45 protein-coding genes, 1 tRNA gene, 1 other RNA gene and 1 riboswitch (1 of these 48 only partly in view) are annotated in these 56,193 nt (G+C 46.1%); of the genes, 18 read left to right on the forward strand and 29 right to left on the reverse strand.

Annotation, left to right across the window (positions count from 1 at the left end; all coding sequences use genetic code 11):
• The 3 genes from lpdA to aceE form a co-directional block, all read right to left on the reverse strand.
• Window positions 1-1,811, reverse strand: the 5' portion of a protein-coding gene (gene lpdA, locus KDM92_RS03065; RefSeq protein WP_212682922.1) for a dihydrolipoyl dehydrogenase. The gene continues 274 nt to the left of window position 1, outside the view; 1,811 of the gene's 2,085 nt are visible here — the first part of the coding sequence; it begins with the start codon at window positions 1,809-1,811; the stop codon falls past the left edge of the window.
• A 15-nt stretch (window positions 1,812-1,826) separates the two neighbouring features.
• Window positions 1,827-3,146: a dihydrolipoyllysine-residue acetyltransferase gene (gene aceF / locus KDM92_RS03070; protein WP_212682923.1), complete on the reverse strand. Its 1,320-nt coding sequence runs from the start codon at window positions 3,144-3,146 to the stop codon at window positions 1,827-1,829.
• Window positions 3,147-3,332: 186 nt separating this feature from the next.
• Entirely contained in the window at window positions 3,333-6,026 is a 2,694-nt protein-coding gene (gene aceE, locus KDM92_RS03075; protein WP_212682924.1) for a pyruvate dehydrogenase (acetyl-transferring), homodimeric type, read from the reverse strand.
• 811 nt (window positions 6,027-6,837) lie between these two features.
• Here aceE and folD point away from each other — a divergent pair.
• Genes folD through KDM92_RS03100 form a run of 5 tightly spaced genes read left to right on the forward strand, consistent with a single transcriptional unit; the run spans window position 6,838 to window position 11,395 of the window.
• Window positions 6,838-7,683, forward strand: a complete 846-nt coding sequence (gene folD / locus KDM92_RS03080; RefSeq protein WP_212682925.1) for a bifunctional methylenetetrahydrofolate dehydrogenase/methenyltetrahydrofolate cyclohydrolase FolD — start codon at window positions 6,838-6,840, stop codon at window positions 7,681-7,683.
• Window positions 7,684-7,696: 13 nt separating this feature from the next.
• Complete coding sequence (locus KDM92_RS03085) at window positions 7,697-9,775, forward strand: M3 family metallopeptidase (protein WP_212682926.1); 2,079 nt, start codon at window positions 7,697-7,699, stop codon at window positions 9,773-9,775.
• Window positions 9,776-9,800: 25 nt separating this feature from the next.
• Window positions 9,801-10,442: a glutaredoxin family protein gene (locus KDM92_RS03090; protein WP_212682927.1), complete on the forward strand. Its 642-nt coding sequence runs from the start codon at window positions 9,801-9,803 to the stop codon at window positions 10,440-10,442.
• A gap of 9 nt (window positions 10,443-10,451) precedes the next feature.
• Complete coding sequence (locus KDM92_RS03095; RefSeq protein WP_212682928.1) at window positions 10,452-10,874, forward strand: DNA polymerase III subunit chi; 423 nt, start codon at window positions 10,452-10,454, stop codon at window positions 10,872-10,874.
• Window positions 10,874-11,395 carry a hypothetical protein gene (locus KDM92_RS03100; RefSeq protein WP_212682929.1) on the forward strand — a complete coding sequence of 174 codons (522 nt, stop codon included), beginning with the start codon at window positions 10,874-10,876 and terminating at the stop codon, window positions 11,393-11,395. The genes KDM92_RS03095 and KDM92_RS03100 overlap by 1 nt, the downstream gene beginning before the upstream one ends.
• Window positions 11,396-11,418: 23 nt before the next feature.
• Here KDM92_RS03100 and KDM92_RS03105 read toward each other — a convergent pair whose 3' ends face one another.
• Window positions 11,419-11,928: an Lrp/AsnC family transcriptional regulator gene (locus KDM92_RS03105; protein WP_189344476.1), complete on the reverse strand. Its 510-nt coding sequence runs from the start codon at window positions 11,926-11,928 to the stop codon at window positions 11,419-11,421.
• Between the two features lie 63 nt (window positions 11,929-11,991).
• Complete coding sequence (locus KDM92_RS03110) at window positions 11,992-12,300, reverse strand: c-type cytochrome (RefSeq protein ID WP_212682930.1); 309 nt, start codon at window positions 12,298-12,300, stop codon at window positions 11,992-11,994.
• A gap of 219 nt (window positions 12,301-12,519) precedes the next feature.
• Between KDM92_RS03110 and KDM92_RS03115 the strand changes: the two genes are divergently transcribed.
• The 5 genes from KDM92_RS03115 (at window position 12,520) to KDM92_RS03135 (ending at window position 16,989) form a co-directional block, all read left to right on the forward strand.
• Window positions 12,520-12,750 carry a hypothetical protein gene (locus KDM92_RS03115; RefSeq protein WP_212682931.1) on the forward strand — a complete coding sequence of 77 codons (231 nt, stop codon included), beginning with the start codon at window positions 12,520-12,522 and terminating at the stop codon, window positions 12,748-12,750.
• An 81-nt stretch (window positions 12,751-12,831) separates the two neighbouring features.
• Window positions 12,832-13,725 (forward strand): LysR family transcriptional regulator, encoded by an 894-nt coding sequence (locus KDM92_RS03120; protein WP_212682932.1) that lies wholly within the window; start codon window positions 12,832-12,834, stop codon window positions 13,723-13,725.
• A gap of 4 nt (window positions 13,726-13,729) precedes the next feature.
• Window positions 13,730-14,596, forward strand: coding sequence for a prolipoprotein diacylglyceryl transferase (lgt, locus tag KDM92_RS03125; RefSeq protein ID WP_212682933.1), 867 nt, complete (start codon window positions 13,730-13,732; stop codon window positions 14,594-14,596).
• A 64-nt stretch (window positions 14,597-14,660) separates the two neighbouring features.
• Complete coding sequence (locus tag KDM92_RS03130) at window positions 14,661-15,434, forward strand: enoyl-CoA hydratase/isomerase family protein (RefSeq protein WP_212682934.1); 774 nt, start codon at window positions 14,661-14,663, stop codon at window positions 15,432-15,434.
• Window positions 15,435-15,450: 16 nt separating this feature from the next.
• A complete protein-coding gene (locus KDM92_RS03135) occupies window positions 15,451-16,989 on the forward strand; it encodes a malonate--CoA ligase (RefSeq protein WP_212682935.1) in 1,539 nt (512 codons plus the stop codon).
• A 52-nt stretch (window positions 16,990-17,041) separates the two neighbouring features.
• Here KDM92_RS03135 and KDM92_RS03140 read toward each other — a convergent pair whose 3' ends face one another.
• The 20 genes from KDM92_RS03140 to KDM92_RS03235 form a co-directional block, all read right to left on the reverse strand.
• Entirely contained in the window at window positions 17,042-17,503 is a 462-nt protein-coding gene (locus KDM92_RS03140; RefSeq protein ID WP_212682936.1) for an EVE domain-containing protein, read from the reverse strand.
• Window positions 17,504-17,657: 154 nt separating this feature from the next.
• The gene (locus tag KDM92_RS03145) at window positions 17,658-18,083 is read right to left on the reverse strand and encodes a DoxX family protein (protein ID WP_212682937.1); all 426 of its coding nucleotides are present in this window, start codon (window positions 18,081-18,083) and stop codon (window positions 17,658-17,660) included.
• A gap of 352 nt (window positions 18,084-18,435) precedes the next feature.
• Window positions 18,436-19,668 carry an MFS transporter gene (locus KDM92_RS03150; RefSeq protein WP_212682938.1) on the reverse strand — a complete coding sequence of 411 codons (1,233 nt, stop codon included), beginning with the start codon at window positions 19,666-19,668 and terminating at the stop codon, window positions 18,436-18,438.
• A 167-nt stretch (window positions 19,669-19,835) separates the two neighbouring features.
• Complete coding sequence (locus KDM92_RS03155; RefSeq protein WP_212682939.1) at window positions 19,836-20,438, reverse strand: acyl carrier protein phosphodiesterase; 603 nt, start codon at window positions 20,436-20,438, stop codon at window positions 19,836-19,838.
• A 100-nt stretch (window positions 20,439-20,538) separates the two neighbouring features.
• Entirely contained in the window at window positions 20,539-21,177 is a 639-nt protein-coding gene (locus KDM92_RS03160; RefSeq protein ID WP_212682940.1) for a histidine phosphatase family protein, read from the reverse strand.
• Between the two features lie 41 nt (window positions 21,178-21,218).
• Window positions 21,219-22,019, reverse strand: a complete 801-nt coding sequence (cobS, locus tag KDM92_RS03165) for an adenosylcobinamide-GDP ribazoletransferase (protein WP_212682941.1) — start codon at window positions 22,017-22,019, stop codon at window positions 21,219-21,221.
• 20 nt (window positions 22,020-22,039) lie between these two features.
• The gene (gene cobT, locus KDM92_RS03170; RefSeq protein WP_212682942.1) at window positions 22,040-23,098 is read right to left on the reverse strand and encodes a nicotinate-nucleotide--dimethylbenzimidazole phosphoribosyltransferase; all 1,059 of its coding nucleotides are present in this window, start codon (window positions 23,096-23,098) and stop codon (window positions 22,040-22,042) included.
• 75 nt (window positions 23,099-23,173) lie between these two features.
• The gene (locus tag KDM92_RS03175) at window positions 23,174-24,268 is read right to left on the reverse strand and encodes an aminotransferase class I/II-fold pyridoxal phosphate-dependent enzyme (RefSeq protein WP_212682943.1); all 1,095 of its coding nucleotides are present in this window, start codon (window positions 24,266-24,268) and stop codon (window positions 23,174-23,176) included.
• Window positions 24,269-24,329: 61 nt separating this feature from the next.
• On the reverse strand, window positions 24,330-25,331 hold the full coding sequence (gene cbiB / locus KDM92_RS03180; protein ID WP_212682944.1) for an adenosylcobinamide-phosphate synthase CbiB: 1,002 nt from the start codon (window positions 25,329-25,331) through the stop codon (window positions 24,330-24,332).
• A 42-nt stretch (window positions 25,332-25,373) separates the two neighbouring features.
• Window positions 25,374-25,943 (reverse strand): cob(I)yrinic acid a,c-diamide adenosyltransferase, encoded by a 570-nt coding sequence (gene cobO / locus KDM92_RS03185; protein WP_212682945.1) that lies wholly within the window; start codon window positions 25,941-25,943, stop codon window positions 25,374-25,376.
• Window positions 25,944-26,021: 78 nt separating this feature from the next.
• On the reverse strand, window positions 26,022-26,813 hold the full coding sequence (locus KDM92_RS03190; RefSeq protein ID WP_230408123.1) for an ABC transporter ATP-binding protein: 792 nt from the start codon (window positions 26,811-26,813) through the stop codon (window positions 26,022-26,024).
• Window positions 26,810-27,889, reverse strand: coding sequence for a FecCD family ABC transporter permease (locus KDM92_RS03195; protein WP_230408124.1), 1,080 nt, complete (start codon window positions 27,887-27,889; stop codon window positions 26,810-26,812). Before KDM92_RS03195 ends, KDM92_RS03190 begins: the two co-directional genes overlap by 4 nt.
• Window positions 27,886-28,764, reverse strand: coding sequence for an ABC transporter substrate-binding protein (locus KDM92_RS03200; RefSeq protein WP_230408125.1), 879 nt, complete (start codon window positions 28,762-28,764; stop codon window positions 27,886-27,888). Before KDM92_RS03200 ends, KDM92_RS03195 begins: the two co-directional genes overlap by 4 nt.
• A gap of 74 nt (window positions 28,765-28,838) precedes the next feature.
• Window positions 28,839-29,429 (reverse strand): bifunctional adenosylcobinamide kinase/adenosylcobinamide-phosphate guanylyltransferase, encoded by a 591-nt coding sequence (locus KDM92_RS03205; protein WP_212682946.1) that lies wholly within the window; start codon window positions 29,427-29,429, stop codon window positions 28,839-28,841.
• Window positions 29,430-31,319, reverse strand: coding sequence for a TonB-dependent receptor domain-containing protein (locus KDM92_RS03210; protein ID WP_212682947.1), 1,890 nt, complete (start codon window positions 31,317-31,319; stop codon window positions 29,430-29,432).
• A 234-nt stretch (window positions 31,320-31,553) separates the two neighbouring features.
• Window positions 31,554-31,794, reverse strand: a riboswitch (cobalamin riboswitch).
• Window positions 31,795-32,071: 277 nt separating this feature from the next.
• Window positions 32,072-32,250: non-coding RNA, 6S RNA (gene ssrS, locus KDM92_RS03215), on the reverse strand.
• 88 nt (window positions 32,251-32,338) lie between these two features.
• Entirely contained in the window at window positions 32,339-32,665 is a 327-nt protein-coding gene (locus KDM92_RS03220; RefSeq protein ID WP_212682948.1) for a cell division protein ZapA, read from the reverse strand.
• Window positions 32,662-32,874 (reverse strand): DUF904 domain-containing protein, encoded by a 213-nt coding sequence (locus KDM92_RS03225; RefSeq protein WP_212682949.1) that lies wholly within the window; start codon window positions 32,872-32,874, stop codon window positions 32,662-32,664. The genes KDM92_RS03220 and KDM92_RS03225 overlap by 4 nt, the downstream gene beginning before the upstream one ends.
• Before the next feature lie 182 nt (window positions 32,875-33,056).
• Window positions 33,057-36,494 carry a UvrD-helicase domain-containing protein gene (locus KDM92_RS03230; protein WP_212682950.1) on the reverse strand — a complete coding sequence of 1,146 codons (3,438 nt, stop codon included), beginning with the start codon at window positions 36,492-36,494 and terminating at the stop codon, window positions 33,057-33,059.
• Entirely contained in the window at window positions 36,494-39,415 is a 2,922-nt protein-coding gene (locus KDM92_RS03235; protein ID WP_230408126.1) for a PD-(D/E)XK nuclease family protein, read from the reverse strand. The genes KDM92_RS03230 and KDM92_RS03235 overlap by 1 nt, the downstream gene beginning before the upstream one ends.
• Window positions 39,416-39,719: 304 nt before the next feature.
• On the opposite strand from KDM92_RS03235, the gene trxA reads away from it, so the two are divergent.
• Together trxA and rho are read left to right on the forward strand one after the other, a co-directional pair.
• Window positions 39,720-40,046 (forward strand): thioredoxin TrxA, encoded by a 327-nt coding sequence (trxA, locus tag KDM92_RS03240; protein ID WP_186889912.1) that lies wholly within the window; start codon window positions 39,720-39,722, stop codon window positions 40,044-40,046.
• A 292-nt stretch (window positions 40,047-40,338) separates the two neighbouring features.
• Window positions 40,339-41,601 (forward strand): transcription termination factor Rho, encoded by a 1,263-nt coding sequence (gene rho, locus KDM92_RS03245; RefSeq protein ID WP_189344500.1) that lies wholly within the window; start codon window positions 40,339-40,341, stop codon window positions 41,599-41,601.
• Window positions 41,602-42,758: 1,157 nt separating this feature from the next.
• Here the strand turns inward: rho and KDM92_RS03250 are convergent.
• The 3 genes from KDM92_RS03250 to KDM92_RS03260 are packed head-to-tail and all read right to left on the reverse strand — an operon-like array spanning window position 42,759 to window position 48,765.
• Entirely contained in the window at window positions 42,759-44,207 is a 1,449-nt protein-coding gene (locus KDM92_RS03250) for an efflux transporter outer membrane subunit (protein WP_212682951.1), read from the reverse strand.
• Window positions 44,204-47,407 (reverse strand): efflux RND transporter permease subunit, encoded by a 3,204-nt coding sequence (locus KDM92_RS03255; protein WP_212682952.1) that lies wholly within the window; start codon window positions 47,405-47,407, stop codon window positions 44,204-44,206. The genes KDM92_RS03250 and KDM92_RS03255 overlap by 4 nt, the downstream gene beginning before the upstream one ends.
• A 47-nt stretch (window positions 47,408-47,454) precedes the next feature.
• Window positions 47,455-48,765 (reverse strand): efflux RND transporter periplasmic adaptor subunit, encoded by a 1,311-nt coding sequence (locus KDM92_RS03260; protein WP_212682953.1) that lies wholly within the window; start codon window positions 48,763-48,765, stop codon window positions 47,455-47,457.
• A gap of 158 nt (window positions 48,766-48,923) precedes the next feature.
• Here KDM92_RS03260 and KDM92_RS03265 point away from each other — a divergent pair, with 158 nt between their 5' ends.
• Window positions 48,924-49,559, forward strand: a complete 636-nt coding sequence (locus KDM92_RS03265) for a TetR family transcriptional regulator (protein WP_212682954.1) — start codon at window positions 48,924-48,926, stop codon at window positions 49,557-49,559.
• Window positions 49,560-49,589: 30 nt separating this feature from the next.
• On the opposite strand, the gene KDM92_RS03270 is transcribed toward KDM92_RS03265, so the two are convergent.
• Window positions 49,590-50,222, reverse strand: a complete 633-nt coding sequence (locus tag KDM92_RS03270) for a trimeric intracellular cation channel family protein (RefSeq protein WP_230408127.1) — start codon at window positions 50,220-50,222, stop codon at window positions 49,590-49,592.
• A gap of 192 nt (window positions 50,223-50,414) precedes the next feature.
• Here KDM92_RS03270 and KDM92_RS03275 point away from each other — a divergent pair, with 192 nt between their 5' ends.
• From KDM92_RS03275 to KDM92_RS03295, 5 genes are all read left to right on the forward strand, one after another.
• A complete protein-coding gene (locus KDM92_RS03275) occupies window positions 50,415-50,687 on the forward strand; it encodes a type B 50S ribosomal protein L31 (protein ID WP_189344504.1) in 273 nt (90 codons plus the stop codon).
• Window positions 50,688-50,782: 95 nt separating this feature from the next.
• Window positions 50,783-52,522, forward strand: coding sequence for an ArnT family glycosyltransferase (locus KDM92_RS03280; RefSeq protein ID WP_212682955.1), 1,740 nt, complete (start codon window positions 50,783-50,785; stop codon window positions 52,520-52,522).
• 196 nt (window positions 52,523-52,718) lie between these two features.
• Window positions 52,719-52,803 (forward strand) — tRNA-Leu (locus tag KDM92_RS03285).
• A gap of 420 nt (window positions 52,804-53,223) precedes the next feature.
• Window positions 53,224-55,554, forward strand: coding sequence for a methyl-accepting chemotaxis protein (locus KDM92_RS03290; protein ID WP_212682956.1), 2,331 nt, complete (start codon window positions 53,224-53,226; stop codon window positions 55,552-55,554).
• A gap of 383 nt (window positions 55,555-55,937) precedes the next feature.
• Window positions 55,938-56,193, forward strand: a 256-nt coding sequence (locus tag KDM92_RS03295; RefSeq protein ID WP_212682957.1) for a DUF4214 domain-containing protein, incomplete at its 3' end; no start/stop codon positions are given.

Genomic DNA, 56,193 nt, shown 5'->3' on the forward strand with positions numbered 1-56,193 from the left:
GCCCAAGGGAACACGCCTTTCTCGATCGCTATACCTTTGGCTTTCGCTTCGTCTTCCGTGACACCAACCCATGCCACTTCTGGATCAGTGTAAGCCACCGATGGAATCACCGTCGCATCAAAGAATGCTTTGTGTCCAGCTGCTGCTTCCGCTGCCACGTGTGCTTCATGTACCGCTTTGTGCGCCAACATTGGTTGACCAACCAAATCACCGATCGCAAAAATATGCGGTACGTTGCTACGCATTTGTTTATCGACGTTGATGAAACCACGATCAGTCACTGCCACACCCGCTTTATCGGCGGCGATTTTCTTACCATTCGGACTGCGGCCCACTGCTACCAGCACCAAATCGTAGAGTTGCGGTGCAGGCGCAGCTACACCAGCCTCCGCCGCTTCGAACGTGACTTTAATGCCTTCAGGCAGTGCTTCGACGCCGACTGTTTTAGTCTTCGTCATCACATTGTCAAAGCGGTGTTGATTATGCTTCTGCCAGACCTTGACCATATCGCGATCAGCACCTTGCATCAAACCGTCCATCATTTCGACGACGTCGATACGCGCACCCAAAGTCGAATACACGGTCGCCATCTCTAGGCCAATAATGCCACCACCGATAACTAACATACGTTTCGGAATTTGGCGCAACTCCAAAGCACCTGTGCTATCCACAATGCGTGGATCTTCTGGCACGAAAGGCAGTTTTACGACAGAAGAGCCAGCCGCAATAATCGCCTGTTTAAACTGTACGACTTTCTTACTACCATCAGCCGCTGTCACTTCGATGTGATGTGGGCTCACGAATTGTCCGACCCCTTGCAAAACGTTCACTTTGCGCGCTTTCGCCATACCAGCTAAACCGCCAGTCATTTGCTTGATGACACCGTCTTTGTGTGCACGCAAAGCATCGAGATCAATTTGCGGCTTGGCGAATGTTACGCCATGACCTGACATCGCTGCGGTTTCATCAATTACTGCCGCTACGTGTAACAAAGCTTTCGATGGAATACAGCCAACATTTAAGCACACGCCGCCTAAAGTCGAATAGCGTTCGACTAAGACGGTACTCAAACCGAGATCAGCAGAACGGAAAGCTGCAGAATATCCGCCAGGGCCCGCACCCAACACCATCATGTCGCATTCGATATCGACCGTACCGGCATAACTCGATGCCAATGGCGCAGCGACGGCAGGTGCACTGGCTACAGGCGCAGGCGCTGCAGCCGGAGCTGCTGCAGGCGCAGAAGTAGTCCCTTCCACCACGATCAACAAACTGCCTTCGGCAACTTTATCACCGACTTTAACTTTTAATTCCTTAATGACACCCGCATGGCTCGATGGAATTTCCATACTCGCCTTATCCGATTCGACCGTCACCAAAGATTGATCGACCTTCACTGTGTCACCCACTTTCACCATAACTTCGATGACTTCGACTTCTTTAAAATCGCCGATATCGGGTACTATGACGTCGATTGGACCACTAGAAACGGCGGGAACCGCGGCAGCAGCAACTGGAGCCGCAGCGGAGGCTGGTGCTGACGCCGCTGGTGCAGATACTGGTGCTGCAGCAACAGCCGCTTCGACTACCAGAACGATGCTACCTTCTGCAATCTTATCGCCAACTTTCACTTTCAGCTCTTTGACGACACCCGCTTGACTAGACGGGATCTCCATACTCGCCTTGTCAGACTCAACGGTAATTAAGGACTGATCAACTTTGATCGTATCGCCAACCCTAACCATGATCTCGATAATTTCTACTTCTTTAAAGTCGCCGATATCAGGGACTTTGACTTCAACTGTACTCATCGTCTTGGCTCCTGATTACAACATAGTTTTACGCAAATCAGCGAGAACATCCGCCAAATAGGCTGTGAACTTCGCCGCCATCGCACCATCGATCACGCGATGGTCGTAGGACAAGGACAATGGCAACATCAAACGTGGAGCGAATTGTTTGCCGTCCCACACCGGTTTCATCGAAGACTTAGACAAACCAAGAATCGCGACTTCCGGTGCATTGATGATCGGTGTGAATGCGGTGCCACCGATACCGCCCAAAGAAGAGATCGTGAAGGTAGCGCCTTGCATATCGGCTGGCTTCAACTTACCTTCACGCGCTTGCGCTGACAATTCGCCCATTTCGTTAGCGATTTGCGATAAAGTTTTTTGGTCAGCGTTTTTGACGACGGGCACCACCAAACCGTTCGGTGTATCAGCTGCGAAACCGATGTTGTAGTACTGCTTCAAAATCAAGTTTTCACCAGTTGCATCCAAAGAGGAATTAAAAGCTGGGAACTTCTTCAAGGCAGACACGCTGGCCTTGATCACGAAAGCCAACATCGTCAATTTCACGCCCGATTTAGCCAAAGCCGCGTTCGAGGATTTACGGAATTCTTCGAGATCAGAAATATCTGCTTCGTCGAATTGCGTGACATGCGGAATCATGACCCAATTGCGATGCAAATTCGGACCGCTGAGTTTTTTGATACGTGACAATGGCTGCGCTTCAGTTGCGCCAAACTTAGAGAAATCGAGCGATGGCCATGGCAAGAGATTCAAACCCGCACCACTACCATTTGTACTTGCAGCGCTAGCAACTGGCGCACTCGCAGATCCAGCGATCACACCCTTGACGTAGTTTTGTACGTCTTGCTGCGTGATGCGGCCTTTCGGTGCAGTACCTGGAACTTTGCTCAAATCAACGCCTAATTCGCGTGCAAATTTACGGATCGAAGGCGATGCGTGTGCTTTACCTGCTGGTGCCGTTGCCACTGCAGCCGTGCTTGCTACTGCGGGTGCAACGGAAACTGGTACGGCAACAGGCGCAGGTGCTACTGGCGCTGGTACTGCGGCAGGGGCCGAAGCAGCTGGAGCTGGAGCAGCTGGCGTAGACCCTGGTTCACCATCCGCTTCAACGATCACCACTAAAGAGCCTAAGGCAACTTTATCACCAACTTTAACTTTGACTTCTTTCACTACACCAGCATGGCTCGATGGAATTTCCATACTGGCTTTATCTGATTCAACAGTGATCAAGGATTGGTCGACCTTGATGGTGTCGCCCACTTTGACCATCAATTCGATCACTTCAACTTCTTTAAAATCACCGATATCCGGCACTTTGACTTCTACTGTACTCATCATTTTCTCCATTTATTCCCTCCCCTGCTATGGGGAAGGCTGGGGTCAAGGCTAATTAATTAAGCGCTGCGTTTGTTTTCGTATGTATTCATGTAGGGCGGGTGCAACCCGCGCTGCTCAAGCGCTCAATCGGTAGGCGGCGCGGGTTGCACCCGCCCTACGATTTGGCGCCGAAGCAAACGAAAACTAAACAGTCACCGGATTTGGTTTATTAGGATTGATACCGTATTTTTCGATCGCTTGTGCTACCACAGATGCAGAAATCGCGCCTTCGTCGGCCAACGTTTTCAATGCTGCGACTGTGACAAAGTAACGATTCACTTCGAAGAATTCACGCAATTTCGCACGACTATCGGAACGACCGAAACCATCAGTACCCAATACTTTATAAGTACGATCTTTAGGAATAAATGCACGCACTTGTTCTGCATACACACGCATGTAGTCAGTCGATACCACGATAGGACCAGCAGTATCTTTCAGGCACTCCGCGATGTAAGGAACGCGTGGTGTTTCAGTTGGGTGCAGCATATTCCAACGCTCTGCATCTTGACCATCGCGAGCCAACAAAGTGAAGGATGGTGCAGACCAAATATCGGCCGCAATACCCCAATCATTTTGCAACAGATCTGCCGCCGCAATCACTTCACGCAAGATGGTGCCGGAGCCCAAGAGTTGTACGCGATGTTTGGTTTGCGCTTCCGATTTCTTGAAGGAGTACAGACCTTTGATGATGCCTTCTTCTTGACCAGCAACCAAACCTGGATGTGCGTAGTTCTCGTTCATCACCGTGATGTAGTAGAACACGTCTTCTTGGTTCGTGACCATACGACGCAAACCATCATGAATAATGACTGCGACTTCATGCGCAAATGTAGGATCGTAAGGTACGCAGTTTGGAATCGTAGATGCCATCACATGGCTATGGCCATCTTCATGCTGCAAGCCTTCACCGTTCAGTGTCGTACGACCAGCAGTTCCACCGATCAAGAAACCACGTGCACGCATATCCGCTGCGGCCCAGGCCAAATCGCCGATACGTTGCAGACCGAACATCGAGTAATACGTGTAGAACGGGATCATCACGCGGTTATTGGTTGAATAGGAAGTCGCCGCAGCGATCCATGAACTCATACCACCGGCTTCATTAATGCCCTCTTGCAAAATCTGACCGGCTTTGTCTTCGCGGTAGTACATCACCTGATCTTTATCGACTGGCTCGTACAACTGCCCAACTTGGCTGAAGATACCGATTTGACGGAACAAGCCTTCCATACCGAATGTACGCGATTCATCGACCATGATAGGCACCACGCGTTGGCCCAAACTGCTATCACGCAGCAAAGACGTCAACACGCGCACATAAGATGCCGTTGTTGAAATCTCACGGCCTTCCGCTGTTGGTTCCAACATCGCTTGGAACGCGGACAATGGAGGCACCACCAATTGTTCGTCCGCTTGTTGACGACGTTGTGGCAAATAACCACCGAGTGCTGCACGACGTTCGTGCAAGTACTTCATCTCTGGCGTGTCGTCAGCTGGTTTGTAGAAAGGAATCTCTGGCAACTTCTCATCGGCGATTGGCAATTGGAAGCGATCGCGTACGGACTTGATCGCCTCATCGTCGAGTTTCTTCGTATTATGTGCCGTGTTACGAGCTTCACCCGCTTTACCGAAGCCGTAGCCCTTGATACTCTTCGCCAAAATAACCGTTGGTTGGTCAACGCTTTCTTGTGCGACCTTAAATGCTGCGTAAATCTTATGTGGATCATGACCACCACGTGTCAAACGCCAGATATCGTCATCGGACATGTGCGCGACCATCGCCAAAGTACGTGGATCTTTGCCGAAGAAGTGGGAACGAACATAGGCGCCATCTTTCGCTTTGTAGTTCTGATATTCACCGTCGACGGTTTCCATCATGATCTTACGCAGCGCACCTTCTTTGTCTTTCGCCAGCAATTCATCCCAGCCAGAACCCCAGATCACTTTAACGACATTCCAGCCAGCGCCACGGAAATCAGATTCGAGCTCTTGGATGATTTTGCCATTGCCCCGTACTGGGCCGTCCAAACGTTGCAAATTACAGTTCACCACGATCACGAGGTTATTCAACTTTTCACGACCGGCCATGCCAATCGCGCCCATGGATTCTGGTTCATCCATTTCACCATCACCGCAGAAAGCCCATACCTTACGTTTTTCGGTGTCAGCAATGCCGCGCGCATGCAGGTACTTCAAGAAGCGCGCTTGATAGATCGCCATCAATGGACCCAAGCCCATAGACACCGTTGGGAATTGCCAGAAATCTGGCATCAATTTTGGATGTGGGTAAGAAGACAGACCTTTACCATCGACTTCACGACGGAAGTGCAAAAGCTGTTCCTCGCTCAAGCGGCCTTCGAGGAAAGCGCGAGCATAAATACCTGGAGAAGAGTGACCTTGGATATACAGCAAATCGCCACCGTGATCTGCAGTCGGCGCATGCCAGAAGTGATTAAAGCCGATACCCAACATGTTCGCCAACGAAGCGAAGCTCGATAAGTGACCACCTAAATCGCCGTCAAGACGATTCGCTTTCACCACCATCGCCATCGCATTCCAACGCATGTAGGAACGGAGGCGCTCTTCGATTTCCAAATTACCTGGACAATGCGCACCTTTATCAGCTGGGATCGTATTAACGTAAGCAGTGTTGCTGGAGAACGGGATATTCGCACCACGACGACGCGCCAAATCCATCATGCGTTCCATTAAATAGTGAGCGCGATCCGGGCCTTCCGTATCAATCACAGACTCCAAAGCATCGAGCCATTCATTGGTCTCGATCACATCTGGGTCGTTCGCGGCTTGCGCCAAAATTTGGTCTATTTGTGACATACGGTCTCCTCGTTGATCAATTGACATTCGCAATGTGCATTCGTAATTTAAATTCGCAATATTAAATTTGCGGAATTTACCTACGTATTTTTCTGTACCGACTGTTATTACTACATCACGCTGACATTCCAATGTTGTCTAAAAATTCTTAGCGACAAATTACTTTGGCTAGAATTTCCAGCTTGTCTGAATTAACTAAAAAGCGCAATGCAGGGAAACAAATTTCAGGACAGATTTTTAGAACTGAGGAATTCTAACAGCAGTTTTCGCAAATTTCAAATTACGATATGACGTTTCATATAATGAAATTTGTGACGCAGCGCAACATACTAAATCCATGTATTTTTGCTATTTTTTTAGTGGAAATTCATGCCAACCAAGAATTAATCAAACCTAGATAAATGTATACCTCTCGCCTACTTGTTCACCTGAGCACTGATACCGATGGCAAAATTTCCTACTCAAATCCATAGAAACTTACTTTCAAACACAAGACTAAAAGATACAAATTTTGTCTGTCGTTTTTTAGCATGCAAAAATTCACCTCGCATGAGCTGATCAGATCAAATACGAGCGAACAGGCATTCAACTACATCTATACAAAGATCCATATCACAAAAGTATCAACTAAATTAAACACTTTGCTCATGTAATTCACCTCGGCAAACGGTTTTTTGGCGGCAACATCGAATGAAATAAGCCCTACATCCCGTATAATCACGGCTTATCCTTTCTTTGCAAACTTGGCTTAATTGAAGTTAATTCAAAAGCAATTCACTTCCACACTAAGCACTTTTCCGAGTCCACCACCATGACGGCACAAATCATTAGCGGCACCCAACTTTCCCAACAAATTCGCGAAGACGTTACCAAACGTGCAGCAGCATTAACGGCGCAAGGCAAACAGCCAGGTTTGGCCGTTATTTTGGTCGGCGAAAATCCTGCGTCACAAGTGTATGTGCGCAACAAAGTCAAAGCTTGTGAAGACTGTGGCTTTTATTCTGTGCTGGAAAAATATGATGCGGACTTGAGCGAAGCGACTCTTTTGGATCACATTGCGCGCTTAAACAATGATCCAAAGATCAATGGCATCTTGGTGCAACTACCTTTACCTGCGCACATCAATGCGAATAAAGTGATTGAAGCGATTGCCGCAGAAAAAGATGTAGACGGTTTTCATATCAGCAATGCTGGTTTGCTAATGACAGGTCAGCCTTTATTCCGCCCATGCACACCGTATGGCGTGATGAAGATGCTGGAATCTATTAACTATCCAGTACGCGGCGCGAATGCGGTGGTGGTTGGTGCTTCAAATATTGTGGGTAAGCCGCAAGCCATGTTGCTCTTGCAAGCGGGGGCAACCGTCACCATATGCAATTCCAAGACACGTGATCTGGGCGCCCATACACGCAATGCCGACATCCTCGTGGTCGCCACAGGCAAGCGCAATATCGTCACGGCCGATATGGTGAAACCGGGTGCCGTCGTACTCGACGTCGGTATGAATCGCGACGACGAAGGCAAATTGTGTGGCGATGTGGATTATGCCAATGTCAAAGAAGTCGCTAGTTACATCACGCCAGTACCAGGCGGCGTCGGTCCAATGACGATCACGATGTTATTAGTCAATACGATAGAAGCTGCAGAAAGAATTTAATACGATGAGTGACATGACGACCCAATCAATAAGCACCACAAATCCGCTACTCAACTTTAGCGATCTGCCACTCTTTGATGCGATCTCGCCAGAGCATGTCAGCCCAGCGATTGAGCTATTGTTAGCAGAATGCCGTACAGTGGTATCGCAATTAGAAGCACCAATAGCAAACATTGATTGGGACAATTTCGTCACGCCATTAGAAACCGTTACCGAAAAGCTCGGCCGTGCTTGGGGCATCGTGAGTCATCTCAATTCGGTGCGCGATACACCAGAACTACGTGCAGCCTATAACGAAAACCAACCCAAGGTCACCGAATTTTGGACTGAGCTTGGGCAAAATCTGCATTTGTACGAACACTACAAAGCATTAAATGCGAGCGCCTCCTACCCGACGCTGAGTACCGCGCGTAAAAAAATCATCAGTAATGCCTTGCGTGACTTCAAACTCGGCGGTGCAGAATTAGCTGACGATAAAAAGAAACGCTACGCAGAAGTGCAAGAAAAATTGGCAGCCCTTTCTACCAAATTCTCAGAGAATGTGTTGGACGCGACCAATGACTACAAATTGCTCGTCACGGATGTGGCCGAACTCAAAGGATTGCCGGAAGAAGTTTTACAAGCGGCACAACACGCCGCCGAACAAGATGGCAAAACGGGCTATCAATTCAGCCTGCATTTCCCTTCGTATTTCCCACTTCTGCAATACGCTGAAAACCGCCAGCTACGCGAAACAATTTATCGCGCAAACGCGACCAAGGCATCGGAACTTGGCGGACATCCTGAGTGGGACAACACTGCTATCATCGATGAGTTATTGAGCCTGCGCCAAGAAGAAGCCGAGCTACTTGGCTATCGAAATTTCGCCGAAGTCTCGCTTTTACCTAAAATGGCAGAGAGCGCCACGCAAGTCGAAAGCTTCTTGCTCGATTTAGCACACAAAGCGAAACCGTACGCAGAAAAAGACTTGCAGGAACTGCGCCAATTCGCCCAAGAACAATTCGGCATTATCGATTTACAAGCGTGGGACACGACCTTTGTTTCAGAAAAACTCCGTGAACAACGTTACGCGTTTTCTGAACAAGAAGTGAAGCAATACTTCCCTGAGCACAAAGTCGTCGCAGGTTTATTCAATGTGATTCAAACTTTGTTTGCCGTGAATATCCAAAGCGATAGCGCCGCCACTTGGCATCCCGATGTGAAGTTTTATCGAGTCGAGCGCGATGGTGAATTGGTTGGACAGTTTTATCTTGACCTCTACGCCCGTGCTGCCAAGCAAGGAGGCGCGTGGATGGACGACGCCCGCGCACGTTGCCGCAAAGCGAGCGGCATTCAAACGCCTGTGGTATATCTAACCTGTAATTTCAATTCACCAGTGGTGGTGGATGGCGTCGCAAAACCAGCCACGTTCACCCACGATGAAGTGATTACCCTATTCCATGAATTTGGACATGGACTGCACCAGCTGTTAACCAAGGTCGATGACATTTCGGTTTCTGGAATTTCTGGGGTTGAGTGGGATGCGGTGGAATTACCTTCCCAATTTATGGAAAATTTCTGCTGGGAATGGGACGTGCTGCAACAAATGACAGCACACGTAGACTGCGGCGAACATCTGCCACGCGCACTCTATGACAAAATGATCGCTGCCAAAAATTTCCAATCTGGATTACAAACGCTGCGCCAGGTGGAGTTTGCCTTGTTTGATATGCGTCTACACGACGGTAGCACCCGTTCGTCCAACCTCAGTGTTCCACAAGTATTGCAACAAGTCAGAGATGAAGTGAGTGTTCTGCAACCTCCCGCTTTTAACCGTTTCCAACACTCATTCAGTCACATTTTCGCAGGTGGCTACTCTGCTGGTTATTTTAGTTATAAGTGGGCCGAAGTTTTATCTGCGGATGCCTACAGCGCATTTGAAGAGGCAGCGCAAACTGAAGGCACCAGCTTATCTCGAAAAGTTGGACAACTATTTCAAACCGAGATTTTAGAGATGGGTGGATCACGTCCAGCCTTAGATTCTTTTGTCGCTTTTCGCGGAAGGAAACCGACTATCGATGCCTTATTACGCCATAATGGCATGATTCAGTAAAAAATATCGTTTGGAGAATTTGAATATGCTTGCGCCATTCACTATCAAACTTCGCTTGCAATCTGCGAGTTGTTTGTCCTTCGCCATCGGCGTGTTGGCACTGACAATGAGTTCAATGTCGGCACAAGCACAAATGTACAAATGGGTTGGCGCTGACGGCAAGACGGTGTACAGCGACACACCGCCGCCAGCGAATGCAAAAAAATTGGGTACAAAAGCTTTAGATAGTGTTGCCAATATTTCCAACGTCAAACTACCCGATACACTTGCAGCTGCAGTTGCTAAAAATCCCGTCACGTTTTACTCTGCACCTAATTGCGGTGCATGCAATGAAGCGCGCACTATGCTGAAACAAAATGGTATTCCATTTTTTGAAAAAACCATTACGTCCACTGAAGACGTCAATAAACTAAAGCAAGTCAGTGGCGACACCCAATTACCATTCATGCTCATCAACAGAACAAAGTTTTCTGGATTTGAATCGCAAGAGTGGCGCACCGGATTGAGCTCGGCTGGCTACCCAGAAACTAACATTTTGCCTAAAGACTACCGTTATCCTGATCCCGAACCAGCGGCACCGCCACAAGCCACAAACGCCCCACAAGACGATACACCGAAGCTCGTACCTCGGGCTAAATCGAGTTCACCGACGGGCATTCGATTCTAAGTGAAGCAGATGACCAGAGTTGATTTTCATAGTCAAGTAGCCGACAAGATTCACTATTGTTGCCGGCTGATACGCAAGGCGCGCGCTGCCAATTGTCAAATCATGGTACTTAGTGAAAACTTAGAACAGGCAACGCTATTGAACGATGCGCTTTGGGATTTTTCTGCTGTCGATTTTTTGCCGCATGTGATGATTGATGATCCCCTGGCATCGCAAACCCCGATTGTGATTGCAACACAAATCGATAGCGCACTACCCCACCATGATTTGCTGATTAATTTGAGCCAAATGTTACCGACCACATTTGCCCAATTTAATCGTGTGATTGAAGTTGTATCACAACAAGAAGACGATGCGAATGCTGCGCGTCAGCGGTTTCGTCTATATCAACAACAAGGGATCAAACCCTCTCATATTGTGGCATCCGCATAATGAACGAACAAATTGATGAAAGCATCCCGGTACTGACGGAAATTATTAGTGATTCCGATGGCAAGCCAGCAAATCCGACACCGAAAGTACAAGAGTCGCATTTTCCTGTATCAGCACAAACAAGCAGTACCGCCAAAGAGACTCCAACCGCAAGCACTGTCAAGCCTGTAAATGCGGCGATCGCTGCAGCTAAAGAAGTGCTTGCACAAATCCCAGAAATTCCGACCGCCGAGCTGCAAGCGGACGCGACAAACACCGAAGTCACACCAACCATGAGCGCTGAGCAATGGAAAGAACTTGAAGTAAGTGTGCGAGAAAATGTACTACGTCAAGTTCTATCGCGTGTCGACTTTGTGCTTGAACATCGTGTCAGCGATAGTTTGGCAGACGTACTGCAAACAGCGGTTGATAAATTAGCCGATGAGATTCGCGTTGGCTTACGTAATAGTATTGAAGAAGTGGTCAAACGTGCAGTGACGCAAGAGTTAAGCAAAATCAGTAACGGCGTTCGTAAGTCTTAAACTTTGCCAGATTAGACTTCTGTTTATCTAGAAACGCGAACACTTAATTCTGGCATTTTCTCATCGAATGCAATACGCGTAGAAAACTTCGCCCGCTTCATCGGAAAACGGGAATGAAAATGCCTGACATTACCTGATCCAGAAATCGCTCGTCTCACAAATTGATAATAAGCTTCCATATCAACTACGTGAATGACTAAGAAATAGTCAATCTCACCCGAGACAAAATAACACTGCATTACTTCAGGCTCGTGATTCATACATGCCTCAAAATCGCGCATGTGTTCATCCGATTGATTTTGTAGAGAAATTTCCAAAAAAGCCAACATTCCATAGCCAATCGAAAACGGATCAACCATCGCCACATCTGCACTAATCACGCCAGCATCGCGCAATGCTTTTATCCGACGCAAACAAGTTGGTTGAGAAATATGTAGCTTCTCGGCCAAGACACGCGTTGGCGTTTGATTGTCTTTCTGCAGCATATTCAGCAGCTTACGATCAATTTTATCTAACGTATGAAATTTTGGCATGGCACATCTCAGGATAAGAAAAAGGCTCGGATAAGACCGAGCCTTGTTCAGAAAATTTGAAGATTATTTCACACTCAAAATCCATTTAACCAAAGTCTTCGCTTCAGCTTCACTCACTTGTGCGTTTGCCGGCATTGGGATTGCGCCCCATACACCGCTACCACCCTTGATTACTTTGGTAACTAATTTGCCTTCTGCTGCTTTATCACCAGCATACTTTTTAGCGACATCTTTAAATGAAGGTCCTAGAATTTTTGCATCTACGCTATGGCAACTCATACAATTTTTAGATTTCGCTAAATCGGCATTTGCCATCGCAGAACCAGATGCCAACATCATTACACTTGCTGCAATCATTAAAGTCGTTTTCATAAAAATCTCCAGTTAAAAAATCGAATCTGCGTATTTTACCGCTTTTTATCTCAGCTTGAGACAAGTAACGCGATTCAATTACATTGGTTGACCTTGATCATTTTAGCCCCTATGATAAAGCACCATTGCATCAGCTTGAAATAACATGAGGCATGATCAAGCTGAACAAGTATCGATACCCATTACCTCACCCGCCTTATCGCTAACACTACAAACACTATGAAACTTCTAGTCCCAGTTGTCGCGCTGTATATTATGAAACTTCTTGAACTTAGCTTTATGGAAAATATTTCATGGTGGTGGATTAATGGTCTAGGATTATTTGCATTTCTATGGTTTGAGTTTTTTGAACGCATGCTCGGCCTAGATAAGCGTAAAGACGAAATGTTGCATGAAAAAATGCGCAAAGAAAGACTCAAGCGCAGCTTCAAGGACAAGGCAAAAAAATAATTCCGCCGTCATCATGCCGTCGTCATTTATGGCTAAAAATCTGATCATCGCATAGATGCTCACATCACAACTACACAACGTATGCACATCGAACTGCGCCAACTGAGATATTTTGTCGCCGTGGCAGAAGAACTTCATTTTGGTCGAGCAGCACAAAAACTGCACATGACACAGCCGCCACTATCGCAAGCGATACAAGGGCTAGAAGCTGAACTAGGAGCGGCTTTATTTCATCGTACGACGCGTCAAATTCAATTAAGCGCAGCCGGAGCAGTATTATTACCGGAAGCCAAACGACTACTTGCACAAGCCGAATTATTGCCCGCGATTGCACAACGTGCAGCAGCGGGTTCGATAGGCGAACTTAAGCTCGCCTTTATTTCGATTGCAGACTACAGCATCTTGCCGCCGACACTTAGACAGTTTCGCCAGCATTTTGAACAGGTTAAGATTGTGCTCAGTGAAGCAACCACTGATCGTCAACTTGCTCTATTAGAAAATGGCGAAATCGACGTCGGATTGTTAATCCCACCGATACCGGAACGATTGCAAGATGTGCTGCACTATCGCCAACTTCGACGTGAAAATCTGATTCTCGCTTTACCAGATGGTGCACAGAAACGGCCATTGCCATCCAAACTATCTAGCTACAAAGATTTGCCTTTAATCTTGTTTCCGCGCAAAATTGCGCCTGCTTTACACGACACTATTTTGGGGTATTTTCGCGAGGCTGGTCTAACCCCAATGATTGCTCAAGAAGCAATCCAAATGCAAACAATTATTGCGCTGGTTTCAGCAAATATGGGCATGGCTTTGGTACCAGAATCGGTCGCCAATTTACAGCGTACCGGAGTACATTATCAACGCTTGGAATTGTCTCACTCGATGCAAGATAGTGTTGAACTTGGTATTGCATGGCGCCGCGATAGCAATTCCCCCGTTATTCAAGCCTTCTTAGACCTTTTAGAAAAATAAACTCATGTTGGATCATCCAAATTTTAATCCTATCGCGCTCGATCTCGGCTTTTTCAAAATCCACTGGTACGGCATCATGTATTTGGTGGCATTCGCGCAATTCATCGTGCTAGGACGTCTACGTCTACGCATGCCACATGTGGCAGCGCGAGGTTGGACCAAAGAGCATATCGACGACATGCTGTTTTACGGTGTACTCGGTGTGATTGTTGGTGGACGTATGGGTGAAGTGATTTTTTATCAGCCTATGTACTTCCTACAAAATCCACTCGAAATTTTTATGGTGTGGAAAGGTGGTATGTCATTTCACGGTGGCTTCTTAGGTGTTTTAGTCGCGATGTCATTATGGGCAAGACAAGCAAAAATGCCCCTAGCTTATGTGTACGATTTCATCGCCCCGCTCGTTCCATTGGGCTACGCTGCTGGTCGCTTTGGTAATTTCATCAATCATGAATTACCAGGTCGCATGGCATCAACAGATCTACCTTGGGCAATGAATTGGCCAGGTGTTGCTTATCCAGTCCATCCCTCTCCTTTGTATCAAATGCTGGTTGATGGGATTCTACTGTTCATCATTGTTTGGCTGTTCGCTCGAAAAGCCCGCCCTGCACTCGCGGTTGGCGCTGTGTTTGTGATGCTATATGGCTGCGCTCGATTCTTTACCGAATACTTCCGCACACCTGACTATGAAGTCAATTTGCTTGGCATCACCATCTCAGCTGGACAGATGCTCTCCCTGCCGATGATTTTAGTGGGCGCACTGTTACTGTGGTTAGCTTATGCAGGCAAATTCACTCCGGTTCAAACTTCGCCTGTGTCAGTCGAGGCCAACAAAGCAGCCAGTTCAAAAAGTAAAAAGAGCAAAAAATAAATCCAAGCAGCAATCTCACGCACTTTCACGCACTCTCATGCACACCAAAAAGCGAAGCTAGAAGATGGATAATATTCGATGCGATATAGAAGGTAATCTCGCCTTCATTACAATCTCTAATCCTGACCGACTCAATGCACTCAATATGGCTATGTGGAATGCACTCACGACACATTTCACCGCCTTGCATCAAAATCAGAATCTACGCTGCATCATTATTCGAGGTGCGGGTGGCAATTTTGCTGCGGGTGCTGACGTGCAAGAATTTGCCACGGTGCGCAACACACTTGCGGATGGCATGCGTTATCACAATCAAGTAATTGCCGCTTCACTCAAAGCCATCAGTGAATGCCAACATCCGGTAATTGCTGCTATTGAAGGTGTGTGCGTGGGTGGTGGTTTAGAGATTGCGATTTCATGTGATATCCGTATCGCATCACCTGGCGCGCGCTTCGGCATTCCAATCAATCGATTAGGCTTTCCACTAGCGCCCAAAGAACTGCAAAGCTTGCTGGGCCTAGTCGGCAAAGCTGTCGCTTCTGAAATCTTGCTCGAAGGTCGCATTCTGAACGCGATCGAGGCCAAGCAAAAAGGCTTGGTTCAACGACTATCAGATGATGTTCCAACCGAGGCACGCGAGACTGCTGAGAGAATCGCACTAGGCGCACCATTGGCGGCACGGTTAAATAAAAAATTTATTCGTCGACTTAGCTTTGTGCCTGAGCGGCTCAGTGACGAAGAACAACTAGAAGCCTTCTCTTTTTTACAAACCGAAGATTACCAAGAAGGTGTATTAGGTTTCTTAGCCAAAAAGGTTCCAGTGTTTACTGGTAAATGATCACAAGCTAATTGATATGAACGCGAATCTCTACGCTTTATTTGCAAACCACTTTCCCAAAGATTTATCACGCTGTTGCATAGAAACGCATGATGGTCGCTATTACAGCTGGTTAGATATTGAACGTGCTAGCGCCAAGTTAGCAAACTTGTTGTGCAGCTTAAACCTAAGCGCTGGTGCCAGAATCGCAGTGCAAGTAGAAAAATCACCAGAAGCCTTGATTCTTTACCTAGCAACTTTGCGTGCCGGTTACGTATTTTTACCGTTAAATACTGCTTATCAACACGCCGAAATCGGCTATTTTATTCAAGATGCGGAACCTGAAGTAGTAGTTTGTTCTCCTCAAAATTTTGGCTGGGTTTCGCAGATTGCGTTTCAAACCGGCAGCAAACACGTATTTACTTTGGACGCACCATCGCAAGGCAATAATCGGGGTAGTTTATTAGATCGAGCCGCTTGCATGTCCGATCAATTCACTACCGTACAAAGTACGCCTACTGATCTCGCAGCGATTTTATATACATCAGGTACGACAGGACGGAGTAAAGGTGCGATGCTAACGCACCAAAATTTATCCTCGAATGCACTTGTCTTAAAAGAAATTTGGCAATGGCGTGAAGGCGATGTGCTACTGCACGCCCTGCCCTTATTTCACGTTCATGGTTTGTTTGTCGCCTCGCATGGAGCGCTATTGAATGGTAGCAAAATGATTTTTCTGCCGAAATTCGATGCTGATCAAGTCTTACATTATCTGCCGCAAGCAACTGTGATGATGGGCGTACCAACCTACTATGTCAGGTTGCTACAAGATATGCGCTTGAATCAAACATTGTGTCGCAATATGCGTTTATTCATTTCTGGCTCGGCGCCCTTGTTGACTGAAACTTTTACCCAGTTCCAACAACGCACTGGGCAAACCATACTTGAGCGTTACGGTATGAGCGAAACCACCATGCTTAGCTCAAACCCTTATGACGGTGTACGCAAAGGTGGCACCGTCGGTCTAGCACTTCCTGGGGTAAGCATAAGAGTTCGAACGCAAGATACAAAAGTTGGTGAGGCCAGTGAAGCTGAAGTAATCGGCGATATCGAGGTCAAAGGCCCTAATGTATTTCAAGGCTATTGGCGCATGCCAGAAAAAACGGCGGAAGAGTTCACGGACGATGGTTACTTTCGTACTGGAGACGTCGGCAAGTTAGATCAGGATGGATATCTAAGTATTGTTGGTCGCAGCAAAGACCTAATTATCTCTGGTGGCTACAACGTTTATCCGAAAGAAATCGAAAGCCTAATTGACGATATGCCAGAAGTACTTGAATCAGCCGTGATTGGATTAGCGCATGCAGACTTTGGCGAAGCGGTGAGCGCTGTGGTCGTATTAAAAGCGCATGCACAGTTGGGAGCCACAACCTTGATCGCACGCCTTAAATCGCAAATTGCCAATTTTAAAGTACCTAAACGAGTTTTCTTTATCGATGAATTACCTAGAAACACGATGGGTAAGGTACAAAAAAATAATCTGAGACAGCAATTTCAAGATCAAAGCCGCATTTGATTTTTTGATTGGCTTCTTAATTCAGCTCTTAACTCAATAATTATTTGGGTCTCTATTTAGGTTTATCTAAAAGTTTTAAAACCGCTCTCCACTCTGCTGCAGTAACGGGGGTAATCGACAGGCGACTCCCCTTCTGCAATACCACCATACTCGCCAACTCAGGATTGGAGCGCATTTCCGCAAGGCTTAATAAACGGGTCTTACGAATTGCTTTCACATCGACCAAGATCCACCGCGGATTTTCCACTGTCGATTTCGGATCAAAATAGTGGCTGTTAGAATCAAACTGAGTCGCATCAGGATAAGCTGTACTGGCGACTTCTGCAATGCCTGCAATGCCAGGTTCATCGCAGCTTGAGTGATAGAACAAAACACCATCACCAATTTGCATTTGATCGCGCATAAAATTGCGTGCTTGATAGTTGCGCACGCCAAACCAAGGCGCAGCTCCGAGACGTAAAGCATCGTCAATACTCACTTCATTCGGTTCTGATTTCATTAGCCAATATTTCATTTACTCTCCCACACAACACTAGCTATCAATTTATTTTTGTGCGTTCAATACCCGCTAATCGCACACAAAGATACTTAAAATCAAATCTTACACCGCGCAATTCCATACACGCTAACCTAGCTTTCAATTCTAGATCGAATCAACTTACGACAAATTAATCTTCATCTTTTGACCGAACGTGCTGCAATCCCGTCAATAGCAAGCAAACAATGAGAAGCACGCTGTACTCTGAACCATTTCGTCCAAGGCCAACTACAAACCAGCCTTCTTGTGCATGGACTAGCGCTATCCCCATCGCATAAATAAACGCTAAAATCGCGCACACCGGCGCCACCACGCGACCCAATAAAAGAAAAATAGAACCTGTAATTTCTATCGCGGTCACCAAGGCTGCAAAATAAAACCCAGCAGGAAATCCTTGCGCATTCAAAAATTCGCCAAAGGGAGGAACTCCTCCAGCAATCAAACGTGCCCAGCCATGCGCGGCGACCAAGGCGGACAATAAAACACGAAGAATAAGCCAAGCAAATGTGCTGCGAGCCAAGGGCGACGACAGCGAACGAGGTAAAGTTAGCTTCATAATTTGTCTTGATATGCAAAGTCGGTTTACGACCTTGCCACTATCTTTATTTGTTGAGGGAAGCAAAAAGATAGCAGATTGCCTAAAAAAGAACAATTAATTACTACTCAATCTATTACATTACCAATTCACCAGTCTCATGTAGCATGACATCAAACTAACTGACTCCAACCAAACACAACTAAACGCAATTAAACGCAACCAAGAAGTAGTTAACAAAAGACATAGCGATTGGCTAAATCAAGAATAAAATCCGGCTGCAAATACGCAGACAAAATCAGCAAAACAATCGCTGTTAGCAACATTGCGATCAAAGCACGGCGAAATTTAGTGATTGATTTCATCTTCAATATTACGCAGCAAGCGGAAGTTTCGTATCACGTTCAATTGCGCTTTCATCCATCGGCAAATTAATCAAAGTCGCAAAAATCCCAAGCCCAATTACAATCAACCAGACTGCATCGTAATTCCCATTTTTGGTGTACATATAGCCACCCAACCAAGCGCCAATAAAACTTCCGAGCTGATGTGAGAAGAAAACAAATCCAGATAGCATAGACAAATATTTCAAACCAAAAATGCCTGCGATGACGCCATTAGTCAATGGCACGGTGGACAACCACAATAGCCCCATAGCGGCAGAAAATACATACACGCTATAGGTACTGAAAGGCGCCAAAACGAACAAGGCGATGACGATGCTGCGAGTGAGATAGATACTGGATAACAGATAACGCTTAGGAAAAAAACCACCCAACTTTCCAGCGCCATAAGAACCAACAATATTGAATAGGCCAATTAAGGATAAAGCGATAACAGCCACGCTAGGATCGACGATACCTTTATCTTTCAAATACGCTGGCATATTCACGCCGATAAACACCAACTGAAATCCACAAACAAAATAACCCGCTAACAAGAGTAAAAATGGTTTGTGCGTGAAGGCTTCGCGCACCGCTTCCATCGTACTTTGATGTGGGCCTGTATCGATCTCACGTGCTGGCTCGCGTAATTTCCATGCCATCGGTAACATGACTATTAACATCAAGGCCGCCAATACATAAAACGCATTTTGCCAACCTGCATGCTGAATCAATTGTTGATCCACTGGCATCATAAAAAATTGGCCAAACGAGCTAGCCGCGGATGACATACCAAATGCCCAAGAACGCTTGGCCTCAGGTGCGGTGCGTCCAATCAAACCACTAACAGCACCGAAAGTGGTGCAAGCCAAGGCAGCACCAACTAACAAACCAGAGCCGACGATAAAGGCTGTTGGATGACTCACCAAGGCCATCCAAATCAAACCAAGTGCAAATAAGATCGCACCCAGCACAATCACTTTCGCAGTCCCTAATTTATCGGCTGCCATCCCAGCAAATGGTCCAAACACGCCCCACATTAAATTCTGAATCGCAATCGCCATCGAAAAGGTTTCACGCGTCCAGTGATGTTCTGCTGAAATCGGTTGCAGCCAAAACCCGAAGCCATGACGAACACCCATCGATAGCGTCAATACAAAACCCGTCGCAATTAAAACAGTGGTTAAATCTGGCTGGCGACGCTGGCTAACAATAGTGCTCATAATGAATTTCTTATAAATTACTTATTGATTTAATGGGTAGATAGCAAGATGCTTGGGTAAACAGCACATGCAGTTGCGAAATAAAGTGATGAGAGTTATCAGCTGCAAGTTTAGCCGAATTTCGACTTCACTGTTTTTAGGAACTCAAACGAGTTTGTTTACTCTGGTCAACTTGGATCAAGACTCAGCACCTCGCGCTGCGCTAACACGAAGGATTGCAATTGCGGAAAAAAATCAAAAAAACCCTCACTCAACTCCACATAATTCTGTTCCAAATCAAGCACCGCCTCACGCAACAGATGTCCATTGCGCGACAAGCGTGTTGAGACACGTTCAATCGCTAAGGCCACGCCATCAAAATCGGCATACGAACCGAGCCAGTCTTGCTGAACCATACGCGGTACCGCATACGTTAAATGCTCGGTAAAAAAGGATTGTCGCATCTGAAGAGCTCGATAAAAATCTTTGATGAATTGATCCAAATTGACATCGGCGTAATAATGCCAATGTTTTGCCAACACGTGATCATAAAAAATATCTAAGGCGATACCGGCATAACGTCTGCGAAGTGGTGAAAACAATTCTTTTGCTTGTTGTATCAGTGGATGCTGATCGGTATAAGTATCAATCTTTCTATGCAAAATAATTTCTTGTGCAATGTGATTGGGATAATCTGCGGCCCCGTTCATTTTGACAAAATCGCCCAACAAGGCACCCAGCATCGCATCATGGCTATGCCGTGCTAAAAAAATGTGGGCTAAATAATTCATGATGCAAGATTGAAAAGTTCTTGGTAAATGGCGTGTTTGCGGAAGCACCATAAGGTCAAGATTGTAGCGAATCTTCTCGCTTCGTGTTTGGCGTACAGCCTTAGTTTAGAGGTGGATACTGTGGCGGTAGATCAAGACAAATCCAAGCGCCAAAATCAGGCGTTTCTAGCGGCCACTGTGCCGCCTGCTCTATCTTGCACTTTCGATTTTGTAAATAATAGGTCAATGCACGGATAACGCCTGCATGCGTAACCCAAACAATATCTGTTGGCTGCTGTGCTTGCTCTGACCGCTGCAATACTGTTGACGCCTGCAACATCCGCAAACAATCTTGGTAGGCAGCAGCTACTCTTTGCAATACCTCGTTACAGCTTTCAACACCGCCAAATCGATACTCTCCGAAATCACGCGTCCATCGATCAATTTCATCTTTTGGAATATCTGACCACGCTTGTCCTTCCCACAGACCAAAATCCATTTCTTTCAAGCGTTCATCGATGACGCAATGTAAATTCGGAACATGCGCTTGCAATGCATTTACGAATTGTTCTGTTCTCTGTAGGCCTGAAAAATAAACTAGCAGCGCGCGCTCTTCACTTTTTTTAAGTTCGATCGCAAGATCTCTTGCAGCGTCGAGATTGGCTTTTGTATCGACCGCAACATCAAGCTGTCCATAACAAATGCCTTTTTTTATTAGTGGCTGTGCATGCCTTACCAACCAAAGCTTTTTTGTATTCATAGGAGTGGTCGTATGCGTCATTGTATTTGTCATCGCATTTGTCATGACCTCGGCCACGCCAACAACACACCCAAATAGAAACTCAACTCACTCAACTGCTGCGTTGCCCCCAAGGCATCGCCTGTAAAACCTTGGATACGACGACGTAAAAACCTATACATCCACCAAGTAGAACACAATGCAGCAATCAAGCCCGCGCTCCAGATAAACGCCGGTCGCCAGAACAACACTAATGCGAACGCAGCTCCACACCAAAGCGCTGCAACGAGCAAGGTGGGATTCTCAATCGCATCAGCCAAAGGTTTCGATTTCGATTGCGGTGTATCTCCCACATGCGGTAAATATTTGATGATCAATAAAGGCATGGTACGTGAAACCACATGCGCCAAAAACAAAGCAATCACGCAGATGGACAGATTTAATTGTCCCAACAAACTGAGCAAGGCCAATTTACTGCTTAAAGCCAGTAGCAAGGCGACCGTGCCATAAGTTCCAATGCGCGAGTCTTTCATGATTTCTAAAGACTTCTCGCGACTAACATGGCCACCCAAGCCATCCGCTAGATCGGCTAAACCATCTTCATGAAACGCCCCTGTCAACATCACGCTAAACACCGTACTCAGAGCAGCGGCTACAAAAACGGTAGCCGCCTGTTGCGGTAACAATGTGTATACACCCCAAAAACTAAGAGCGCTCAAAGCACCTACCAAAAACCCAATACCTGGGAAATGACCCGCACTTGCGCGCAGCATCGCTGGGCTGTAACCAACCCATTCGGCTAATTTTCCAGTGACAGGAATGCGGGTAAAAAATTGGAGCGCTAGCAGATAATGGCGAATCATAAAGAATCAATCCAACTAAATCAGGCCAGCTCGCCATCATTGCGTGCTACGCCAGCACTCTCGAAACTTGCCATATCACACAAGATATCACTCGCGGACTGTAATAGCGGCCAAGCCAATGCGGCTCCCGATCCTTCCCCCAAACGTAGACCTAAATCAAGCAAGGCCTTAGCTTGTAAAGTTTCTAGCATTAAGCGATGACCACTTTCGGCGGAACGATGCGCATACACACAACGTTGTTGTACTCGTGGCGCCAAGCGTGTCGCCACCAGCACAGCGGAACTCGCAATAAATCCATCCACTACAATAACCCGATTTTCAATCGCAGCCTGTAATACGATTCCCACCAAAGTAGCGATCTCAAAGCCGCCCAAACAAGCAAGTGCATCTAGCGGCGTGCTTGCACCTGCATGTCGTTTCAATACCAAACGTAAAGTCTCGACTTTCCTGGCGATGGCAAAGTGATCCAAACCGGTGCCTGCACCTGTACAATCCGCAATATCCAAATCGCCTAAACGTGCTAACAACAAAGCCGCCGCTGACGTATTGCCTATCCCCATTTCTCCCAAGAGCACAGCATTGCCGGGCAAATTTTTTACAATTTCACGACCATTTTGAATCGCTTGCTGACATTGTTCTGCACTCATCGCTGCTTGTTGCAAACTATCTGCGGTACCGTATGCGATCTTACGAATGATCAATCCCGAGCGCGGTGCAAAATCATGGTTCACACCGCAATCAATCACATTCAATGCAATGCCGTGTTGGCGTGCTAACACGCTGACCGCAGCTCCGCCAGCCAAAAAATTTTCTACCATCTGCCAAGTAACATCACTTGGAAACGCGGATACGCCGTGTTTGACGATTCCATGATCACCAGCACAAACCAACATCTGTGCTTGTTCTAGACGTGGCGTTTCGGTTCGCAAAATCAAACCAAGTTGCAACGCAAGTTGCTCGATTCGACCAAGTGAACCAAGTGGTTTCGTTTTGTTATCGATCTTATGTTGTAAGCGCGCGCTTAACTCTGGATCGTGTAAATCATCCATCTCGAAGGCTGCTTCGTTGACTGAGTTCATATCTAACCTTTATTTAAATGTTTTAAGTGTTTTAGGAAAATTGTTTTAAGAAAATTAAAGAGTCAGATCAATGCATCAAAAATCAGGTGAATACTGTTTCACCGCACGATAAAACGCGTCTTGCATCGGAGGCGATAACACACGCATACGAAAACAAGGATCAAGACCAAATGAGCCAGCATGGCGCAATTTCACTCCCTGCGCTCGCATCGTATGTAAGAAATCGGTTCGAAATTCTTGTATTGTTTTGCTTGGTGTAACGCAGAAGAAATTGGTGTCGCTCGGCTCCACTTTCCAGCCCAAATCAACACATAAGGCAATTTGCCGCTGCTTCCAATCGCGCAAGGTCGTTAAGCTCTCACGCAACCAGTCTTGCACCGATGGTAAAGTCCATGCATGCAACATCGTTACGGCATGCGTTCCCAGTGGCCATGATGCCGCCATTTGTTCTAACTGCTGTTGCCAATGCTGTGCTTGTATCGGTGCAATCACATAAGCCCCCCGAATTCCCGTTAAGCCCAAAGCCTTATTTGGCGTGAACAATTGCCAGCAAGTGTCACGTTGTTGTGAATTCAAACTAGGACTACCGGATAAACGCAATGCTTGATATGCACAATCGAGCACGACTTGCTCTTCACCAGAGCGGCCCGCGAGATTTGCAATCATCTGCGCTAAACCAGCTTGATTTTGCCCAAGTGGACTACCCGGTTCACAAGCCCAAATCAAATCCGCATTGTGAAAATCGTCAACAATCGCCAAACCTGCCGCACGTCCAGCTAACACATAATCGCCATAGCTATGTGGAGGGACCCACACCGTTTTTTGCGAAGAAACTAATCGCGTAGTACTAGAGCTAACACTACTAGAAGCGCTCCCTCTAGTACTTTGCCCTACCAACATCGAGATACGAAAAATAAATTCGCTAGCACTAGCAGCAAACAAAATACGCTGGGGCGAAACCTGATGCCAAGCTGCTAATGCGTTACGCAAGTGATGGTATTCAGGATCAGGATAACTGGCGCAATCGCTCAAACGAATCTGTGTTAACACTTCTGGGCATGGACCGAGCGCATTACTATTGGTCGAGAAATCGTAAGCCGGCTTACCCAAAGTATCTGTACCACCGTGCACACGTAATCGTGGTCCTTCACTTTTAGTTTTCGTTTGCATTTGCGTTTGGGGTGAAGGTTTCATCATCAACATGATTTCACTTTTTCTCAATTCAACTCGCTCATCGCGACATTAAAAAATACAAAGCCAATAACATCAGCACAACTAGCGCAAACCATGCCAAGATCGTACGTTCACAAACTACTATTGCTTGCCCAATATGCTGTGCATTGACATTGGCGCCGTTGGCATGCAAGACATACACGCTAGGTTTTGTGAGTCGTATATTTAGAATCAACGCGATAGCGCCCATAGGCCAACCGCCATTCGGCGAGGTAGTAGCACTGGATTCTCGCCAAAGTGCCGCTGATGGTAGTCGTGCAGATCCCACAAACATCAGCAATGCAGTTAGCCTCGCGCCGGGCCAAGACAACACATCGTCAGCACGCGCCGCCCACTTACCTGCCCAAGTCCATACACGACCACCGTGCTCGCCGCGATATCCCCACATTGCATCGGCAGTATTCGCAAATCGATACAATAAAATGCCGGGCAAACCAGCCAATACAAACCACAGCAAAGCAGAAATCACCGAGTCATTTAAGTTCTCTGTTAAGGTTTCAATTGCACTCTCGCGCACTTCAATTTCTGATAAATACTGAACATCGCGACTAACCAGACGCGCCAACTGCAACCGTCCTGCGTCTAAAGAGCTTGTTAGTGCCGACTCCACCGCAACAACTTCGTCTCTTAACATGCGCCAACTAAATAGCGGTTTTAACAAAATACCGAAACACAAAGCTTGCCAGTACCAAGCGAATCGACTCAATACTTGCTCGACTTCGTTTGCAAGAAAAACCAACACCGTCGCAGCGAGCAACCAAAAGAATGCACCAAAACAATAGGCTCGTAACTTCTGCGATGCGCTAAAAGATTCGAATTTTCCGTTCACTGCAATTGGTGCGATCAGCTTGCCGAAGAAATGCAAATATTGTCCGATCCAAACCACGGGATGCCAGGATGATTTAGGCTCTCCCAAGTAGCGATCGATCAAGCATCCCACTAGCAAGGACAATGCGATCACTTGTACAAACTCAGGTTGTGAATTCAGATGAAGCAACATATTTCAGATCTTGCTATCAATGTACATGCAAGCTTATCGAACTCAATCTTCGATACCACGCTGCGCCGGAATTCCAGCGCGAAAGGCGTGTTTTATCAAAGTCATTTCGGTTACTGTATCTGCCAACTCGATTAATTCTGGTGGACAACGACGACCAGTCAACACCACATGCACATCAACTGGGCGAGATCGCAATGTCGCTAAAACATCTTCAAGCGGCAGCCAACCATAGATCAATGGATAAGTAATCTCATCCAAGGTCACCATAAAATAATCACCGCTCATGATCGCGACTTTGGCCTTTTCCCAACCATCACGCGCTAGTTGCGCAGAATGCTCTAAATCCTGACTTTTCCAACTAAAGCCATCACCCAAGCCTTCTACCGGTAAGCCTAGTTGTTCAAACATCCGATGTTCACCAAAACGGGCCGTTGGCACTTTCATAAACTGAAAAATTTTGACTGCCTTACCTCGCCCATGCGCACGTAAGGCAAGGCCGAATGCCGCTGTGCTTTTCCCTTTACCATCACCGGTATTAATGATGACCAGACCTCGGCGTTCCCCTTGTGGTTTTTCGTATGGTTTTTCTGCTGGCGGTGTTTCAATTTGCATTTATTTTTCTCCATGAATTCATTCATCTACTATCCGCTTGCGATATCAGAAAGTTCGCAAATTGGATACATAGGTTTCTTAATTAGGTAGCGCAACCCACTGCCCCGCCACCGGGTGTATCGCAATTCGATGTTCAAATACCTCACACAAGGCTTGATGACTTTCGATATCTTTGCAGCGTCCCTGATGCACTAAACGACCATGCTGCATAATCATTAAATAATCGGCTTGCAGTGCAAATGAAATTTCATGCAAAACACTAATCACGGTCTTTCCTTGCGCGACTAATTGCCGGACCAAAGCCATCCAATCCGCTTGATGCGGCGGATCGAGATTTGCTAAAGGTTCGTCCATCAACAAAACCTCTGCTTGTACCGCCAAAGCACGGGCTAATAAAACACGTTGCCGCTCACCACCAGACAATTGCGCAAGACTACGTTCGCGCCATTGCCAAGCTTGCGTATCACGTAATGCTTGCTCCACTGCGGCATAGTCCTCAGCACTTGGTGCAGCGAGCCAAGCTTGATGTGGCAAGCGTCCTAGCATGACCACATCCCATACCCGCATATCTTCCGCAGCACTTTGACTTTGGCCGAGCCAAGATAAACATCGCGCTTTTTCTCTTCTAGAGATTTCGTCTACCGCTTGCCCAAGCAACTGAATAGTTCCATCACTTGCCATTAAGCCTGCCAAGGCTTTGAGCAATGTGGATTTTCCGGCGCCATTCGGGCCGACGATACTAGTCCACGATGCTCGCGGAATTTGTACGCTAAGATCACGCAATATCAGTGCGTCATCTAGCACAGCACTAAGGTGCTGGGTTTGAATCGCCAATCCACTGACGCTGGGTCGATCTAGACTCATGCTCATTGCCCTTCCAATCGTCGCTGTTTATGCATCAGCCTTAACAAATACGCGCCACCCAAAATCGCAGTCACAACTCCAACTGGCAACTCTTGTGGTGCAATCATCCAACGACTAAGAATGTCGGCAGCACTCAGCAATACTCCGCCCGCTAAGCTCGACAAAACAATCAAGCCCGCATGCGTCGTTTTCATTACAGATCGCACCAAGTGCGGTGCCGCCAAACCAACAAAAACAATCAAGCCTGTCTGTGCAACCGCAGTCCCTGCACTCAAAGCAATAATTAAAACCAACGCCATCCGCATTTGCGATAGGGGCAAACCCAGACTACGCGCAGTTGATTCTCCCAATGACAAGCCATCCAAAACCTGACTAAGAGCGACACTAACTAACAAACATATGCCGCCCACCATCAACATCACGCCGCAGCTTGACCAGCCGACATAGCCAGTGCTACCCAGCATAAACGCCTGCATCGCTTGCACGATGTCGGGGCGCAGCATCGTGACTAGCGAACCGATCGCTGCTAATACCACTCCAACAATCACGCCTGCCAATAACAAACGCAAAGTATGTTGAACGCCGCGCGCGAGTAACAAGGTCAAGAACACGGCTAGCACCGCACCACAAAAAGCAGCACCAGTTAGCCCCATTCGCACCACCCACGCGGTCGCAAATGGAGAGCCGCCAAAGGCTACCAAGGCAGTCGCCACACCAAGTGATGCACCAGATGCGCTACCGAGCAAATAAGGATCGGCCAAAGGGTTGCGAAACAAACCTTGCGCTACTGCTCCTGATAAACCAAGCAATGCGCCCGCCGCCCAAGCACCCAAGGTGCGTGGCAAACGGATATCCCAAACAATTTGCATCGCTAGCGATTGCTGCCACATGCTCAAAAGACTTTCCCAGCCGTTGCTACCTACACCGAGACCAAGCACGATGAGCGCCACGCTAAGAACAATCAAACTGATCAACAACAAGCCAAATTTGCCACGCTGGCGCGGCACAACTACCGAAGGACTTTCGAGTTTGGCTTGAATATCAAATCCCGTCACCATCGCACTGCCACTAATCGGTGTCATATTGTCTTACCCGAATCTCGGCTTGATACATTGCTTGATTCTTTGCCGGCTTCCTTCGTCGAGACTTTGCTCCTCAAACACTTTGCCATAATCGCCGCCGCCTCCGCCATGCGGGGGCCTGGACGCACTAGCACATCAGATTCCGCCGCGGAATAGACACAGACCCGATTCTCGCGTAGCGCTTGAATACTCGACCATCCAGGACGTGTAGGCAAAGAGGCATAGCCTCGCTCACTCACCATGATCAAATCGGGATTTGCACGCACGATGTATTCGGGATTCAATTTAGGAAATGGACCTTGATTTGCCGGCACAATATTTCCAACACCGAGCCGCGTTAACGTCTCCCCAATAAAACTACTCGCCCCAGCCGCATGCGGCGCCGTGCTTACCTCAAAATAAACTCGCCAATTTTTGACCGAACTCGGCAAAGTCTTTGCTGCCGCTGTGATGCCATCGTCCATCTCACGCCAAATTTTTTCAACATTTGGCACTTCCAATAATTGTCCTAGCTTTAGCAAAATACGATGTACATCCGCTTGACTATCTGGATTCATCGCTAGCACTTTGATCCCAAGCACCTGCAAACGCTCGGCAGCACGTGTTGAAGTTGACATCAACACAACATCGGGCTTTAACGCCGCAATCGCTTCAATACCTGGATCAAGACTGCCACCGACCTGCGGCAAGCTACGAACGCTGATTGGAAAATTCGAATATCGATCAACACCAACTAAACGCGCACAATGACCTAGGGCACAAACGGATTCAGTTAATGAGGGCAACACACTAACAATGCGTTGCGGTGCGTGTTTGAAATGCACAGTTACTTGTCTATCGTCGGTGATCTCGATCGCCTTAGCGACTTTCATCATGGAGAGAATCAAGAGCAATAAAAATAACAGCGAAAATCTACGCTCAAAAAGTCGCCTCGAAAACAAATTCATCCTCATTTATCGCCCTCTCTATTTTTCAAACACAGCGGTATGCCAGCTGCCATTAAACTGACACGATCAACGGTTGCTGCCAAAGCCTGATTCAATTTGCCTAGTTGATCGACGTAAGAGCGCACTTCGCGCCCCATTGGAATTACGCCCAATCCGATTTCATTACTGACAATAACCACCGGCCCGCGCGCCATTTGCACTGCATCAAGCAAATCCGCAATCACCTCTTTCATCACATTCAAATCGATAGTAACTTGATCTATCGGCATCAAACAATTCGTCAACCACAATGTCAGGCAATCAAGCACAATCAAGCAATCAGCTTGACTATGCTCACGAATCGCATCGGCAACAGCGATTGGCTCTTCTATCGTACGCATGTTCGGTAAGCGCGCAGCGCGATCTGCCTGATGTCGCACAATCCGCGCTCGCATCTCATCGTCCCAAGCTTGGGCAGTTGCGATAAAAGTCGCATGATGATCCACGTTCGCTTGCAACCAACTCCATGCCAACATTTCGGCACGTGCTGATTTACCACTCTTCTGCCCGCCCAAGATCAACTCGGAGCGGGCAATCGACAGGTCTGCACTCACTTAGTATTTCCAAGACAAAGAAGCAAACGCATTACGTCCTAGCGTGGAATAATTATTCGCCAACACGTAGCGGCTATTATTCAAATTATTAACTCGCAACAACAAGGCCCACTGCGAATTGATCTGCCAATTCAAACCAACATTCAGCAAGCTATATGCTGCCAATTTGTCGCGACCAGTAAAGCTCAAATTATTGTCCTCACGATCACTCGAGAATTTCAATTCGGTGAACAAAGACAGATCGGATAGTTGATGCTGCAAACGGAAATTTGCTACATGACGTGCGATCCTTAACAGACGTAGATTATTTGGTTGCGTACGCGGATCGGCATAATCATAGGAAGCGCTGATTTGACTAGCGCCGAACTGCCAACCGCCATGCAAGCTAATTCCACGCAATTCCGCCAATGCACTTTGTAAATTCGTAGAAGGAGTGATAAACCCGCGAATATCGTTTTGATACACGGTCGCTTCAAAATTCAATTGTCCTTCACGATATTTCAAACCGAGCTCATTCGACCGATTTTGTTGTGGTGTCAAAGTTGGATTGCCAAAGCCGGGGTAATACAGTTGATTAAAACTAGGAGCTTGAAAACTCGTGCCAGCACTCAACACCGCACGCCATGCAGAATTCAATTGATATCCGCCTGATAAAGACCAATTGGTGAACGAGCCAAATTGTGAGTTGTGGTCACTACGTAATACCGCCAAGGCACTCCAATCTTCCGCGCGCAAGGCGTACGACAGCATCACGCCGCGTAAATCTCTCGCTTTGACAGCATAATTCATACTACTATCGACTTCCTCGCGACGCTCTTCAAGCGCAAATGAAAGTACATCCTGTCCAAGCGAAAAATCATTCTGCCAACTAGCGTGACGACGATCTGTATTGAATTTACCGCTACCACCAAATGCGCCATCCGTACTACGGAAATACTTCGTCACTGATTGATCTTCGGCAGTGCCAAGTAATAGCGTTGATTTCCAGTTGGGCAGCCATTGCGCTTGCCACTGAGCCGATAAATTATTTAAGGTGGAATACGCACGCGCGTCTGTATTTGCCTTAGTCAGTTTCAAAGGATTTGGCGATGCTGCTCCATCAAATTGATAGTCGGTATCGCTGTGCAATAAACCAACACTAACTTGATGTTGCGGTGACACTTGATAACGCAATTTTGCATCCACACTACTGGCTTGAAATCCATCGCGATCCGGATTAAACGCCGAGGATAAAGGATTTACCAAAACCGAAATGCCGTCCGCGCGCTCACGAGACCAACCAAGACTATACCCCAAGTCGCTCGTACTACCGCGTAGCGCAACACTCGCTTGCCTCTGTCCATCGCCACCAATACCAACATTTGCGGTGTACACCGGTTTGCGCTCAGGTTCACGCGTAATGATTTGTATCACGCCACCTACCGCGTCAGCACCGTACAAAGCTGACGCCGCACCACGCAATACTTCGATACGTTCAATTCTATCCAGCGGAATATTTTCTAAGGCTGGTGTTCCTGATGTCGCTGAGCCGATACGTACACCATCCAATAAAATCACTGTCTGCGAGGACGTCGCACCGCGTAAGAACACACCACTCGATGAGCGATAACTACCATTGCGAGAAATCTGTATGCCCGGCAAATTCGCCAATACGTCGAGTAAAGAACTTTGACCTGCAAGATCAAGCTCGGATCGATCAAGCACTGTCACATCGGCTAACACATCCGTTAATTTAGTCGGAATACGATTCGCTGTGATTACCACATCCTGCAAAGCAGGCGTCGTAGCTGTTTGAGCGTTTGCAGAATTTACTACAAACCCTACGGTCGAAGCGGCGCAGGCAACACAGATCCCCGCACGTGAAGTCAACAACAAAGCAAAATTTTTCATGGAACATCATTAGTGAAAAATCTTCGACTTTTGAACAATCAGACATCGTCACAGTCGCAAATCGCTTAGGCTCACGACATAGACAAATTGCGCTAAGCAAATTGATAGGCGAATACCTGCCAAAGCTTTTAGCGATACTTTCAGATCAGATTGTGAAATAGAAGATTTCGATCAGCTCTTTCTGTCATCCCCGACAGAAAGCAAGCAAAACACGCGATATCTAGCAAAGCTAACGACATCGCAACCTTGTTGGCCGGTATCCGGGCTGGCGGAGACTACCTCTGTCGCCTTCCCAGATGCTTGTTCAAGGCGTCCAGTGGCTTGTGTGACAGAAGCGGAGTCGATTAGGACTCGTCCGCTTGACCGTTGCGGGGGCAGCGCAGGTGAGCATTTTGCAAGTACAAAACACCTCCTGCTTCCCGTTGAACTGCGAAATGTGAACCATGTCGCGAGCACCAACATGAATATTTTAACAGCTTACATTTATTTTTTATACGACTAATTTTCGATGAATGAACATTCAACTAAAAAAATGAGGAAGAGTTTTCCTTTTCTTGACTTAAATTAACTCAAGAAAAAATTACTTTACACGGTAGGATCAAAATTCGAAATATCAAAAAAACCTTGCGTTAATTGCGTTATTGCTGGCAGCTAAATTTAATTCAAATTTTTCTTAGCTTAATTATTTAAATACGACAGGCAAACAAAAAAAAGCACTAATCGCCAAAAACGATTAGTGCTTTTTAAAAGAATTAGTTCCCACCTGTGCCGCTATGCCGGCATCCTGAACCCGGCGGTTCAAGTCGGCCATGGTCAGTTCAAATCGGGTTCATCGGACATAAGCGACGCTCACGCCATTGAACAATTTCCACAGCCTATGCACATAAATGGTTCAAGGAATATATGGCACTGGCGAACACGGTAGGAGCTTGTAGTTTACTCCTTCCTCAAAAAAATCACATCAATTTTCTGCAAATTTTTTTGGGTGTTTTGATTGTATTAAACAATAAGGAGGAAATTTAAAATAGATTTTCTTGCGGTGTTAAAACTTGATCAATCGTGTCGTTCATACTTTGTATTTTTTGTTTTACTTCACCAATACTCATTCCTGATAATGGACCATCATGCGCTTTGGTCGACAACAAATCTGCTGCCATACTTAATGCTGCCATTACGGCAATACGGTCAGTACCTTTTACTTTAGACGCATCACGAATCGTACACATTTTTTCATTCAGATAAGAAGCTGCCTCGCGCAATGCGCGGTCTTCACCTTCTTTGCAGGCTAATTTATAAGATAAGCCCATGATATTGACATCAATCTGAATCGATTTTGGCTCACTCATACTGCATCCTTCTCTTCTTCGTTAGGTAGTTGCGCCAAAATGGCTTCGACTCTGTTGTGCGCTTCGGATACGCGTTCGCGTAAATCTTTATTTTCCGAAGCCAAATCAACCGCGGTACGACGCAAAGCCGCATTTTCCAAACGTAATGTTTGTGTCATTTCAGCGAGGCGATTGAGCTTTTCTGCAAGTAATTCAAATTCGGAAATCATCTTGGCTATCTTCGTTGGCAATCTAAGTTAACTATCATTGAACCTGCATCCACTTGTATCGCTCGACAGGCACCATACAAGGTGTAAGTTAATGCATGAATATGATACGGGAACTCGTTAATTATAAAGGGAATTCTTATTCAATTATAGGCTGATATATGTTGATATTGGCTGAGACTGGATTAATTCAGCGGGATAAACTGTCCATCTGCCAAGATTAAAGCCATCCTGAGTTTTTTTGTAGGATATATTCTAGCTAGAGCCTCTCCATAACTCGCCAATTGTTGTTGATAAACAATCCGCTCAGAATCCAATAATTGTCGTTTGTAATCCAATACCCACAATTCATTTTCAAATACCACCACACGATCTAGTCGCATCAGTTGTTCTTGATACACCACATCCATTTCATTACGTGCAAAAAGATACTGTCGTGGTTCAAAGAAGCGCGCTAACTCCTTTGAATGCAGAATAGATAAGGCTTGTTCACGTACCAACTTTGCGACACTTAAAGCGCAGGGTAACCAACTCGCAATAATCTCAGCAGAGGGAATACGAATCGGCCAAGCTTCAACGCGATTCGTCAAACGCTCCATTAGCGTATGCAAAGCAATTCCCTCAAGCTGCTCAAGTGACATCTCTGGTGTAGGCGTTGAATTCGGTAATGCCAAATTGGGTGGATTAAATAACTGGAACACGAATTGCTGTTGCGCCAATCCTGTTTGCGCTTGCTGCGATTGCGTTGTTGCTAGGACTTCATACTCCTCTACAGCAGAAAATCGTTGATACCAGCTACCTCGCTGCATGCCAGTTTCATCGGCATTTTTGTCGCTCGCGATACCGCTAACAATCAATATTTGCTTGGCACGGGTTGCCGCCACATATAATAAATTCCAATTCTCTTGACTAGCCTGTTCTTCCTCAGCAGTAAACAAAGCATCGCGTGCGGCGCCACGTTCGTCTTTTTTTGCAAAAACAGAAAAGTGTTTCTGCTCATCTTCTTGCAGAGGCCATGAACACAGCACACCGATATGATCTTTTGCCGATTCGCTATGATTACAATCGAGCATGACAACCAATTTAGCCTCTAAACCCTTAGCGCTATGTATGGTCAAGATACTTACCGCATCCAATCCAATTGCGATACTCGATTCGTCCGGTGACTCAGTCTCAGTGCCTTGATCAAACTCATTTAACGCAGAAATAAATTTCGGCAAACTTGGATAACGTCCACCATCCATGTTCAAGGCCAATTCGGTGAACGCTGTGATATTACTAATAACTTGTTGTCGATTTGTGCTTGAGGAAGCTTTTGCATAACGGCTCAACAATTCGCCTTGATGCAAAATTTGATCAAGTAAATCATGCACCGGCAAATTGTGCGCAGCTTGCATCCAATTGCTTAACAACTCGGTCGCCCTTTCTAAATGTGGCAAACTGGATTTATCAAGTGCTTGCAAACGCTTCCACCAAGCTTTCTCCTCGCGCTGCGCTAACATGATGAGATCATCATCACTTGCTGCAAACATTGGTGATTTCAAAACATGTGCCAGTGAGCGATTATCTCCAGGCGTCATCAAAAAGTTTAACAGTGCAATCAAGTCAGAAATTTCTAGCGTTTGCAGCAATCCTCCTCGTCGATTAGAAACAAATGGAATCCCTGCTTCACGCAAAGCCGTTTCATAAGAACTCAGATTAGTACGGCGTCGTACCAATAGCATCACATCCGACCAATTGAACGATGGCACTGATTGTTCTTTTAATTCCAATAGAACTTGCGCTAATTGTTGACCTTCTTGATAGCGACGTTGATCATCTAATTCTTGTGCAGGCATAGTGAGTGGGTCACGTATCGGAAATGGAGAAGCGTCCCGATTTTTATCGTCTGCACTATCTACTTCACTCGCAGTAATCAGAGGTAGACGTAATACCTGACCATCAATCTGTGCTGCGGTGGTCTGATTGGTATAAATCGCATTACCAACCATCGCTTTATTTAAGGCATCGATAATCGCGGGTGCGTTACGACGCGTTTGGTTGGTGCGCAAAACCACCGCGCCTTGTGCCGCCAGCATATCGCGCGCAGCGGTGAATACCCGTGGATCAGCGCGTCGAAAACGATAGATGGATTGTTTAGGATCACCGACAATAAATACGCTAGGACGACTTGCATCTGCACCGTAGGCGTCTAGCCAAGCACGAACAATATTCCACTGCAGCGGATTGGTGTCTTGAAATTCGTCTAATAAGATATGCTTATAGCGTGCGTCTAAACGTCCATGCAAATACGCAGCAAATTCTTCATTTGAAAACAGACGGTAAGCCTGCCATTCGAGATCGGCAAAATCGAGTGAACGTTGTTCAGATTTTAGCGCCTGATAACAATCGACATAGGCTTGGCCAACGATAAACAAAGCTTGATTCAAACGCAGCACAGATCCTTCCTTGCTGCGTCTTTCAAATGCCTTAAGAGTTTCGGCAATCGCATTACATTCATCATGAAAGGCAGATAAATTATTCTCTCCCAACCAAGCAGCAATCGCCTGAACTAAAGCTTTTGTCTCGCGATTTTTACGATTCTTTCCATCACTGCCATAAAACTCATTAGCTAAAGCAGCAAAATGCTCTATCTCGACCACTGTGCCTGCTTGCTGCGCCTGCCTTGCATTGGTCAAGGCCGTTTCAATAGCCACGCCACGCTTTTGATTATCAGGGCTCCCCTTACCCAAACAAATCGCGACATTTTGGATTCGTTCTATCAAATTATTGTCTTGCCACAGACTCAGTCGCGCATCTCTAATCGCGTCATCGCCCATTAGGCTACGCAATTGACTCAAGGGGCCATCTTGCACGCTCGAATAATCTTGGGAAATCGCCCACCACTCTGCCCGCTTCCCCAAGAAAGCATCCAACATCGCTTGCGTATTAAAGTCACCCAACTCATCGTACAAATAAAGCAGCGCTTGTTTCAGAGAAAGTGTGCTATCAACTACGTCACCATCGCTATCAAAAGAAGTCTCTGATGCTAAAGATTCAGCTGCTAAAGAGTCAGTTTGCAATCCAATTTTCTGCATCAATTGACCCCAAGCCTCGCGCTGCAAATTGCTGGTTGATTCAAGCAAAGTAAAGCCATGCGGCACACCAGAAGCCAGTGGCGCTAACTGTAACAAACGGCCAAACCAGCTATGAAAGGTATCCATCGATAAGCCTTGCGGATTATTCAAAAGGCTTTCATATAGCTGTCGTGCGCGTGGCAAACTGCTTGCAATCTGCTGCTCAGGCATACCTCGTTCACGCAACAAACTAGCGGCAGTCGCGTCATCCGCCAAGGCTAATTCGGTCAATAGCTCCATCAATCGATGTCGCATTTCTTGTGCTGCTTTACGCGTGAAAGTGATCGCTAATAATTCGGCTGGATCTGCGCCATCCAATAGCAAACGCAACATGCGTGCCACCAATAACCAAGTTTTTCCGCTACCGGCGCAAGCTTCTACCACCACCGAATTTTTCGGATTACAAGCGGCAATAGTAAAGCGCATCGCGTCAACCGCGGCACCATTCAATTCGTAAGCTTGCGCTAAAGGTATAAAGTGCGTATTTTGCTCAACTTGCTGCACCATTACCATGCTCCTTTACGACATAAACCGCGCACATCACAATACTGACAAACACTCTCCACTCCCTGCGCTGGCATACCCGCGCCCTGCTGTATCGCTTGCATATTTTTGCGTATCGCCACTTCTAATTCACGCTTCCAAGTCGAATAATTTTCTGCTTCTACATCGCCCGTTTTTTCTCGTTCCAATTCTAAAGCGACGTAGTTTGCAGTATCGACTGGTTCCAAATAATGTATCGCTGCATCGCTCGGTGTATTCAAATCAGAATCCGCTGACGGCGATACCTGCAAATCTTTATGCTCGATCTTCGCTTGTAACAAGCCGTAAAATGCTAATTGATGGTCTTCAAAATTTTTCAGCCGCGCTCTTAATGAGGTTTTGTTTTTTGTTTTGTAATCCAACACCGCTTGTTCAATTTCACCATTCTCTAGGTGTCGCTGATCGATTCTATCAATTCGACCACGCAGCATAATTGCGCCATCTTCCCAAGCTAACTGCGCCTCACCCCAAACCTCACCAAAGGCAAATTGCCATCCATCTGCTTCGCGCTGATTTGCCCATTCAACATAAGCGGGAATCACTTTCTGCCAACGCATGCTATAGCCTAAAGCCGCAGGACTATGTTTTAAAACACGCGCAAACCAGGTAGCCGAAATCGTCTGTAACAAAGACACGCGATCATCCTGTAAGGACAAGCCATCGCGCACAATTTGGTCGTGATAATTTTTCAAAATGGCGTGCAACCAATCGCCATAGTCACGCTTTTCCGGCATATCGCTGAGTTCATCCAAGGCAGATAACTTCAACATACGTCCAGCAAAAAATTGATATGGGCAAGCCATTAAACTACTCAATCCACTTGCGGATAAGCTAGTTGGCATTAATTCTGCCGCAGATGGTTTAGGTTGCAATATCGGTTCAGCACTCAACTGCGCAGTGCTCAGCGAACATTTTCCATCTCCAAGTGGCGTCAAGCTTTGCCGTGCCAAATAAAGTTTGACTTGTTCTAGCCATGGACTGAGTGCATTCAATTCGCCATTCACTTGCGATTGCCACGAGACCACGATTTCTTGATTCGATAAAATCAATTCAGCAAAATCACGTAGCTGTTGTTGCTGTCTTTCTTCGCGTGTGACCAGACCACATTCGCGTCGTACAGCGTTAGTAAAGAATAAGGTTTCTTGTGGCTTAGACGGCAAATGTTTGGCATCACCACCAATTAGGTAGACGGCATCAAAACTACGAAGACGCGCGCCGTTAAATGGCAACATCAAGACACGCTGATCAGTCTGTGCTTGTTTAAATGGCGTTGACTCCATTTGCAAGTTAATCAAGGCACGCCACTCTGAAAAATTAAAATGCGTTTCCATTGCATGGCAGTCACTTCCAAGCGCCTGCAACATTTGCACTAACTGAGCACCGGCTAGATCGGCTTGCAAAGAGCTAAGCATGTCGAGCTCAGTCAGCATCTGTAAAGTAAGCTGCGTCCAGTCTTGAATACTGCGTCGCGCTGCGCTCGCACTACTCACATAACTATGTGCTAAACGAGCTATCTGCGCGATCCAAACTCGCGCATGCTCTTGCCGCTCCAAAATCGACAACACCGCATCCCATCCACCAACTACATTATTGCGACGTAAGCTGAGTTCGATTTCCATCACCACATCAGATTTATCAGTCGCGTTGGCATCTAGGGAGTTAGTATCAACATCGGTCTTTGGCAATTCTATAGCTGGATAAGATAAAAATGGTGACTTTAAAAAATCCAAAAGCGCAATCGTATCTGCTCTCGTCGCAACCAATTCAAACCATGCATTGATACAAGCAGCCGCGCGCGTTGTAGATAATTTCCACCCTGTTTCGTCGGCAACGTACACTTGCGCCCGTTCTAGTAATGCTCTCAAACGTCGCGAAATCACACGATCTTGGGCAATCACAGCGATTTTTTGTTTGCCTACTTGCAGCCACTCAATTATGCACTGCGCCGCTTGTACCGCTTCTTCTTCCAAACTACCAACCTCGCAAAGTCGCAAACGCTGCCAATCGAATGGCGTCGCAGCAATTGCATAGGCATCGACAACCGTATTGGATTGTGCCGTGAGCTTGTCATCATGTAGCAAGCTCCAAGTTTGCTGCATCGCCACTGGCAGCGCTTGCGCACGCCAATCAATCGTAAAAATATGAACAGTTTGATGCTGTTCGTAGGCCTGCAAGAATGCTTGCTCTATCGGATCAAGCAAAGTCGGGGCGATCCAAAACAACTCGCGATCTGCGTGCTGCGCCAAGCGCATCATTTGCTGAAAATCTTGCACCGTCTTATCGTGTTGATCCAGTTGACCTTGCCACAAAGTCCAAACCAATTGCGCCTCATCAGAGATCATTTTTTGTGCAGGTAATGGCAGCTGCGCAAGTGCTTGATGCCATCTAGCTTCAATCTTATTTGGCTCGAATTGAAAATCATCGTCACCAACCACATGCGGCAACCAAACTTGTGTCAATTCATCAGCTAAGTTCAACAAAGTTTGTGACAAAGGCAGCAAGTCGGTATTGCGTTTTGCACCGAACAAGGTTTTCAACCACGCATGCTGACGTAGTTGCGCATATAAACTCATCAATCGTTCGCTATTGGCGGAAACCGCAGCATCTAATGGTGCTTGCATACCCAACCACGCGAACATAGTTTGAATTTTGGGTGGAATAAAATGACCGCCAATCTCAGCACTCAGAGCACGCAGCAATAAATGCGCATGTTCGAAAGTTGGCACGATCACTAGCAAGTGCGAAAAATCACGAGGCGTTTCCTGCTCGACTTCGGCAAACAAATCCGTTGGCATCGCCTGCTTTTTTTGGATAGCCCAAAATTGCTTCGCTACTTGCGACCAAAATTGTGATGATGCTGGAATTGGATGAATTGTGCGCGCCATAAAAGTTTATCTACCGAAACGAAGCTAAATCAAAGTAAGCAGGCATTTTATGCGAGCACGCTAACAAATAAGACTAGTGACAAACAATATAAGAGAAAAAGATGACGAAATTTCCCAAAAATCAGTAAATAAGCCACTTTTTAAAAAATAGGGTATTATTTCTCGCTGTATTTGCAATAGTTCACTGCTGCTCTCAACACAAAACGGCACTTGAAATTTGCAAAATCATCCCAAAATCCACATTCCTGCATTAATTTATTAAACTATCTCTCTTTTAGAGAGTAACCAGAATAACGAGAATTCTATGAGCGCAAATATCATTTATGTAAGCGATGCATCTTTTGAAGCCGATGTATTGAAATCTGACAAACCAGTCTTGGTAGACTTTTGGGCTGAATGGTGTGGCCCATGCAAAATGATCGCGCCGATTTTGGAAGAAGTTGCCAAAGAATACGACGGCAAAATCACCATCGCAAAAATGGATGTGGACGCAAATCAAGCCGTACCAGCACAGTTCGGTATTCGTGGAATTCCTACTTTGATTTTGTTTAAAAACGGTGCAGCTGCTGCACAAAAAGTTGGCGCACTGGCAAAAGGCCAATTGACGAGCTTTATCGATAGCAATATTTAAGCTACTATTTGCTTTATATTTGCCTGATGCGAAAATAAAGTCGCAAGTAACTTATGTTTCAGACGGTGTTACAAGAATTTTTTTACATCGTCTAAATTAAGTTTTACAATACGCAAAATTTTTAAATAGTTTCAGTTTAGTTTTGATTTCCATTTTTTGATATCTAAAACTTATTGTTTTGTCGTGGTTGGCTGTTAATATCGCCCCACAATTTTCTTAATCATCCAGTTGTTCGTTTTTTCACTTCTGTTCACTCCCCCACCTCACATTCCCACCTCGGGACACTCACAACATGCATTTATCTGAATTAAAGGCCTTACACGTCTCAGCACTGTTAGAAATGGCCATCGGACTTGATATCGACAATGCTGCGCGTATGCGTAAGCAAGAATTGATGTTCGCGATTTTGAAGAAGCGCGCTAAAGGCGGCGAGCAAATCTTTGGCGATGGCGCCCTCGAAGTTTTGCCAGACGGATTTGGCTTCTTACGCTCTCCCGATGCTAGCTATATGGCATCGACCGACGACATCTATATTTCTCCGTCACAAATCCGCCGTTTCAATTTGCATACCGGTGATTCGATTGAGGGTGAAGTACGTACACCAAAAGACGGCGAACGCTATTTTGCTTTAGTCAAAGTCGACAAGGTCAATGGCGAACCGCCAGAGATGTCCAAACATCGCATTCTGTTTGAGAACTTAACACCACTACACCCCAATAAGCTTTTGCATTTAGAGCGCGACATGCGCGGCGAAGAAAATACGACGGGTCGTATTATTGATTTGATCGCGCCTATCGGTAAAGGTCAACGCGGCTTGCTCGTAGCATCACCAAAATCTGGCAAATCCGTGATGTTGCAACACGTGGCACACGCAATTACGACCAATCACCCAGACGTCACGATGATCGTCTTGTTGATTGATGAACGTCCAGAAGAAGTAACCGAGATGCAGCGCTCGGTCCGTGGCGAAGTAGTCGCATCAACATTTGACGAACCCGCGACACGTCACGTACAAGTTGCAGAAATGGTCTTGGAAAAAGCCAAGCGTTTGGTCGAAATGAAAAAAGACGTCGTGATCTTGTTGGACTCCATCACTCGTTTAGCTCGTGCATACAACACAGTGATCCCAGCCTCCGGCAAAGTCTTAACTGGTGGTGTTGATGCAAACGCGCTGCAACGTCCAAAACGCTTCTTCGGTGCTGCACGTAATGTCGAAGAAGGCGGCTCATTGACGATTATCGCGACTGCCTTGATCGAAACTGGTAGCCGTATGGATGATGTGATTTACGAGGAGTTCAAAGGTACTGGCAATATGGAAGTCCATTTGGAACGTCGCCTCGCAGAAAAACGTACTTACCCAGCGATCAATCTGAATAAATCCGGCACACGTCGCGAAGAGTTGTTGATCAAACCTGATCAACTACAAAAAATCTGGATCTTGCGTAAGCTCTTATATGGTATGGATGAGATCGAGGCGATGGAATTCATCTTGGACAAAATGAAGTCAACCAAGAACAACGCAGAGTTTTTTGAAATGATGCGCCGTGGTGGATAAGTTAGGACATCAAGAGCATGTCTCTTGATGCCTAACGCATCCGAGCTGCGTACTCGCAGCGAGGTGGATAAGTTAATTATCTGCGTTTAGTTTGCTTCACATGAAAAAGCCGAACTTGTTGTTCGGCTTTTTTATATTTTGGGGTATGGTTTTGAATTCGCATGGGAAATTAGCTAGTCACTGGCTTGCGGTGCGATCATCTTAAATTAACTAAATTTTAGTCTACGTGCACTCATCGTTCACAGGTCGGGGGTGGCCCGACAGCCAGTTACCTTTTTTGCTTCGCCAAAAAAGGTAACCCAAAAAAGGCGCCCGTAGAGTCTCCACTGCGCTGCTTGCAAGCAGCTTAGAGATTGATGGCGCAAAGCATGCTTTGCGAAACCCCATCAATCTCCCCTCGGGTGCTTACGCTGCGCTTCAGCATAATTTGTGCATCACAAAAAATGGGAAAGTGTTGAAACTGTTCTTAGGAATGTTCGCTTGCAAGCGAACATTGTTCCGCAGGCGAGGCGCATGCGCCTCGAATTCCCTGCTACACCTCAGACAACAACACTTTCTTATCCATTTTCTGTGAAGCACAAATTACATCGTCTCAAACGGGTGTAGGTCAAAAGCAGAGTCAAAAACAACGACCATCAACGGCTAATGGAAAAATCAGAACCGGTAGATAATATGACCCTTTTTGCGATGCCCTACGCTATATATCGTCATTCCCGCGAAAGCGGGAATCCAGTGGCGTAATAGCTTAACGTCACTGAATCCCTGCCTACGCAGGGATGACGCCTCGATTTTCGAGCCTAGTAGAACGCCGTGATGGTCGATACTGTTTGTTTTGCTGTTGTTTTTGACCTTCACCCACTTCTGACACTGCCAATTGTGCAGGACAAAAAATGGATAAAGAAAGCCTTGTTGTTTGAGCCGAAGGCGAGTTTCGAAGCTTTCCCATTTTTTGTCTTGCATAATTGGGAAGCCGAAGGCCAGTGGCAGCGTGGTCGCCTTTCTTTGCTTACTTTCTTTGGCGAAGCAAAGAAAGTGAGTGGCCGTCGGGCCACACCCGACCTACGAACGATGAGCACATCAGAAATCAAATTAGCAAAAGAAAAAAGCCGAACCTGTCACAGTCCGGCTTCCATAAAACTTACGAGCAATCAAAAAAACTACTGTCCCCAACCGCCCCCAACAGCCTTATACAAAGCCACACCAGAACTCAGCTTCGCACGTTGGCTATCAATCGCAGCGATCTCTGCTTGCATCAAGTCGCGTTGTGCGTTCAAGACGTCGACATAAGCACTGTAACCACTTTGATAGCGTAGATTCGACAAACGATAAGTTTCACGAACGGCAGTTAAACGTGATTGTGTTGAGGCATCAATCGCTGCATTACTCACTGCATTATTCAAACTATCGTGGACATCGCGGAAAGCATTTTGTACGGTCTGCACATATTGCCCTAATGCTTGACGTTTGCGCGCTTCGGCACCATCAACTACCGCACCGACTGCACCGGCACGGAATACCGGTTGTACGATGCTTGAAGCGACGTTCCACAGCAAGGAAGCGGGGTTAAATAAATCTTCCAACGCACGTGACTCACGACCTAAAGACGTCGTTAATCGCACGCTTGGGAAGTATGCAGATTTTGCTTGTCCAACATCCGCATTCGCTGCAACCAGTACCTGTTCGGCAGCAACCAGATCGGGACGTCGTGCTAACAAGTCAGATGGTAACTCAGCAGGCGTTGGCAAATTTTGTACCAATTGCTGTATCGTCAAACCACGCGGAATTTCAGGATTCATGACTTGCTTTGGAGTGCGACCAACTAACACGGCAAGACTGGATTCCACATTCCGTAAAGCTTGCTTTGCTTGCGTGAAAGCGATCTCACTGGCAGCCAATTCAGATTCAGCATAATGCAATTCGATATCACCAATGGCACCTACCGCATGTCGTTTGCGTTGCAACGCTAGGTTTTCTTGACGACTCTTTAATGTCGTTTCGGTAAATGCTAACTGTGCATCAAAAGCGCGCAAGGAGAAATAAGTTTGCGCTACATTCGCAATCAAACTGATTTGCACCGCGTCACGATTTGATTGTTGCGACAATAGACGAGCCTTCGCTGCCTCATCTGCACGACTTAATTTGCCAAATAGATCAAGTTCATAGGCTGCACTTAATCCAAATTGATAATTTTCTCCAATCAAATTGGCGTTCGCTGGCAACTTGCCAGAGTTTTCACTGGTACGTGAGCGACTCACAGTCAAGTTAGCGTCCACAGTCGGAAAGCGATTTGCTAACGCGATTCCGGCTGTGGCTTTAGCTTCCTCCATACGAGCAGTCGCAATCAACAAGTCTTGATTTTGCTTGAGCGCATCTTCAATCAATTGATCGAGCACAGGATCTTGCAAACCCTTCCACCACGTCTTTAACGCAGCATGTTGCGCCTGCTGTGCGCCACTAGCTTGACTCGATTGACTTGCTTGCGGCAAATCTAACTGTGGACGTTGGTAGTCAGGCCCAACTGAAATACATCCAGCCAGACTGAGACTGAACACTAACGGTAATAACTTCACGCCAGTAGCTTGAGGAAAAATCTTCCCTAATTTCATGATTTCACCTCATTATTTTCTTTAACTGCATCCGTATTCTCAACTTTTCTAAATGGATTCTCAAACGGATCATTCGCGTAATGATGCTCTGGATGATCAAAGTCACTATCTAAAGTTTTGAAACGACGGTCATAAATTAATTTAAAGAATAGTGGTACCAAGAAGATCGCCAAAAAGGTCGCCGCGATCATGCCTCCCAATACACCCGTTCCTAACGATTGACGTGCTGCTGCGCCCGCACCACTTGAGAACGCCAATGGCACCACACCTAAAATAAATGCCAGTGAAGTCATCAAAATAGGACGGAAACGTAGACGCGCCGCCTCGACTGCCGCGGCAACTGGCGCATAGCCTTCATGCACCTTCATCACCGCAAATTCAACGATCAAGATCGCATTTTTTGCTGACAAGCCAAGCAAAGTCACCAAACCAATCTGGAAGTACACGTCATTGTTAAAGTGACGTAAATACACGGCAAGCAAAGCACCGAAAATACCAAACGGCATTGCCAACAAAACAGAGAATGGCAGTGACCATTTTTCATACTGTGCTGCCAAAATCAAGAAGATCATCAACACACCTGCGGCAAGTGCCAAACCACCTGCACTGCTACTACGTTTTTCCTGGAAGGATGCACCGCCCCAGTCATAAGTTACATCCGATGGCAATACATTTTTTGCTGCACGTTCCATCGCCGCAATCGCTTGGCCTGAACTAAAACCAGGTTTCGCATCACCGAGCAACTTAATCGCGGGTAAAGCATTAAAACGTTGTACTGAATCAGGGCCAGTAATGAACTTAGTAGTTGTGAAAGCGCGAATTGGAATCATTTGTCCTGTGGTTGAGCGCACATACAAATTCCCAATATCTTCAGGCTTAGCGCGATATTGTCCTTCCGCTTGTAATTGCACAGTGTAGACGCGACCATTTTTATTAAAGTCGTTCACATAGTAACTACCTAAAGTCGCGGCTAAAGTATTGTAGACGTCGGATAAAACTACGCCCATCGCGCGTGCTTTTTCATTGTCGACATCAACAAATAATTGTGGTGAGTTCGCTTGCCATAAAGTTTTTACGCCAGCTAATTCAGGCTGTTTATTGGCTTCGGCAATCAAAACAGGTAACAACTCTGCCAAACGTTTAACACCGCCCTCACCTTTGTTTTGCAAATAAAACTCAAAGCCACCAGTTTGACCTAAGCCTTGAATTGCAGGTGGACTAAAGAATAATGGCAAGCCTTCTTTGATATTGCCAGTGCGCATAAACGATTCGCCCACCAATTCTTTCGCAGACTTGTCACGCTCATCCCAAGAACGCAATGGGAAGAACATCGTTGCAGCAGAAGATTTCAAACCCCCACCACCTAAGAAATCCAAGCCGATCAACGCGAAACGTGTGTCGATGTCTTTATTCGATTCAAGCGCTGTTTCCATTTGCTTAACCATCATATTGGTGCGCTCTAAAGATGCACCTTCTGGCAAAATCGCAGCACCAATGAAGTAACCTTGATCTTCATCTGGAACCAAGCCACCTGGAACAGTTTTCCACAATAAGCCTGCCATCAAAATCATGCCAACGAATAGGCTCACACCAAGCACAGCACGTTTCAAGAAAAAGGTCACACCAGATGTATAACGCTTAGTTAAATGTGCGAACGCATGGTTAAACCAATCGAAGAAGCGATTATGATTTTCCGCACCAGGTTTCAACAAGATCGCGCACAAAGCAGGCGTTAAAGTCAACGCAACAATACCTGACAAAATCACCGCAATCGATATCGTGACAGAGAATTGACGATACAACTCACCAGCCAAGCCACCCAAGAATGCAATCGGCCCAAACGCAGCAACCAACACCAACACAATCGCGATCACCGGACCGGTCACTTCATGCATCGCCTCAATCGCTGCTTCTTTTGGCGACATGCCTTCTTCATTCATTAATCGTTCAACGTTTTCCAACACCACGATCGCATCATCCACCACGATACCAATCGCTAACACCATACCGAACAATGTCAAGGTATTGATGCTGTAGCCCAGCAAATGTAAACCTGCCATCGTACCAATCAATGAGACCGGTACAGCCAATGTAGGAATAATCGTCGCGCGCCAACTTTGCAGGAATAAATACACCACGACAAAGACTAAGACCATCGCTTCAGCCAAGGTCTTTAACACCTCATAAATTGATTCAGTCACGAACGGCGTCGTATCGTACGGTGTTTTATAAGTCATCCCTTCTGGGAACTTCGCTTTCAATTCCTGCAGCGTTTTTTCTACTGCTTCGCGTGTGTCTAGAGCGTTCGCACCAGTTTGTAAGAAAATGCCGACGTTTGCTGAAGGATGTCCATTGATACGACCATACAAGTTGTAATCTTTTGAGCCCAACTCGACACGTGCTACATCACTCAAACGTATGGTGCTACCGCCCTTACCTGCTTTAATAATGATATTGGCAAACTCAGATGGCTCTAATAGACGACCTTTGGCGGTCACCGTCATCGTCAACTCTTCGGTATTATTCGGTGGCGCACCAATCTTACCTGCCGCATATTGTGCATTCTGTTCGCCGACAGCACTGGCGATATCACTCACCGTAACGCCTAATTGCGCCATACGATCAGGTCGCATCCAAATACGCATCGCATAGTCTTTCGCACCAAACACTTGAACGTTGGTAGTACCAGGAATACGCTTAATTGCATCCAATACGTTTTGCGTTACATAATTCGATAAGTACAAACTGTCGTAACGATTGTCTTCAGAATAAAACGCGGCAACAACCAAGAAGTTAGATGAACTCTTTGACACCGTTACGCCTTGTCGACGCACCTCTTGCGGCAATTTTGCTTCTGCCTGACGAACACGGTTATTGACATTGACCGCTGCGATATCGAGATCGGTACCAACTTCAAAAGTCACGTTAATCGATACACGACCATCTGCCGCCGATACCGAATCCATGTACAACATATTTTCAACACCATTGATTTGCTCCTCAATCGGTGCTGCAACAGTTCGCTCCAAAACTTCTGCTGAAGCTCCTGGGTAGAAAGCAACCACATTGACCACAGGTGGTGAAATTTCTGGGTAACGCTCCACTGGTAAGACTCGCAAAGCGGCCAAACCAGCGATCACGATAATCAACGACACGACTGTCGCGAAAATCGGTCGATTAATAAAAAATTTTGAAAACATAGTGAGTCCTTAAATTCGACTGAAATGAACACCCATCCTAGACGGACTTAGTGCGCAGCTTTCGCACTTGCAGAAGCTGAAGCAGCTACTGCCTTAGGTGCAGTCGTTGGTGCAGCAGAACTAGGATTCGCTGCGGCTTTAGCATCAATTGCTACTGGTTTAACCGTCATACCAGGATCATGTGCCTTGATGAAACCGTCCACCAAAACGCGCTCGCCAGCTTGCAAGCCATTAGTCACAATCCACTCACCACGTGACCATCCATCCAATTGGACTGGACGCGGCACCAGCTTATTATCTGGCGATACGCCAAATACCATTTTGCCCATTGGACTATCAATAACAGCACGCTGTGGCACGGCAATCGCTGCTTGGCGTGTTGCTCCTTGCAACATCACACGCACAAATTGACCTGGACGCAAGGCACCATCGGGATTAGCGATTTGTGCACGCGCATCGAACCCACCCGTTGTCGTGTTGACTTTTTCACTTAAGAAATTCATCTTGCCTGCCGTCGGGAAGATTTCACCGTTCGCCATTTTCAACTTGACGTTAAAATCTAAGCCACCATTGCTGGCACGCTTACCTGGCAAATGCAATTTACCGTTCGCCAAATCAGCATTCAATTTCAAATAATCTGCTTCACTCACGCTGAAATTGACATAGATAGGATCGGTTTGAACAATCGTCGTCAACAAACTATCCGCTGGTGTCACCAAGCTACCATTCGGCTTGCTTGCTACTCCAGTCACACCAGAAATCGGCGCTACCACTTTGGTATAGCTCAAATTTAATTTCGCTTCGTTGACTTGCGCGCGTACTTGTTTGTAGCTTGCTTCTGCCATCTCTAACGCGGATTTCGCATCATCGTATTCGCGTTGACTGATCGCCTTCTCGGCTGCCAATGGTGACAAGCGTGCAAACTCGCGTTTTGCTTGATTTAACTTTGCTTCGCTCACGCCAAGTGCTGCTTCAGCCGATGCTAATTGTGTTTGATAAGAACCTGGATCAATTTGAAATAAAACCTGGCCTGCTTTGACTCTAGCGCCCTCTTCATAGACACGCTGCTCCAAAATGCCACTAATGCGTGCGCGTACTTCGGTTTCGCGTATGCCAGCAGTTTGTCCAACAAACTCAAAATCGATTGGCAAATCACGACCTTGCAAAGTCACAACATTAACTTCTGGCGGCGGCATCACTGCTCCTGCTGGTGCACCGGAAGCACCTTGCTTACCACATGCGGTCAAGCCAAGAACTGGTATAGCCAACGCAAACATGACCGCTAACTTATTGAATTTAAAAGAAAAAGCCGACGCATCGCGGCTATTTTTCTGATTTCGAATGACTGTCTTGCGCATGAATTTCCTCTTTAAATGATATTTACCGTGTGCTATTATATACATACGTGAATGTTTGTATAGTTTTAAATTGTAAAATCCCTTCAACATATAAAAATAAAATACCGGATAGAACGTGGGCTTATTACGCGCCCATCACGACAGCAAGGAGTGCCACCGTGGTCAGAAAAACCAAAGAAGATACCCAACAAACCTATGAAGCTTTGCTCAATGCGGCTGAGCAGGTTTTTTGTGAAAAAGGTGTTTCGAATACAACCCTAAATGATGTCGCTTGCGCGGCAGGCATGACGCGTGGCGCGATTTACTGGCACTTCAAAGACAAAAAAGAATTATTTCATGCACTATGCGATCGCGCTTTTATGCCTATCGAAGTCATGCTCAATGAAATTACTAGCAATTCGATAGACGACTCAATAGCGGCAATTCGCCAATTGAACTTACACTTTATAGCGCAAGTAACGGCGAATACAAGACAAACAAAGATGTTTGACATTATTTTTCATCGCTGCGAAAAAACAGCAGAGATGCAAACCTTCATTCAAGAACGAGAGAGTCGTAACGAATGCATGGACAAAATCGCGAACATCTTCCGTGCTGGCGTCGACAAAGGCATCTTCCCACCAGATACCGATATACAAATAGCGGTCCAAATCAATCACGCATTTTTAATTGGCTTGGTACACGAATGGCTGATTGACCCAAGCGCCTACGACTTAGCTGCTCACGCGGAAAGCATGATTGATGCTGTGCTATTTGGATTGGTTAATCGACCACCTCGTAAAAAGACTTTTTAAATCAATTACTTATTCAAGCGAATTAATTAACTAACCAGGCAATTTCCAGTCATGGCGCACTGCCATTAAACGTAAAAACACGGTTACAGCAATCCCACTAATAACCGAAAATAACTCAGTTGTACCCAGCAACGTTAAGCCAAGATAAGTCCAGCAACCAAGGAAAGCACATGTGGCGTACAACTGGCCACGTCGAAACACCATAGGGATCTCATTACAAATCATATCCCGTAATACGCCACCGAAAATCCCAGTAATTACGCCCATCATCACACAGATGAACAAAGGCATTTTCATCGCGTAAGCTAACGACGCACCACCAACGCTGAACAATCCCAACCCCAAAGCATCCGCATAAAGGATCACGCGTTCAGTCACGACCTGACGCAATTGACGAAAAAATGGCGAGACAAGAATACAAAAAATAAAGATTAACGTTGGATATTCATAATTTTCTATCCAAAACAAAGGTCGTCTATCTAACAAAATATCGCGTACGGTACCACCGCCAAACGCCGTAATAAAAGCGACGGTAAAAACGCCAACCAAATCCATTTTCTTGCGCCTAGCCTCGACTAAACCTGAGCTAGCAAATACAAAAACACCAATTACTTCAATCACGTGAAGTAAGGTACTCATCCCAGCCTGAATATTTGTCGACATACTTTCCTTAAGGAACAAATGGCACAGTCAAAATCGTGCATTGGCTTTATTTTATTGTATAATTGCTGGCTTAGCTTTACGCTAAGAAACTTTTAATATGATTTAACTACTGGCAAGTGATAAGCAATCGGGTCAAGAAGCTGAGCGACCGACGAAGTGCGTATTGGCTACCAAACTATTTTTGAGGCAAGCATGAAAGACGGTATCCACCCAAATTATCGTGAAGTGATGTTCCACGACGTTTCTAACGATTTCAAATTCATCACACGTTCCACTATTCAAACTAAAGATTCTATCGAAGTTGATGGTAAGACTTTGCCATTGGTAAAGATCGAGGTTTCTGCTGAATCTCATCCTTTCTACACTGGTAAGCACAAAATCGTTGATACGGCTGGTCGCGTTGACAAGTTCCGTAAGAAATTCGGTTCTGTTGGTTCTAAAACGTCTGTTTCTACTGGCGAATAAGCAACGAACTTGTACGATTAGTACAGCAGTATCAAGAAAAAAGGCAGCTACGGCTGCCTTTTTTGTATCATCGAGTTTTATCGAATAAAAAAACTATGAAGCCAGTCCGTTTACCTGCCTCTGCCACCATTGCATTGCCACGTTGGAGCATCTTCGCGCTTTGCTTACTTTATATCCTACCTGGTCTAATTGGCCGCGATCCTTGGAAAGGTGCGGATGCAGCTGGTTTTGGTGTGATGTGGACAATGGCGCATGGCAACCTGAATGATTGGCTGTGGCCGCACGTGGTTGGCTTACCTGTTCCCGAAGAAGGCCCACTCGCATTTTGGCTAGGTGCGATTTGCATCAAATTATTTGGCGGATTCATTGGCGACCCAATGGCTGCGCGAATTTCCACTGGCTTAGCATTCTTGCTCGGCTCTATTTCTGTTTGGTACACCACCTATTTACTAGGTCGCCGTGCTGAGGCACAACCATTAAAACTAGCATTTGGCGGCCAACCAGAACCACGCGACTTCGGTCGCACTTTAGCGGATGGCGCATTACTTATTTATCTCGGCTGCTTAGGATTACTACTTCCAAGTCATACTTCAAGCAGTGGTCCACTACACATCGCTTTAATCGCTTATTCTTTATATGTTTGCGTGCGCTATTTCGACACTCCCAGCAAGATAGGCGCATTCAAAATTGGCTTAGTACTTAGCTTATTAATACTCACGCGAGGCTGGATCATTCCACTAGCGATCTTGCTTGCCTTATTAGCGCTGTGCTTTTATCGCCAACAAAAACTCAGCAGCCAAATCATTGCCATCAGCTTACCTGCGACATTATTAGTTGCGGGTCTTTGGATCTTTGCGATACAAACTGTACAGCCTTACTCCAGCTCGCCATATCAAGCTTGGATGGAATGGAACTATCGTCAAATCGGCCTACCAGCGCTCGATAACGCTTTCTATTTCTTACGTTACGGAATTTGGTTTGCTTGGCCAGCTTGGCCTTTTGCGGCTTGGGCGATTTATGCATGGCGCAAGCAAGAACGCACTTTGCACATCTCCCTACCCTTAAGTTTTTTGATCTGTTTCATCTTGCTGGCACTACTCAATCACAGCCATGAAGAAGGTTACTTGCTGCCGATTCTGCCGCCATTAGCGATCTTGGCTGCTTTTGGTTTGCCGACGATGAAACGCAGTGCAATTAATGCTGTCGATTGGTTTGCTGTCATGGTCATGACCGGTGCCGCTAGCTTATTCTGGTTGGGCTGGATTGCCTTGCAAACGGGCTGGCCTGCACGCACTGGCAAAAAAGTATTAAGTTGGGCGCCTGGCTATGTACCAGAATTTAACGCATTTACTTTTATTCTCGGACTCAGTATCACGATCATTTGGTTTCGTATCGTGTATTGGCGCATCTCGCGTCAGCCATCGGTACTATGGCGAGCGGTCGTGCTATCGAGTGGCGGCGTGATCCTATGCTGGTTCTTATTGATGTCATTATGGCTGCCACTGGTGAACCATCGCGTTAGCTATGCTGCCGTCGCAAAAGAGATGACAGAAAAAATCCCAGCGCCCTATCGCTGCATTGACAGCAAACTTGGAGCCTCACAACGCGCGTCTTTTGCGTATTTCAGCAAAGTTCACTTTGCTGGCTTCGATGAACAAAACTGCGAACTCTTACTGACACAAGGAAATCGTCGCTTCCAAGGAAAATCCAAAGAACCCGTCGACAAGGATTTTCCTGGTAACTGGGAAATGATCTGGGAAGGTCAACGAGCGGCTGACAAAGATGAGTTCTTTACTCTCTATCGTAAGATAGAAAAAAACAAAGCGGCCAACTAATTCAACCAATCGAATAGTCCTAACGATTAGTTCAGACGAGTAACTCAAACAAATAATACGAAGGCGACGGAATTCGATTCGCACAAAAAATAAGCAAATATAACTGTTTGAAGAAGGAAACCATAAAATATAACAGTAAATTAAGCCAAGTGCTTGCAAAAATCGGAGCACCCTGTCATAATTCTGTTCATGCGTTGCCGAGATGGCGGAATTGGTAGACGCACCAGACTCAAAATCTGGCGCCGCAAGGCGTGCCGGTTCGATTCCGGCTCTCGGCACCAACAGTATTTAAGCCTCTTGAGAAATCAAGAGGCTTTTTGCTTTGTGCGATTAAAAAGTCTTCCAACTACCTACCCCATCAATTGCGATCCAGCGCCTCAGCGTGCATCTAAATCTGTCACGTCAAAATACCTCAATACGATTTTTGGGTGCTGCCATACGTCAAAAATGATCAGACATAAACCGCGTGCCTCAACATAGTTTTTTGAATCGGACTTTCAATTCTATGTACCAAATAAGATCACCGCATTTATGTGATTGAACCGAATCTTCAAGCAATCAAATTAACTGCCATAACGCCAGTCAAATTTAACAACAATTAACAAAGTTTCTTACTCGGCATTGCCGCAAATCAACAAATCTCGCACCCTCATACATTAAAGTGAACACATCACTTTTAACTAATTTTGAGACATGCATTTATGAAGAAAATTTACTATTTACTGACTCATGCAAAAATTTGGTCACCTGCATCGTCATTCATGCGGCAGCTCAAATTTCCGATGAAGATTTCGATTATTTCGCTCGCATTTTTATTGCCGATCTTATGGATGTTCGCCAGCTATTACAATGAAGTGCATCACAATCTCCAGTTCGTAAACAAAGAACGTATTGGCGTGCAGTATGCAAAGTCAATTTACGAAGCACTTGATCACGCTGCTGCGTGGCGCTATCAAGTTAGAACAGCCGATGCTTCAACATCAGACAACGGAATTAAGGAAGCAAAAAATCAATTTACTTCTTCTTCGAAAAAAGTCGAGACGCTCAATACGCAATATGGTTCTATGCTTGAGACCAATACGCAATTCGAACAGGTTCGTCAAAGTGTCGTTGATGCTGAACAAGAAAAACTAAGTGCTGAGCAAGCATATAAAGTACACACCATACTCTTCCAAAATTTAATCAATCTGATCGACAGAACAACCGATGGTTCTGGGCTGGCACTCGATCCAGATCTGCAATCCTATTATTTAATGAGCGCGGTTCTAATGCGTGCGCCGGAGATCATTCGTAGCACGTCGCAGTTGCGCGGACTAGGACGCAATGCGCTCAATCAAAAGCAAATCAATGTTCAGCAAGTCGCAGAAATTGAGCAGCATTTAGCAATTATGGAACACGAGCTTGCGTTGGCGGTACGCGATCTGGATAAAGTGAAACAGGCAGCGCCAACACATTTTTCTAAAATTGAAGTTGCTGCAACCGAAATGACGGCCTCGTTCATCAATGCCATTAAACGTGATCTATTAACGAACCCAAGCGAATTAAATGCAGAACTTGCTAGCTATATCTCGGTAGCGAACAAGACTTTGGAAACACAGTTCTCGCAAGTACAAAAAAATCTGGATGTGCTAGATGTGATGCTGGCAGAGCGTCAAGCAAAACTCAATTTTAATTTGTACCTGACTGCTGGTATTTCGGCCTGTGGCGTACTGCTGGCGTTCTATTTGTTCATGGGTTTTTATCGTTCTATGATTGGCGGCATCAAGCAACTTCGTCGTCAATTGATTAGCATTGCGATGGGTGATTTGCGCGTGGATATTAAGACCAAGGGTAAAGACGAAATGTCTGGCTTATTGAAAGAGCTAGCGAACATGCAAAAGGCTTTACGCGACACTGTGAATCAAGTGAAGTTAGCCAGCGACCATGTGGTGAGTTCGAGCATGGAAATCGCACAAGGCACACAAGATTTATCAGCACGAACAGAATCGGCAGCAAGTGCCTTAGAGGAATCATCCGCCGCACTGGAAGAAACCACCTCCACAGTACAAATGACGGCTGATTCGGTCAAACAAGCCTCGAATATTGCTATAGACAATGCAGCAGCAGCGACGCGTGGTGGCGAGGTCATGCGCAATGTCGTTACTACGATGGAGAATATTCAAGACTCCTCCAAGAAAATTAGCGACATCATTAGCGTGATTGACGGTATCGCCTTCCAAACAAATATCTTGGCACTCAATGCGGCAGTCGAAGCTGCGCGTGCAGGCGAGCAAGGTCGTGGGTTCGCGGTGGTCGCATCAGAGGTGCGTGCGCTTGCGGGTCGTAGCGCGCTCGCAGCGAAAGAAATTAAAGATCTGATTACCCATAGCTCAGCGCAAATCTCTACAGGTACCACGGTGGTTAAAAATGCTGGTCATGCGATGACAGAAATCGTGCACAACGCCGATAGAATTAAAGATCTATTAGATGAAGTGGCGAATGGTGCGCGCGAGCAAAGCTTAGGTGTTAGTCAAATTGGTGAGGCTGTGAGTGAGCTCGATCGCAACACACAAGCCAACGCAGTACTTGTCGAGGAAACTGCGACTGCCGCAAAATCACAATGCAATGTCGCTGTTCGCCTTGCTGCACAAGTGGATGAATTTAGACTTCCTGGTCATACGGTTGCAGAAAAAGTTGAAGGCATCGATATTGACTCGATTATTGACGCGCATCGACAATGGAAAGTAAAACTCCGCGAAGCAATTGAGAATGGCGATCATGTCGATGTTAAAACCCTCACACGTGATGATTGCTGCGCACTTGGAAAATGGATCTACGGTGATGGTCAACGACTCAGCTCTCGTCGCAGCTTTAAAGAGCTTTTAGAGAAGCACGCACGCTTTCATCGCATAGCGGGGCAAGTTGGCGAGTTAATTAATGACAATCAATTAGAAAAAGCTGAAGATGCCTTAGCGCATGGAACAGCATTTTCTACTGCAACTAGTGAGGTGGTCTTGATACTGTCGGGAGTCAAGCGTCTTGGTTTTGACTGATGGCATGATAATACAAATTCAAGAAGCGGGCTTGCAAATAGCTGGTCACCAAGTGAGTTAAACAAGTCGCGAACAATTAGCCACATTAGCTCTGCACAATTTATTTACTGATCAACTATTCATTTATATATTTTCCCATGCAAAATCCGCAATGGATTACAAATTTAATTGGAATACATGATTTTAAATAATTTAAATTGCTGATCACAAGTGAATACCGTAAACTCCTTTAATTAATTAAAATCAAGTCATTTAATGATTTAACTTGTAACGCACAACATGAGGGCAGCTGTTTTTTTTCGACCAATTTCCTCGGTTACTTTTTTATTTTCATATTTACTTACATTCATTTATATTCATACATACTACTGAGGTATATAACAATGGCCAATACAGCTGCTGATATCCAAAAGCTTTACATCGCTTACTTCAATCGCCCAGCAGATCCAGCTGGTTTGGTATACTGGACAGCGTCCAATATGACAGTTACGCAAATCGCTAACAGCTTCGCGGAACAAGCTGAATACAAATCAGCATTTGCATCACAATCTACAGAAACAATCGTTTCTACTTTGTACGTAAACATGTTTGGTCGTCCTGCTGATGCAGCTGGCTTGTTGTACTGGGTAGGCGAAATCA

The sequence above is a fragment of the Affinundibacterium baiyunense genome (assembly GCF_018139645.1).
Classification (GTDB): domain Bacteria; phylum Pseudomonadota; class Gammaproteobacteria; order Burkholderiales; family Burkholderiaceae_D; genus Undibacterium; species Undibacterium baiyunense.

What these genes read in the sequence shown, in the direction of transcription:
- KDM92_RS03140 (WP_212682936.1), bottom strand. Translation starts at nt 17,503, where the DNA reads ATGAAATATTGGCTAATGAAATCAGAACCGAATGAAGTGAGTATTGAC.
- KDM92_RS03270 (WP_230408127.1), bottom strand. Translation starts at nt 50,222, where the DNA reads ATGTCGACAAATATTCAGGCTGGGATGAGTACCTTACTTCACGTGATT.
- KDM92_RS03225 (WP_212682949.1), bottom strand. Translation starts at nt 32,874, where the DNA reads ATGATTTCCGAATTTGAATTACTTGCAGAAAAGCTCAATCGCCTCGCT.
- cobO (WP_212682945.1), bottom strand. Translation starts at nt 25,943, where the DNA reads ATGCAAATTGAAACACCGCCAGCAGAAAAACCATACGAAAAACCACAA.
- cobS (WP_212682941.1), bottom strand. Translation starts at nt 22,019, where the DNA reads ATGATTCGCCATTATCTGCTAGCGCTCCAATTTTTTACCCGCATTCCT.
- trxA (WP_186889912.1), top strand. Translation starts at nt 39,720, where the DNA reads ATGAGCGCAAATATCATTTATGTAAGCGATGCATCTTTTGAAGCCGAT.
- KDM92_RS03145 (WP_212682937.1), bottom strand. Translation starts at nt 18,083, where the DNA reads ATGAAGCTAACTTTACCTCGTTCGCTGTCGTCGCCCTTGGCTCGCAGC.
- folD (WP_212682925.1), top strand. Translation starts at nt 6,838, where the DNA reads ATGACGGCACAAATCATTAGCGGCACCCAACTTTCCCAACAAATTCGC.
- KDM92_RS03195 (WP_230408124.1), bottom strand. Translation starts at nt 27,889, where the DNA reads ATGACACCGATTAGTGGCAGTGCGATGGTGACGGGATTTGATATTCAA.
- KDM92_RS03100 (WP_212682929.1), top strand. Translation starts at nt 10,874, where the DNA reads ATGAACGAACAAATTGATGAAAGCATCCCGGTACTGACGGAAATTATT.
- KDM92_RS03160 (WP_212682940.1), bottom strand. Translation starts at nt 21,177, where the DNA reads ATGAATACAAAAAAGCTTTGGTTGGTAAGGCATGCACAGCCACTAATA.
- aceF (WP_212682923.1), bottom strand. Translation starts at nt 3,146, where the DNA reads ATGAGTACAGTAGAAGTCAAAGTGCCGGATATCGGTGATTTTAAAGAA.
- KDM92_RS03105 (WP_189344476.1), bottom strand. Translation starts at nt 11,928, where the DNA reads ATGCCAAAATTTCATACGTTAGATAAAATTGATCGTAAGCTGCTGAAT.
- KDM92_RS03190 (WP_230408123.1), bottom strand. Translation starts at nt 26,813, where the DNA reads ATGAGCATGAGTCTAGATCGACCCAGCGTCAGTGGATTGGCGATTCAA.
- KDM92_RS03095 (WP_212682928.1), top strand. Translation starts at nt 10,452, where the DNA reads ATGACCAGAGTTGATTTTCATAGTCAAGTAGCCGACAAGATTCACTAT.
- KDM92_RS03260 (WP_212682953.1), bottom strand. Translation starts at nt 48,765, where the DNA reads ATGCGCAAGACAGTCATTCGAAATCAGAAAAATAGCCGCGATGCGTCG.
- KDM92_RS03230 (WP_212682950.1), bottom strand. Translation starts at nt 36,494, where the DNA reads ATGGTGCAGCAAGTTGAGCAAAATACGCACTTTATACCTTTAGCGCAA.
- KDM92_RS03130 (WP_212682934.1), top strand. Translation starts at nt 14,661, where the DNA reads ATGGATAATATTCGATGCGATATAGAAGGTAATCTCGCCTTCATTACA.
- KDM92_RS03280 (WP_212682955.1), top strand. Translation starts at nt 50,783, where the DNA reads ATGAAGCCAGTCCGTTTACCTGCCTCTGCCACCATTGCATTGCCACGT.
- KDM92_RS03155 (WP_212682939.1), bottom strand. Translation starts at nt 20,438, where the DNA reads ATGAATTATTTAGCCCACATTTTTTTAGCACGGCATAGCCATGATGCG.
- KDM92_RS03150 (WP_212682938.1), bottom strand. Translation starts at nt 19,668, where the DNA reads ATGAGCACTATTGTTAGCCAGCGTCGCCAGCCAGATTTAACCACTGTT.
- rho (WP_189344500.1), top strand. Translation starts at nt 40,339, where the DNA reads ATGCATTTATCTGAATTAAAGGCCTTACACGTCTCAGCACTGTTAGAA.
- KDM92_RS03235 (WP_230408126.1), bottom strand. Translation starts at nt 39,415, where the DNA reads ATGGCGCGCACAATTCATCCAATTCCAGCATCATCACAATTTTGGTCG.
- KDM92_RS03120 (WP_212682932.1), top strand. Translation starts at nt 12,832, where the DNA reads ATGCACATCGAACTGCGCCAACTGAGATATTTTGTCGCCGTGGCAGAA.
- KDM92_RS03210 (WP_212682947.1), bottom strand. Translation starts at nt 31,319, where the DNA reads ATGAAAAATTTTGCTTTGTTGTTGACTTCACGTGCGGGGATCTGTGTT.
- KDM92_RS03115 (WP_212682931.1), top strand. Translation starts at nt 12,520, where the DNA reads ATGAAACTTCTAGTCCCAGTTGTCGCGCTGTATATTATGAAACTTCTT.
- lgt (WP_212682933.1), top strand. Translation starts at nt 13,730, where the DNA reads ATGTTGGATCATCCAAATTTTAATCCTATCGCGCTCGATCTCGGCTTT.
- KDM92_RS03220 (WP_212682948.1), bottom strand. Translation starts at nt 32,665, where the DNA reads ATGAGTGAGCCAAAATCGATTCAGATTGATGTCAATATCATGGGCTTA.
- cbiB (WP_212682944.1), bottom strand. Translation starts at nt 25,331, where the DNA reads ATGTTGCTTCATCTGAATTCACAACCTGAGTTTGTACAAGTGATCGCA.
- aceE (WP_212682924.1), bottom strand. Translation starts at nt 6,026, where the DNA reads ATGTCACAAATAGACCAAATTTTGGCGCAAGCCGCGAACGACCCAGAT.
- KDM92_RS03275 (WP_189344504.1), top strand. Translation starts at nt 50,415, where the DNA reads ATGAAAGACGGTATCCACCCAAATTATCGTGAAGTGATGTTCCACGAC.
- KDM92_RS03250 (WP_212682951.1), bottom strand. Translation starts at nt 44,207, where the DNA reads ATGAAATTAGGGAAGATTTTTCCTCAAGCTACTGGCGTGAAGTTATTA.
- KDM92_RS03255 (WP_212682952.1), bottom strand. Translation starts at nt 47,407, where the DNA reads ATGTTTTCAAAATTTTTTATTAATCGACCGATTTTCGCGACAGTCGTG.
- KDM92_RS03175 (WP_212682943.1), bottom strand. Translation starts at nt 24,268, where the DNA reads ATGCAAACGAAAACTAAAAGTGAAGGACCACGATTACGTGTGCACGGT.
- KDM92_RS03090 (WP_212682927.1), top strand. Translation starts at nt 9,801, where the DNA reads ATGCTTGCGCCATTCACTATCAAACTTCGCTTGCAATCTGCGAGTTGT.
- cobT (WP_212682942.1), bottom strand. Translation starts at nt 23,098, where the DNA reads ATGAACTCAGTCAACGAAGCAGCCTTCGAGATGGATGATTTACACGAT.
- KDM92_RS03085 (WP_212682926.1), top strand. Translation starts at nt 7,697, where the DNA reads ATGACGACCCAATCAATAAGCACCACAAATCCGCTACTCAACTTTAGC.
- KDM92_RS03110 (WP_212682930.1), bottom strand. Translation starts at nt 12,300, where the DNA reads ATGAAAACGACTTTAATGATTGCAGCAAGTGTAATGATGTTGGCATCT.
- KDM92_RS03200 (WP_230408125.1), bottom strand. Translation starts at nt 28,764, where the DNA reads ATGATGAAAGTCGCTAAGGCGATCGAGATCACCGACGATAGACAAGTA.
- KDM92_RS03135 (WP_212682935.1), top strand. Translation starts at nt 15,451, where the DNA reads ATGAACGCGAATCTCTACGCTTTATTTGCAAACCACTTTCCCAAAGAT.
- KDM92_RS03290 (WP_212682956.1), top strand. Translation starts at nt 53,224, where the DNA reads ATGAAGAAAATTTACTATTTACTGACTCATGCAAAAATTTGGTCACCT.